Genomic DNA, 52511 nt, shown 5'->3' on the forward strand with positions numbered 1-52511 from the left:
CCATCTACACGGCCGCGTCAGTGGCCTGAGAAACAGTCAGCTCCGGTGTCAACCGAAGTCTGGGCAGACCCGTGCGCTATTTAATTGTAGGATGCGGTGATGGCGGGTCGTGGACGGTCCAAGGTCGAGCTGGTCCTCAGTGATGACGAGCGTGCGACGTTGCTGCGGTGGGAGCGGCGGGCGAAGCCGGCGCAAGCGCTGGCGTTGCGGTGCCGGATTGTGCTGGCATGCGCGGAGGGTTTGTCCAATACGGAGGTGGCGGAGCGGCTCGGGCGAGGACGGTTCAGCGAGGGTGATGGTGATTGTGCCGAGCCGGGACCGCATCGGCGCCCGACGGGTGCCCTGACCCGGGCGACCTGGCCGACGTTCGCGCGGGTGGCGCTGTGCCTCGACGTCTCAATCGACGGGCTGTACGCATCGCTCGTGGCCGCAGCCATGCACCCGGACAACCCAGTGTGCGTCGAGCCATGGGAGGGCCGGCTGAACGCAGGCACTGCGTGAAGCACTGCAGACATCGTCCGCCGAATCAAGCCACAGAAGATCGGGTCGTTCCCGAACGAGCCAGCCGTCGCGGTGGCCGCCGACCTGGCCGACTCGCAAGCGTCCCGACCGCGCAGCCTGACCGCCGCCGAGCATCACGACGCAGCGGACGCCGATCCGACACTCAACACAAGACAAGAAAAGGGCACCTATTCAATTGTCAGTCTGTTTTCGATTTCTAGCGAGATGTACCTGCAACTCGACATGCCTGAATTGATAGATTGGACCAACAGAACGCAGAATGCCCGCCTTGTGCATATCGTCAAGAAACGGCATCAACCTGACCGGAAGCTTACGCCTCCATGCAAGATACCTTATAGCCATCATGTAGGCCATTGAGGCATGGTGCTTCCCGCCTCGCAAGCCAAATATTTGACCAGCGACGGGAGCCGCTGCAACCGCCAACGCGAAGATCAAAATAAAAAGATAACCAAAGGTTGCCGCGATCAAAAATATCGTCAGACAGCATATGGAAACTATCGACACCCGGACTATGTTCAGCAAGCGATCGGCACGCCAGTGCAGAATGGGCGTCGAAGCCATGTCACTGGACGTAGGAAACTCGATCCACCTGACCATCGCTGATCCGGTTCCGAACACTACGCCAACAGAAAAAGCCAGCACAAGGCCCCGAACAACGTCACCAGTCACTACTACGGTCGGCACCAATAGAGCGGAGACTATAGCGGTGTCTCTTAAAGCGAACCAGGCAAGTTGCCATAAACTTTTTTCACCTCCAAATCCTGCAAATCCCGGCTCTTGGATAATCCACCCAGAGGACACAAGACCCCCCGCTATCGCGAAGCTTATAGCGAGAGTCATCCCTCCCAGTAGGCCGAAGCCGCGACCTTCGACAGCGCCGCATATGATACCACCTGAGAAGAATGCGCAAATTGCACATATAGACGCACAAACGACGGCAAACACCCTCGCATTCATGACGCTGCGAGCCAAGTCCCACCACGCGAATCCACCACTGGGGCGACCCTTGGAGTTATTTGACTCCAAATACTGAGCAAGAAAAGACAGCCAAGATTCGACCTGATCTATATCGTAGCTCCTAGTCCTTCCAAACGGAGCGACGGTCAACTTGCCCGCAGGAACACGCCCTCTCAATGATAGCGGAATCAACCGCTCGACTAGATATTGAAACAATGAGTCGACAGTCGGGAAAATCTTCGAATCGAGGAGATCTTCAGGGGACATGTCAGAGGCGATACATACCCTTCTAATAAGCCATAATCCCAGCGGATTGGAGGCAACCTCGGAAATAATCGAAGCAGATTCCGACATCGACCTAAGGCCCTCAATAACTGGAGTCCAGCGCGTTTGACTCCGGGACGGTATACAGCTCTTGAGATAGTCGGCTACCGCCCGAGGAGACAAGGGGGAAGGTTCTATCAAGGAGAACGAGGTCAGCAGGCCCTCGTCGTCTTGATAGATATCAATAAATTCTTCCGTGCGACACGTTACAATAAGCGGACTATCGCGATTCAATGACGCATTTATCGCTTCCATTACAACTTTCCTGGACGCCGCCGGAACCTCATCAAGGCCGTCCAGTATCGGAATTACGCAACCTCTTTGAACCATCACCTGAGCCGCTCTCCCTGCCAGCGATGTTGCCCGCAATGCCGGATAGCATTGATTGAGACGCAAGGAGATCCAGTCATTAAGCTTTGGAAACCTTCTCATATCCCATTCCGCTATAGATAAAAATATGGGAACCGGTTCCGTTTTCGACCTTGATGCCAGCAGTGCCGACAGAATTTGAATAGCAAGAGTGGTCTTACCCGCACCCGACCGCCCAAGTACCGCGAGTCGACCATGTGGTAACTCGCGGAATTTCTTAGCCACCACGTGAATATTGTCGTTCTGCACCAGAAAGTTGACCTCAGGCTCATCATTGAGACCACGTCGACCCCCAAGGCCTTGTTGATCGAACCTCGTCCAGCGGGTTGGAATAGGATACGGACTCTCCGTAGACCGTGAAATAAGTTCCGCCGACCACTGATCAGAAACCAATCCAGCAAGCACGTCTTGAACTTCTACAATACGATCGCTGGTCACCACCACGACGGCCTTCGATGATTTGCGAATCCAGGCTAATAATCCCCCAAGTAGTGCAGGTATAGCGATAGCGACCGCGAGCAACTGAGAAAGATTGGCAGCCGTCTGCAAGTCTCGCTCCTGGAGCGCGATTCCCACTCCTGCAATCGCACCCGCAAGCAACAGTACGACGAGAGCGACCACGCCCACCCTCAACTTCGACCTGCCAGTATGCGCCACAAGTATCATTATGCCCTGCCTGTCAATTGTTCTAACACCCAATCGAACAGAGCAACTCATCCATTTGTGTATTACCTCTCGGTAACTCCGGTCGAGCTGGATAAACTGAGGCAAGGTACCCCTCGAAAATTAGCCGTCCTGAACGGAGACTTGGTGTCGCAAACATCTATTGACTGTGGATCCATTCATGTCGAACCCGGCGAATTAATCTCTGCGACCATCCAGATCCAGAACGTCATGGATCATGACTCAGGAAAAAAGATCTCCGGCCTCTGTGGAGATGCCGGAGAGTATGGAAATGAAGAGCTCCGAGATGCATTTTTTGACTTTTGTCAAGCCTGGCAGACCGGAATCGATTTTATCACCGAGGATGGCCGCGCAATGGCGTCGCTCCTGAGCAGCGCACTCAACGCTTACCTGGATGCCGACTTGATCTCTAGAGAAGAAATCGACCGACTCGGCCGGCTCATCAAGCTTAGCTCATGACTGAATTAGGTCAATCTGGAAACCCGTGGGACCTTATTCCTGGATCGCCGGACGCCATCCTTCGGAATCAAGGGTTTCTAAAGGAACTCGAGGATTCACTGGAATACGTCAACATCAATCTCAAAAGCATTAACACCGGATCTTGGCAAGGGCTAGCTGCGAACGCCTTTCACGAGAGTTTCGCTGATGAGCCTCCGAAATGGGCGAAAGCAGCAGATGCATTTCATGCTGCACAAAAAGCGTTGGACGATTACCGCGAGACCCTCATATGGGGACAAAGCCAAGCACGTGATGCGATAGCCCTTTGGGATCAAGGAGAGAACGACAGTCGCAAAGCTGCAGCAAACAGGAGTATCACAGCAAGCTATCCCGGTTATTTTCCGTCAGCGGAGGATCTAGCCGATGACGGCGAGGAACTCCGCCAGGCGGCAAGGGATAAGCTGAACGCCGCACGCGCACAATGCCTTGAACGAGCTCAGCGTTCGGCGGCCATTCTGCGCGACATGACATCTGTTGCTCCAATCAAACAAGAATGGCATGAACCGCAGCCCGCATTCGGAGACTTTCTCGCGAATGACATCGCTTGGAGTGAGATAAGTTCGGCAACCTTGCCTCAAAGAGTGAAACCATCTATCGAGGAAATTCAGCGACTTTATCAAAGAGAAGAAGATCCGAATGGAGATATACGGATCCCTTCCTTGGGCTTTGCGATAACGAAGTCCGAAGCCGCCGCCTTTGATAACCTTCTCAATGACCCACGCTATAAGGACCAAGCTATGGCCACAGTCGCGGCACGCGCCACGGCCGACAAAGCCGCGGCCGAACTGTTTCCCAATCAAGCGCCTGATGACAGTCACCGAAACGCTTTTCGTCACGCCTACTGGAATTCCTTGCTGTGTCGGACCGGCGGCAATAAATGGGCGTACCACTTTGCAACCGCACACGAGGGAATCCAGGATAACCCGCCTGCGCGTATGGCTATGGATCTGTACAACAACGAAGTTGGAAGGGACATCGCCAGGCGCCATCCCGAGGCGACTCCAGAACAGCTGGCACAGATTGTCGCCAAAGCAGTTCACGACGGCGACACCGTTGTGTTCAACGAGTCGAACGTACTAGAATACAGTAACCTGGTACCGGAAGGAAAGACCGGCAACGGTGGATCTACTGACAATAAAAGCGGTTCGGGGTAGGGCACTCTTGACTTTGAGATAAAGTCGCCGGCTACGAACTCAGAATTGATGGTATTCAATTTCTCACGCGACGGTGGTTAATGTTACGTACCTGGTCGGAGCGAAGGCGAGATCAAGTACGCCCTGCTCGACGAGCTGGCAGCTCTTGTGTGGGCCGCGAACATGGCGGCCCTCGAACTCGACGTCCCGCAATGGCGGGTCGACTCCGACGGCAACCGGCTTCCGCCGGACCTGCTGGAGTTCGACCTCGATCCCGGCCCCGCCACCTCGATCGTCCACTGCTGCCGCGTTGCGGAGTACCTCCGTGAACCCCTGGTCGCCGACGACCTCAAACCATTCGCCAAGACCTCCGGCGCCAAAGGCATGCAGCTCTACGCCGCCATCGACATCGGTGACCCCGCCGCGCCGTCCGCGTACGCAAAAAGGCTCGCGCAATAGCTCGCCCGGGACGATCCCGACAGCGTCACCGCGGTCATGGCCAAGACCCAGCGCACCAACCACGTCTTCATCGACTGGTCCTAGAACGATCCTGCCAAAACCACTATTGCTCCGTACTCACTGCGCGGGCGCGACCATCCGACCGTGTCGACTCCGATCACCTGGGACGAGGTCGCAGCCCACTCCCACGTCAACCAGTTGACGTTCACGGCCGACGACGTCCTCGACCGCATCGATCAACGCGGCGACCTTCTTGCCGATCTGGCCGAAACCCGCGCCGCGTTACCCGATCGCTAGCGCTCTGCCCATGAACGTTGGCGGGAGTCGGCGACTCGCCGATCAGCGTTCGTAGCCGTCGCGCGAGACTACGCTGGGTTCTCCGCGACGGCGAGATAGTCCGTGTAGATCTGCGGTGAGCCCGAGAACGTGTGGGGTTCCAAAGTCCCTCGCCGGCGCTGACCAGCGGCTTTATGCGGCTCGTTCGTACTCGTTGATCAGGCCTCCGAGAAGCCGCTGTCGCTTGATCCGCTGAGAGTCGAGATCTGCCGGAGGGTGGGTCGGCCGGGATGGGCGAAGCTCGCGGGAACGGTGCGGCCGTCGACCGTTGTAGTGCCGGACGTACTCAGCGAGCACGGCCCGCAGATGCCGCTATGCCGCTCACTCAGTATCAACACGCGGTCGGTGAGCTCAGTTCTAGCCGTGAGCACAAACCCGCTCGGCGTAGCCGTTCGCCCGTGGGCGACGCGCGGGAATTCTCACCGTCTCGATGCCGGCGTCAGCCAGGACGGCATCGAACGAGGCCGTGAACTGGCCAGCCCGATCGCGGACGAGAAATCCGAACTCGTCGACTCGATCACCGAGATTCATCACGAGGTTGCGGATCTGCTGGGTGGTCCACCCGCTGTCCGGGTGGGGGTGGTCGCGCCGAGGACGTCGACGTAGCGGCTGCCGACCTCCAGCACGAAGAACACGTGGATCCGCTTGAGGGTGAACGCGCAGTCGACGTGGAAGAAGTCGCACGCCGGCGCGGGAGGAATACGCGCCCGCTTCAGGATCCGCCGGATCGTCGAGGAACCGACCCGGTGTCCAAGCTTGAGCAGCTCACCTTGAATCCTCTTGTAGCCCCAACAGTGGTTCTCCTTGGCCATCCGTTCGATCAGCCCAGCGATCGCGTCGTCGACGGACGGACGGCCGACCCGGTGTGGCTAGGTCCACTTCGCGGCGACCAGGCGCCGATGCCAGCGCAGGATCGTTCCCGGGGTGACCAACCGGTGCAGCCGCAGCCCTGTGGGCAGCAGCCGAACCAACCCAGCGATCACCGCCCGATCGGCCCACTCCAGACGAGGTTTCGGGTGCCTCTGCGCAGCACAGCCACCTCGCGGCGAAGCACCAGCAACTCGACATCCTTGGACCCCGACGACCGCCCGAGCAACACCAACAGAATCACCAGCCGGAGGAAGATCAAGTAGAACACGCAGCGTCCCGGCTGCCGATCACGCCCTGTCCGTCACGTGTCTGTTTCCGCAGGTCTGGCACGTGAACCGATTTCGGAACCCCACGGGTCGCCGAGGCCCACGCCGAACCCGGGACACTCCCGCTGCTGTCGCACGCTCTGCTGGAGACCTGGCGCCGGCGTCGGGGCACCGTTTTCGCATTGTCGGGCTACTACGCCACCGGCGACATCCGCGGCGCGCTCGCCAACACCGCCGAAGCCGAATACTCGACGCTCGACGACGCCGAACAAGCTGTCGCCGAGCAGCTCTTCCTGCGGCTGATCGACCTCGGCGAGGACACCGGGGCCGGATCCGGCGCGACGAGCTCGACGGCGACCCCTGCGTCGACGCCGTGCTTGCCCGGCTCGCGGCGTCCCGGCTCATCACCCTGGACGCCACCACGGTCGAGCTCACCCACGAGGCCCTGATCGACGCGTGGCCCCGGCTACGCGAGTGGCTGGCTGAGAACCGCGACGGCCTGCGGGTGCACCGGCAGCTGACCGACGCGGCGCGACGTGGAAGGAGACGAACCGGGACCCGACGCACTGGCGCGCGAGACGCGGCTGGCCGATGCCCGGGAATGGGCTTACCGGGTCACCCGGGACGGAACGCAGCTGCTCGCCGCTCTCTCATCGGGCAACTTGGTCGTCAGCGACCTCGTTCCCGGGAGCCGGCCACGCGAACTGACCGGCCGAGCCGGAAGCCCGGAACGGAACCTGACCCTGAGCCCGGACGGGCGGCTCGTCGCCGTTTCCTACGCTGGCTGGAGCGGCCGTTACTACCTGAGCCAGGTGACGTGTGGGACATCGCCTCCGGCAACCGGCAGACTGCGTTCAACGTCGACCAGCTGAAAGACGTTGCCATTGCCTACAATTCCGCTAGAGGACTCGTCGCCGTCGCCGGCTCGGACGGTGAAACGGGCCTATGGGATCCCGCCCACTACCAGCAGATCGTCGAGCTCGGCGGGCACACCGGAGCGGTGCGTGCACTGTCGTTCAGCCCGGTGGGCGCTTCCTCGCCACCTGCGGCTGATTACGTCTCGTCACTCATGAAGCCGTCCGGCAATTCGGCGCCGCGGAAATCGATCCGTCGACGCACAACGACGCCGCCGACTCCTCCTCCGACGAAGCGGGTCGACCGCTCTCTGCGGGTAGCCAGCAGTCCCGAAGCTCGGACACGTGGGGTCCGCGGCCTGGTTTGGGCTTTCCCTGGTAACCGTTGGGCGGCAGTGCCGATGCAGGTAGGGCTCGTCACATTTGCGTAGGATCGAACCGGAAACGTGCATTCGGCCTGGGGCAGGGCGTCGTTTGTCACACATGAGCGCTCAGCGGAATGCCCGCGCCGGGCTGCCTCTCAGAAGGTCGGATACCCCGCACAGCTCGTGCCGGACAGACGTAGGATGGAAGAGATCTTGTCCCCGAAGTTCCACCGACTGTCGTGCAGGTTCGCGATCCGGCCGCCCGGGCCGATGCAGTACCGGCGGTCCTTGTAGCCGGCGTCGTCGTAGAGCACCCAGGCGTTGTCGCTACCGTTCCAGACAGAACTGGCTTTGTCGCTGAACGAGCAGAAGGTATTGCCGAGGTTCGACTGGGAGCCCGCCCAGCTGCAGTTCTTCCCACCCATGCTTTGGTTCTCGGCAAGCCACAGGCTACCCGTCGCAGCCTGAGCCTGAACTGGCACCAGCACACTTGCCGCCGTGAAGCCGACAGCTAGCAGCCCCAGCTTTATTGCGTCCTTCTTCATGGTCAGACTCCTGGTGTAGGTAGCGTCGATAGAATGCGCGTCGCGCAGTCGTGCGGTTGACGATCAGTGGTGCAGGACCAGACTCGCAGCAACCGCTTATCGAACGCTGAACACCCGGAGAGGATCCACATAGCGCTGATTCAGCCAATCAGCCCTGTAGTCGGCCGCTTTTTCTGGTATGCCACGCGGCTGATACGGTTCCGACATACCGGAGGATTGCTGGGACAGCCAAGTTCTCGGACCGCTGCGGATGGGTTGGCAAGGCGTAGAGAACCCCCGGCCGCGCAGCCGGAGCTGATCACGCCGCCCGACTCCGCCCCCGGCGCTGACCGCCGAAAGCCGTTAGATTGCCGTGGTGCTGGAGATCCGGGAACAGGTGACGTGGGACGCCGTAGTCGTCGTGCCGGGGATCATGGGCAGTGAACTGGTCGATGCCGAAACCGGCGTCGTGCTCTGGGGGCTGCGGCGGCTCGGTTGGTACGTGCGGGCTTGGAGCTCCGGCGATGGTCTGGCCCCGTTGCGGGTCACCCCGGACGAGCTCGAAGGGCGTACCGGGCGGGTGAAGGCCACCGGGTTGCTCCGGTTTCCCGCCTTCGCGCCGTGGCTGGCCGGGTTCGAGCCGTACACCTCGCTCGTCAACGCCATCCGGAAGACCGTCGCGGATCCGTCGGCCGTGCTCGAGTTCGCCTACGATTGGCGGCTGCCCGTCGCCCACAACGCCAAGCTGCTCGCCGGGGCCGCCGTCGCGCACCTGGTCGCCTGGCAGACCCGCTCGGGGCGGACCGACGCCCGGCTGGTGCTCGTCGCGCACTCCATGGGTGGCCTGCTCTGCCAGGAGATGGCCGGGATTTCCGGCGCCATCGACGAGGTCCGGACGGTCGTCACCCTGGGCACGCCGTTCGACGGCGCCGCGAAAGCCGCTGTCATCCTCGGCGCCGGCCGGGGCGGGCCGTTGCCGCGGCGGCGGCTGCGGGAACTGGCCACCGGCCTGCCCGGTGTCCACGACCTACTGCCGACCTACCGCTGTGTCGACGAGGGCGACTCGGTCCGGCGGCTGACCCCGGCGGACGTCGGACGCCTGGGCGGCTCGGCCGAGCTGGCCCGCGCCGCCTTCGAACGCCGGCCCGCTCCACTGCCCGGGCACCGGGCGTTGATCGGGATCGAACAGCCGACCATGAGCACCCTCAAGCTGGTTGGCGGGACGCTTGAGCACGATCCCTACACCTTCCGCCTCGACCCGGACGGTGAGTTCCGACGGGAGGCGGGTGGCGAGCTGCTGCGCGTCGACGGGCGGGGCGACGGCACCGTGCCGCGCAACTCGGCTGTGCCGGCCAACGCCGTCGCGGCGCCGGTCGCCCAGCAGCACGGCTCGCTGGCCCGCTCGCGGGAAGCGATCGACTTCGTCCGCGACGTCCTGCTCAACGCCGAGGCCGACCTCGGGCCGCGACTCGGCGCCGGCGACGTCGGGCTGGCGCTGCCCGACGTCGTCACCCCCGGCACGGAGTGGACCGCGACCCTCGACGGCGTCGAACCCCACGAGGCCCGGTGCACGGTAACCGACGCCGACACCGGCGTCGTCGTCGATCACCCTTCGCCGCACCGGCGGGACGGCGATGTGGCTGTCGCTGTCACGCTGCCCGCGCCCGGCGTCTACCGGGTGGAGGTGTCCGGTGGCGGCGCGGCGGTCACGCAGCTCGTCATGGCGCGGGAGTGATCTCGACGACCGCGACCCCGGCGGGCCCGCCGATCGCCAGGTAGCCCGCAGCCTGCCGCCCGCCGGACACGCTCGCCCGCACGACGTGCAGCGTCTCCACCGGCGCCGCGACCACGAGCCGGATCAGCTCGCGCCGGGCGCGCAGGTCCCAGACGCGCACGGTGCGGTCGCCGCCGCCGGCCGCCAGCAGCACCTGCCCCTCAGAGCCCGTGAACGCCTCGATCGCGTTCACCCCGCCGAGGTGACCGGGCAGCACCACCAGCTGTTCGCCGGTCGACGGGTCCCAGAGTCGCACTTCGTGCTCGCCGTGGCTGCCGGTCGCGAGCACGACGTGCCCGCCCGCGTCGACGAACGCGGTCATGGTCTTGATCCCGCTCGGGTGACCGGTCAGCTCCCGCACAACGGCCCCGGTGGCGAGGTCCCGGATCCGCACGGAACGGTCGTCGCCGGCACTGGCCAGCAGCTGCTAGCCAGACGGGTTCCGGAAGGTCACGAGCGCGTTGACCGAGTCAGTGTGGCTGGTCATCGCCGGCATGACCTCGGCGCCGGTGTCCGCGTCCCAGACTCGCACGGTGCAATCCCGGCTGCCGCTGGCCAGCCACGGCCGGCCGGGTACCACGACGAGGGCTTCTACTCCGCTGGTGTGCCCGTCCAGCGTCCGCACGAGCTCGCCCGAACCGAAATCCCAGATCCGGATCGCGGGCACGTCGGCGGCAGTGGCCAGCAACGTCCGGCCGTCGCGGCCGCGCACCGCGGCGACCGACCAGGTCACGTCCCGGTCACTGGTCAGCGTCCGCATCAGCTCGCCGGTGCCGGCATCCCAGACGCGCACCGCACCGTTGTCACCGGCGCCGGCCAGGAGCCGCCTTCCGCCATGGTCGCGGAATTCCGTGACGGCGTTGACCCCGTCGACCGGCGTGGCGGGCGGCGCGGCGAGGTCCCAGAGCCGCACGGTGCCATCCCGGTCGCCGGTCGCCAGCACCAGCCGCCCGGCGCGGCTGGTGAACGTCGTCAGCGCGGTGACCCGGTCCGTGGTGCCCGTCATCGGCTCCCCCACCGGGGTGCCCCAGGTTGTCCAGGTCCTGAAGGTGCCGTCGAGGTCGACGGTCACCAGTCGGTCCTGGCCGTCGGCGGTGAATCCGGCGACCGCCTGCACGCCACCGCCGTGGGTCTCGATCCGCCGGCCAGTTCCCTCCGGAACCCACACCCGCACAGTCCCGTCCGCGCCGCAGCTCGCGAGCAGTCCCTCCGCCGGCAGCGCGAGCACCGAGTTCACCGCGCCGATGTGCCCGGTCATCGGCCGTCCGGCCGGGCGGCCGCCGGCGACGTCCCAGACCCGGATTGTCTGGTCCCAGCTGCCGGTGGCCAGGCGGACTTTCCCGTCGCGCGTCGAGAACGACGTCACCGCGCGCACCCCGCCAGTGTGCCCGACCAGCGGTGCGCCGAACGGGAGCCCGGTGGCGAGGTCCCAGAGCCGGACGGTCTCATCCTGGCTCGCGGTCGCGAGGAGCGTCCGGCCGAACGCGCGCAAGGCGTGCACGGCGTTGATCGAGCTCGTGTGACCGGTCAGGGGACGGGCGATGAGCCGCCCGGTGGCGGGATCCCACACCCGGATCGCGCCCCGGCGGCCGCCGATGGCCAGGAGGGAACGGCCGCCGGGCCCGGTGAATGCGGCGAGAGCAGTCGCGTCGCCTGGGAGCGGCTCGCCGACCGCTCGTCCGGTGTCCGGGTCCCGGACACCGACCGTGCCGTCGTAGGTTGCGATGGCCAGCAGCGCTTTCCCGTCGGGGCCGGGAAAAGCCGTCAACGCGGAAGCCTGCGACGGCAGGCTGGCGACGACGTTGCCCAGCACGGTCCAGTGCGCCCACCGCGGCCGCAGCGCGATAGTCCGGCTCGCCTCGGCTACGGGATCCACCGCGCTCGTCGCGCCGGTGGCGAGCTGGGACAACCGCAGAGCCAGCGCCCGGGACGGCTGGTCGGCGTCACCCAGGAACGGCTCGATGCGCCCCCACGCGGACAGCGCAGCCTTGCCCGGCGCGTCAGTGACGGGTAGCCCCAGCAGGCCCCGCACATGCCCCCCGGTGTCCCACGGCAGGAAGGCCGGGAACACGATCTGGTCGTCCAGCACGCCGCCGAGCGCCGCGTGGTCGACGAGGTGGCGGCGCAGGTACGGGTGTGGCGGCAGCCCGGGCGCCCGGCGCGCGAGGTCGCTGAGCCGTTCGGCGATCCGGCCGTGCGGCACGCGCCCCTCCGAGACCGGGACGCTGTCCAGGATCCGTTCGGGATCTTCCCGCAGTACCTGGGCGAGCCGTTCGTGCGCGGGGCGGTAGACGCTGCGCCCGTCCTCGCTGTCGCGGGCAAGGTAGCCGCACAGGCGGCCGCCGATGACGTGGGCGATCGCGCCGTCCAGGTCATCTTCGGCGTCCGCCTGGCCCAGCACGGCCGCCGCGACCGCGGGCCAGACGTCGGCCCAGGGGATGCCCCCACCCCGCGCGAACGCCGCGGCCTGCAGCACCGCGAGCAGCTCGCCGGCGGAGTGCTGCGGCGTTTGCGCGTCGAGCAGGTCCTGCCGGAGCAGGCCGACCGTGCCTTCGTCGAGGGAAGCCAGCCACTGCCGGTCGTCGATACGCTGCGGAGCGGGGACTTCGCGGAGCCGCTGGCCGGCCAGCCGCGCGTCGAGGAACGACGGCGCGACCCGGTTCGCGACGACCGAGGCCACGGCGGTCCGGTACGCCGGCTCTTTCTCGCTGAGCAACGCCTCGACGTACTGGGCGATGGCGCCTTCGGTTTCCGCGCCATCCGTCCGCAGCTCGACGACCTCGTCGGCGGATTGGCGCAGCAGGTCGACCAGCTCGGGTTCCGCGGGGTCCGCGCCCGTCCGCCTACTGCTGCGCACGCCGGCGACCAGGCGGACCCGGTGCCGGCCGTCCCGGTCGGTCAGGCGCGCGAGCGGGCCGAGCACGTCGACTACGAGCAACGCCGGGGTGCGGGCCTCGTCGACCCCGTCGACCACGATCGTGCGAACCATGTCCTCGCGTTCCAGGAGTTCCCGCAGGGACTCCCGCGAACCTGGGCCGGCGCAGCCGAAAGCGGCGAGCAGCTGGTCGACGACCTCGTCTACGCTCTTGTTCCGCGCCAGCACGGCGACATCGACCGCGCCCGGCGGCGGGACCGTCTCGGGCGGCGCGGACGTCACCGCCTCGGAGTACCGGGGGTCGGCCAGAAACGCCGGATCGCTCAGGGTCACCGCGCGGGCGATGATCGCTGACTTCCCCGTGCCCGCCGCGCCTGTGACGATCAGGGTCCCCCGGCCTTCACGGAGGAAGTCCGCAACCTGGCCGGTCAGCTGCTGCCGGCCCGCGAAGTACCAGCCGGGATCGTCGCCGGACAGGCGCCCGCTGGCCCGGTCGAGCCAGTAGTCCAGCTCGCCGGCGCTGGTGGCGACCTGCCGGCGGGCCGGGGAGACGACGTCGTCCGGCGGCCGGTACCCCGGGTTGGGCAGGCAGGGACTCGGCTCGTCACTGGGCCCGGTCCGCCACACCCGGCGCGGCTCGAGCAGCCTGGGCGCCCGGCGAGCGGCGTCGACGAGCTCCTTCTCGAACTCGTCGAAGGTGAGGAACGGCGCGGTGTACTCGGCTTTCGTCCGAAGCCACTCCCGCAGCCGCTCGAGGAGCTCGGCGAACTCACGGACCCGCGGCATCTCGTCGAAGTCGGCGCTGACGAACACGCTCACCGACGTGAGCCCCCGGCGTTCGGCCGTCAGGTCCTCCCGCAGCCCACCGAGTTCGGCTTCGAGCGAGCCGGAGAAGCACGAGTTGACGATGACCAGCACGTGGCGGACGTCCGAGTCGAGCACGGCCGCCACCACGTCGGCGGTCGGGTAGGCGTGCCCGGGCAGCCGCCCGTGCGGGGTGTCCGGCAGGAGCAGATAATGACGCCCAGACGGGCCGCGCTTGCCGTGCCCGGTGAGGTACACGAGCGCGACATCGGACGCGGCCAACCGACGCAGCCCGGCATCGTGAACGGCGGTTTCGAAGTCCCGCCGCGAGTCGATTCCTTCGATGCGGCGCAGGGCGAAGACGCGGTCGCCGAGTTCCGGCGCGCACCACCACGCCTCGACCGCGGCCAGCTGGGCGGCCACGCCGTCCTGGAACGCGGCCGAGGCGGCCGCGTCCGGAATCGCGATGGCTATCAGCCGCCGGTTGTGGTCGCCCATGCTCCCCGTCCGTCTCGGAGGACTGTTGCCGGAAACATCGCGAACGGCGTCGCGGCTGTTGCACCGGCCCGTTACAGACGGATCCCCACTTCCATCGGACCGCGACACCGTCGAAGAACCGGGGTGGACGGTCTTATCTCCCAACGTGTACCACTTACGCCGCGGCCCGAGCTCGTCTACGTCCTGGCGCCGGCGAGTCAGGTCGGCACGCTGGTCGAGATGTACGGCGGCGCAGCAACACCGTGTCCACGTGGAAGAAGTCCACCGAGGCGAAGGCGAAGGCTCTCTATTTCGTCGGCTGCGACCTCCGCGGGATCGTCAGTATCGCGCACTCGATCGCAGAAGAGCCCTGCTTGCGGACCACGCAAACAGGGCTCTCTTCGTCGTGTCCTGTTGGGGGCCGAGTCCCCCACAATCCCCCCGGGGGCACGCCCCCGGGGGATTCCGTAGGTGCCGTTCGACTCGTCGTGGATCGCGACGATTTCCTCGGTCAGCTCCGCGTCGTCGTGTTCATGCTGAGAGGGGGTGCGGCGCGACGGGTGTAGTGGGCGGCCCGGGAGCGCGAAAAAGCCGTGGCTCGTTTGAGGATCTCCAAGTCCTCGGATGCCCCGCTGGCCTGAAGCGGATTGAAGTACCGATCCCTTGGACTTACGGCACCGGCCGACTTCCTGTCCACTTGCGGTGCCCCGGCGAGCCTTGCCGGACCGCTGTCGGCCATCCCGCCGACCGGCGACACCGTGCAACAGCTCCAGTCCGGCTCGGCGCGAATTCAGTCGATATGGCCGTCACAGTGCGTTGTGTACGCGCAATTCACTCAGCGTCCGGTCAGTGGCCGCCTGGGAGGACGCCGGGTTCTGGCCGGTGAGCAGGTTGGTGTCCACCACGACGTGCGGTTCCCACGGCGCTCCCGGCTTGAAGTCCGCGCCGCGCTCCCGCAGCCGGTCCTCCAGCAGCCACGGTGCGCGGTCGGCGAGGCCGACCAGGCGCTCCTCCTCGTTGGTGTACCCCGTCATTCGCCTGCCCTCGAACAGCCAGCCGCCGTTGCGCCGGTCGGCCGAGAGCAGTGCCGCCACACCGTGGCAGACCGCCGTGACGAAGCGGCCCGTGTCGAAGAACTGGACGAGGAGCTCGCCGAGCGGCTGGCAGCCGGCCAGATCCTCCATCGGTGCGTGCCCGCCGGGGATGTAGATGGCGTCGTAGTCGGCGACGTGCCCCACCGCCTGCTCGAGCACCATCGGCCGGGCCAGTTCGGTGGCGATCGCGTCGAGGTAGTCGCGGAACGCGGTGGCTTTCCTCTCGCCGCCCGCCATCTCCGGGTTCAGGCTCCGCTGGTCCACCGTCGGCGCCACCCCGCCCGGGGTGGCGACGACCACCTCGACGCCCTGGGTACGGAACTCGTTGTGCGGCACGACGAACTCCTCGGCCCAGTAACCGGTGGGGTGCCGGGTACCGTCCTTGAGCGTCCAGTGGTCGCTGGCGGAGAGCACCATCAGGATCCGGGTCATCGGTCAACCACCGGTGATCTTGATCTTGTTGGGCTTGGCGGCGTCCACCTTCGGGACGCGTACGGTGAGCACGCCGCTGTCGAGTGATGCCTCGATGCCGTCGGCGCGGATGTCGCCGGGCAGCGTCACGCGGTACTCGAACTCGCCGACCCTGCGGGTGCGGCGGCGGAGCAAACCCTTGCGCTCCCGTTCTTTCAGCTCACCGGTGATGACCAACTCGTTGCCGTACAGCTCGACGTCGACGTCCTCCCGCCGGACGCCGGGCAGTTCGATCTCGACCAGGTAGGCGTCGTCGGTCTCCGAGACGTCTCCGGCCGGCAGCCACGGCCCGCCGTCCCGTCCGGTGCCCAGCGCCGACTGCGTGAGCCGGTCCACCTGTTGAAAAAGATCTTCGAATTCGCGTAAGGGGTTCCATCGATCCGTCTGGCCGGCAGAACGCCTGACGGGCAGAGTCATGGTAAGTCTCCTCCTGTTGCTCGAACGTCCGAGAGACGAGGGCCGGGTGCCACTTCCCTGAACTCCAGCGGCAGCTGGCTCATCATGTGGCGGACGTCTTCACCGCTGATCGTGTCGCGCAGCGTGGCGAAGACCGCTGCCATGCCGATGTCCGCGGTGCCCCGGTCCACGCCGGCCCGTTCCGCGGTCCGGCGGATGAACTCGTCGAGGCTGAATCCCTCGGCTTCCTCCTCGGCCGCGATCAGCGGGGTCTGCAGCTCCACGGGGAGTTGCCCGGCGATGTGGCGAGCCTCCCCGCCGGTGATGCGTTCGCCCAGCGTCCACAGGGTGGCCCGGGTCAGCGCCTCGGCCTGTTCTCGCGAGACGTCGGCCCGCTCGGCCACTTCGTCGACGAACTGGTGGTGATCCATGGGCCGAGCATGGCAGCCGCGGGCGGGCGGCGTCTCAGACGCCGGGGACGGAATTTGCCGCGCCGATTCACCCTGCCAGGACGGGCGGTGCCGGATGGTGATGCGGACCGTGTGCAGGAACTCCCGCGCTGCGACGGCCCCGACCGCACCGCGCCCGGTCGCCGCACTGTGCCGAGCGCACGGGTGAGTGGCGGCCGTTCACCGTGACATGACGGAACGTGCGGCTTTTTTGGCCCCGGGAGGTCGAAGCGTGCTGGTTCGTGGCGGTGGACGCTGGTCTCGCACAGCCAAGCGAGTCGCGAAGGACGACAGTCCGGTCTGGTCCGCGGCGCCGCCCGATGCGTCTGGCAGGCCCGTTCGCCGTGCTGGTTTTCGACCCGCCAGGTCGATACGGCGCCGGTACGATCCGATGCATGGTCGAGACAGGCTGGTGAGACCAGAAGGAGCGGACGGGAAATTCCGGGGGCCGTCCACTCATCGTCCATAACGGACGCCATCCCGAATTTGGGAGGCCCATGACCGACCACGAGCAGCTGCCGAAACCGGGTTTCGTCCTGGACACGAAGCTGGTCAAGAAGTTCGTCGCCGACGAGCTGGACGAGGACGGGCAGGCCGAGCTGGCCGGCCAGGTGGCCCTCATCGCCATGTTCCACGCCGAGCTGCCCAACGCGCTCGCCGCGCAGATGACCCGGATCCTGCAGCACCTCGGCGGCGAGACCGAGCTGGTGCGGTGGCTGGACCGCTTCCCCGGCCGACCGAAGATCGTGGCCAGGCTGTTCGCGCTGATCGACCTGCTGGACACGTTCAGCGCCGAGCCCTCGGTGGTGAGAGCGCTGTCCGAACTGCGCGCCGACACCCGGTACCCGCCGGGACTGGCCGGCTACCTGTCCCCGGACACCGACGACGAGACACTCTCCGGGCTGGCCTGGCACATCGAACGGCTGGCCGCGGACGACCGGATGGCCGACGCGGTGCGGCTGGCCCAGAACTCGGCGGCGCTGGTGGAGCGGCTCGCCGCCAGGGCCAGGGAGCTGAACCCGGACCTGCCCGACCTGGCCGGCCTGGCCGCCGAAGCGGCCAAGGCAGTCGACGACGCTGCCCATGAGGCGGCGGGCCTGGCAAAGTGAAGGTTCTCCATCCCGGCATCGACCGCGGGAGGGGCGTCAACGCGCTTTCACCCCGGGGAGAAGGCGGCCGTCGAAGTGGCGGGACGGTCGACGCGACGGCACACCTGGGCGGAATCTCCCCGGTCCGTTCCGACAGCCGCAGGGTGGCAGCGAGTCCCACCTGCGTGCGTGAGTCGGACATGCGGTGGACGGCACCGGCCCGCTGGTGGTGGCTCGTGACTGTCAGCGACGCCCGGTGCTTGTCCGGGGTGCGCCGCCTGCTCGAAGACTGCGGTCACCTCACCCCGATCGACCAGCCGGCCGCCTTCGCCGGCCGTGGTCATCCGATCGGTGGATGCGGCTTGGCTGTCCGGCGGACCGGGTTTCAGCCGCCGGGCTTCGCTTCGGTCGATGTGTGCCCGGGGCCGGTGCTGGGACGGTGTGCGTGCCCAGTGAACCGGAAGGGATCGCGGATGAGTCCATCGGAGCGCAACCAGATCAGTCGTCGTGTGCTGCTCGCCAGTGCGGGTGCCGTGGCGGGTGGCACGCTGGCAGCCGGAGTACCCGTGCAGGCGGCCACCGAGCCGCCGGCGTTCGGGCCGGTGAAGATCCGGCCGGGCGATCCGCGGTACGAAGGCCTGCTGCGCGGCAACAACTTCCGGCATGTGGGACGGCCGGACGAGATCCGCGTGGTCGGCTCGACCGACCAGGTGGTGCGCGCGGTGACCGAAGCGGTGCGGGCCGGGCGGCGGGTCGCGGTGCGCAGCGGCGGCCACTGCTTCGAGAACTTCACGACCGACCCGGCGGTGCGGGTGCTGCTCGACCTCTCGTCCATGGACGAGATCGGCTACGACGCCGGCAAACGCGCGTTCGCGGTGCAACCGGGAGCCACGCTCGGGCAGGTGTACCGGACGCTGTACAAGGGCTGGGGTGTGACGATTCCCGGCGGCGGTTGCCCGGCGGTGGGAGCCGGCGGGCACTTCGTGGGCGGCGGGTACGGGACCTTGTCGCGCCGGTACGGCTCGGTGGTGGACCACCTGTACGGCGTGGAGGTCGTGGTGGTCGACCGGGACGGCACCGCCCGGGCGGTGATCGCCACCCGTGAGCCGGACGACCCGCACCGCGACCTGTGGTGGGCACACACCGGTGGCGGTGGCGGCAACTTCGGGGTGGTCACCCGGTACTGGCTGCGCTCGCCCGACGCCACCGGCGATCCGTCCCGGTTGTTGCCGCCCTCGCCGCAGCGGATGCTGGAGTGCGTGCTCGCCTGGCCCTGGGCGGGCATGACCGAGCAGGTGTTCACCACGCTCATGCGCAACTTCGGCGTCTGGCACGAGCACAACAGTGCCCCCGGCTCGCCGTCCGCCGGCCTGTTCGGGCTCTTCCTGGCGCAGCACCGCAACGCCGGGTACTTCTCGGTGGTCGCGCAGATCGACGCGGACCTGCCCGGCGCGGACGGCGTGGTGACCGATTTCGTGACCGCCGTGACCGCCGGCACCAGCGCACAGCGCATCGTCGACTTGCGGCGGACGTTGCCGTGGCTGCACAAGACGACCTGGCCGGGCACGGGTGAGCCGGGCGACGGGGCCACCCGCCGGTACAAGATCAAAGCCGGGTACCTGCGCCGGTCGCTGACCGACCGGCAACTCGCCGTCGTCCACCGCAACCTGACGAACGCCACCGGCGGTGCGGAGGCCTCCCTGCTGCTCGTCGGCTATGGCGGCCAGGTGAACGCGACATCGCCGGATGCCACCGCCGTGGCCCAACGCGACGCGGTGATGAAGGCGGTCTACCAGACGGTGTGGGCCGATGAGGCCGACGACGCGGCCCACATTTCCTGGCTCCGCACCTTCTACCGCGACGTGTACGCCGACACCGGCGGCGTGCCGGTGCCCGACGACGTCAGCGACGGCTCTTACATCAACTACCCCGACACCGACTTGGCCGACCCGGCGTGGAACACCTCCGGCGTGCCGGCGCACACGCTCTACTACAAGGACAACTACCCCCGGCTGCAGCAGGTCAAGGCCCGCTGGGACCCGCGTGGCGTCTTCCGGCACGCCCTGTCGGTGGAACCGCCGGGACGGTAGCACGCTTCACGGCTCTCGGGCGTCAGTCCCGAGGCGTCAGGTAGCCGCGGGAGAACGCGGCGGCCACGGCGGCGGCCCGGTCGTTGACGCCCAGCTTCGCGTACACGTGCAGCAGGTGCGTCTTGACCGTCGTCTCGCTGATGTAGAGCCGCTTCGCCGCCTCGCGGTTCGTCGAGCCCTGGGCGATCAGCTCCAGCACTTCCAGCTCGCGCCGGGACAGCAGGGCCGGGGCGGGTTTGCGCACCTGGCCCAAGAGCCTCGTCGCGACGGTGGGAGAGAGCACCGCCTGTCCGCGGGCGGCGGCCTCCACCGCGCGGACGAGCTCCGCCCTCGGCGCCTCCTTGAGCAGGTAGCCGGTGGCGCCGGCTTCGATGGCCGGCAGCACGTGGCTGTCGGTGTCGTACGTGGTGAGCACCAGCACCCGTGACGGCACCCCGCGCTTCGCCAGCTCCTTGATGGCGGCGACCCCGTCGGTCCCGGGCATCCGCAGGTCCATGAGGATCACGTCGGGGCGGAGGCGCTCCGCGGCCGAGACCGCTTCCGCCCCGTCACCGGCTTCGCCGACCACCTCGAAGCGCGGATCGGCGCCGAACATGCCGCGCAGCCCGTCCCGCACCACCGGGTGGTCGTCGACGATCAGCAGGGAGATCACCGCTCGCTCCCGGCGGGGATCGCCGGCACCGTCACGGTGATCGCGGTGCCCTCGCCCGGCTCGGACTCGATGTCCAGCCGCCCGGCGAGGAGCTGCACCCGCCGCCGCATGCCGGTGAGCCCGAAGCCCCCGTCCGCGGAGGTGCCGGCGCGCCCGGCGCCGGGCCGGAAGCCCACTCCGTCGTCCAGCACGTCCAGCGTCACCAGGTCCTCCATGTACGACAGGGTCAGGGAAACCCGACCGGCTCGGGCGTGCTTGGCGACGTTGGCGAGCGCTTCCTGCGCGGTCCGCAGCAGGGTCACCTCGACGTCGGTGTGCATCGGCCGGACGTCACCGGTCGTGGTCAGCACCGCTTCGACGCGGTTCACCTTCGACCAGCGCTCGGCCACGTCGCCGATCGCGTCCGGGAGGCGGGCCTCCGCCAGCGCGGACGGCCCCACCGCGTGCACCGTCCGGCGGGCCTCGGTGAGGCTCTCGCGAGCCAGCTCCATCGCGTTCCCCACGTGCCGGCGCGACACCGCCGGCGCGTGCGACGCCTGCTCGGCGGCCTGGAGCTGGGTGAGGATGCCGGCCAGCCCTTGCGCCAGGGTGTCGTGGATCTCCCGCGCCATCCGCTGCCGCTCTTCGAGCACGCCGGCCTCGCGAGCCTGCGCCAGCAGCCGAGCGTGCAGGCCCGCGTTCTCCGCCAGTGCGGTCTCCAGCTCGACGTTGGCCTTGTTCAGCTCGACCAGCGCCCGCTTCTGCCCGTGATTGCGCCGGTCGGACATCACATCGGCGTGGAAGGCCACCGTGGCCATCACCGTGGTGAGCGCGCTGACGGCGGGCCACTTCCACCACTCGCCGGCCACGATGTTGGCGGCCCCGCCCACGTAGGAGACCGCCGAGACCACGGACGTGGCGGCCACGCCGGCGTACCGCCACCGGCCCTTCAGGTACTGGAAGGCGTGCAGGTAGCCGACGAAGGCGAAGAAGCCGAACCAGGGTGTGAGCAGCACCAGGCAGGCGGTCAGCGCCACGAGCCCCGTGTAGTACAGCCCCATCAGCGGGCCGTTGCGGTGCGACTCCGGGTGGAACGTGTGGAACCACATGACCCACGCGGTGAGCAGGACCGAGAGCCCGAGCACCTCGGGGAGGTGCGCCTCCCCGTTCCAGAGCGGCTGCAGCAGCAGGGTCATCACGATGCTGACCGCCAGCAGCGGGTACGGGAGCACCTTCAGGACCGCGGTCTCCTTGCGCTCCCAGCGGTCGAACTCCTCGCGCAACTCGGCCTCGACACTCACGACCTGCTCCCAGCGGAAGTACTTCCCGGCCGGATGCCGCGGCTGCGGCCGGTGACCGGCCATGGTGTCCGGCCATGATCGCACGGCAAAGCCTGCCGCCCGCGGGAGCGCGCCGGATCGACCACGAGGGCGGGTTTCACCGCGGACGCGGTGGACCCCCACCATCCTCCGATCGGAGGATGCGCCGTGCCCGCGGGCCAGTGCCTAAGGTATCGGCGACCCGGTCGGCGAGGTACGTGCTCGTGTGGGACAAGCGTCAGCGCGTGCTGGGCGACGACGCCGGCGCGTTCTGCGGGCGGTCCGGCCACGCGTCTTCGGCCGTCCGGTGTGGCGCGAGCCGGCGGCGGACGTCATCCGACGTACGGCGCGATCGCCGTGTAGCCGCCGTCCACGGCCAGCTCCGCGCCGGTCACGAACGAGGCGCGGTCCGACAGCAGCCACGCCGCCGCCTCGGCCACTTCCTCCGGGCGGGCCAGCCGCTTCAGCGCGTTCCACCCGGCGACCCGGTCGCGCTCGCCGGGAACCGAGTCGAGCCACGGCCCGGTCTGCGGGGTTTCGGTGACGCCGGGGTTCAGGACGTTGACCCGGATCCCCGAGGCGCCGTATTCGGCGGCCGCCGACTTCGACAGCCCGACCACGCCGTGCTTGGACGCGGAGTAAGCGGCGGAGAAAGCGGTCCCGAAGAACGCGGCCGTGCTGGCGTTGTTGACGATCGCGCCGCCACCGGCCGCTCGCATCGCGCGGATCTCGTGTCGCAGGCACTGCGCGACGCCGGTCACGTTGGTCGCGAGCGCCGCCTGCCACGCCTCCGGTGAAGTGTCCGCGAGCGGCGTTCCCTCCGGACCGACGCCGGCGTTGTTGAAGGCCACGTCGAGCCGCCCGAACTCCTCGACCGCCGCAGCGACGACCGCTTCGCAGTCCGCGTCCCGGGCGACGTCGGCGACCACCGCGGCGGCCTGCCCTCCCGCGGCCCGGATCTCCTCGACCAGCGCGGCGAGCTTGTCCGCCGAACGCGCGCTCAGCACCACGGCCGCGCCTTCCCGGGCGAAGAGCCGCGCGGACGCGGCGCCGATCCCGGTGCTCGCTCCGGTGATCAGGGCGACCTTTCCGGCCAGCAGCATGACGCGACCTTAGATCACCGCGCCGGGCAAATCCACGGTTCACGCAGGAGGAACTCAGCATCGAAAGCCCGCCTTCACAGCGTATGGACGCGCCGACGACGACTTACCTCGGCGAGTGGTGGTTCCGGTACGCGGCAGCGGCCTGAACGCGGTTGGCCACGCCGAGCTTGGCCAGCAGGGCGGAGACGTGATGCTCGACGGTCTTGCGAGACAGGGTCAACCGGCCCGCGATCTCGGCGTTGGACAACCCGTCGGCGAGCAGGGCGAGAACATCCACCTGGCGGACGGTCAAACCAGCCGGCTGGGCCGTCGTACTGCGACGGGGACCGCGCGGCATTCCGGTGACACCGCGTCGCCGCAGCCCGGCGCGTAGGCACCCGGCCGCCCGGGCCGCGCCGAGGCTGTCAAGGGTGCGCAGCGCCTCGACGGCCGCCGGGGGATCACCGGCCGACATCGCCTCGACCCGCAGGTAGGTGGCTCCGCGCGCGGCCCACTCCGCCGCCGCCTCTGCCCAGCTGCCACTGATCATCAACTGAAACGGCACTGCGACGGCGGTGGCCGTGCAATCAGTGGCACCAGCCCGCCAAAGCCGGTACGCCAGCACGCCGAGTTGGAACGGCTGGTGCACCGGCGCCGTCAGTTCGAGGCACTGCCGAGCCTCGTCGGCGGCACGGTCGGTGTCGCCGTTCCACAGGAAGTACTCCGAACGGGCCGCGGCCACCGGTGCCAGCCACTGAGCTTCGCCGATCTGGTCGGCTCGGCGCGCCGCTTCGTCCAATGTGGAGATGGCAGCCGGGTTCCCGCGCGCGGACTGGATTCGGCCCCTGGCCACGAGCGGCATCACCGCGGTGACGGCGAACTGGCCCGGCCGGGCCAGCGCGGCATCAGCGTCGGCGAGCGCACCGGCCCAATCGCAGCGCTGCATCCGCACGTGCGCTCGAGCGCCGATCAGGTACTGGGCGTAGCCGTCGAGGTTCTGTTCCCGGGCGTAGTGGAGCGCCCGGTCGATCAGCGCGACGGCGTTTCCGTACTGTGCCAGCTCTTCGGCTGTCACGCAGGCCAGGTTCAGCTTGGCGCGGACGGCCAGATCGACGTAGCCGTTGGCGGCGGCGCGTTCGTGTGCCGCTTCCAGCGCCGCCTGGGCGTCGCCGGCTTCGTCGGCCAACCGCGCGGTCTGCACGTTGATCGTCGCGTGGATCGCGGTCTCGACGTCGCCCACCTGTTCTGCGAGTGCGCGCGCCCGCTCCCCCAAGGCGATGGCCGCGCCGTGCTCGTAGGCCCGCATGTGTACCTGAGCCCGGTTGCTGTACGCCATCGCGAGTTGCCGGAGGGGCCGCCCGGCCGCCAGGACACCCACCGCCCGATCAGCCGCCGCCAAGGCCTGCGCCGAATGCCCTGTCCACCAGGCCAGCCGGGAGATCCAGCGGAGGTTCTCCGCGACCTGCTCCGGCTGCGCCAGCTCTTCCCGGATGGTCGCGGCCTGTTGCCTGGCCTGCAGACCCTCGACGAGCAGCCCGGCCAGGTACGCCTGCAGCGCGTACCGCTCAAGCAGCCCGGCGCATTGCTCAGGCGACAGCCGGCCCGCGTGATCGATGGCCGCCCGGTAGTGCGCCGCCGCCTCCCGGTGCGCGCCCTGACGGGCCGCGTCGGCCCCGGCCAGCTGCCCGTACCGCAGCACGGCACGGAGATCACCGGCGTGGCGCGCGTGGTGCACCAGCTGGCCCGGATCGATCCCGGGCACCCTGACCAGCACGTCCAGTACCCGTCGGTGCAGCTCGGCCCGGCGGGGCGGCGACAACGCGTCCTCCACTGCGCTGCGCAGCAACTCGTGCCGGAACGACACGCCGTCGCCGGCCGGGATCAGCACCCCGGCATCGACGCAGACATCGACCAGGTCGGCCGCGCCGGCGACGATCGCGGCGTCTGCGCGAGTCGGTACGACCGAAACCAGCCGGGCCAGCTCCCGCGCCGGCGCTGACAACGCGCGGAGCCGGTCGAGGATGAGATCCTGTACCGCACCCGGTACCGTCCGTCCGCCGGCCTTGACCAGTTCGGTCACCAGCAACGGATTGCCGCCGGTCAGCCGGTAGGCCTGAGCCGGATCCCGCCCGGCCTTGCGCGCCTGCTCGCCCACGCACTCCCGCGACAGCGGCAGCAGCGGTATTCGACGCACCACCGCACCGGGCAGCATCGCCAGCGTTCCCCGCAGCGGATGTTCGGGCCCCAGTTCGTCGTCGCGGTAGGTCACCACCAGCATCACCGGCAGGCGCCCGATTCGCCGGCCGAGCAGAGCGATCCAGTCCAGGGTGGCCTCGTCCGCCCAATGCACGTCCTCGACCACGATCACCGGCCGGGGTCGCTGCCGTGGCCCTGACAACTCGTCCAGGAACGCGGCGAAGATCTCCTCCTGAGCCGCCCCCGCACCCAGCCGGGCGGCCAGCGCACCACCCGCCTGCCGGCCGATGTCATGCAGGGGACCGAGCGCCCTGGGGGTGACCAGGCGGTCACACCCGCCCCAGAGGACGCGGGCGCGCCGCCCGCACCGCTCGGCGAACGCCGTCACCAGCGCCGATTTGCCCAGGCCCGCCTCGCCCGGCACCAGCGCAATCCGGCCACCGGTCGCGCTTTTGTGCAGCAGCGTGTCCAGCAGGTCCAACGCCGAGGAGCGTTCCCACAACTCCATGGACGGATGGTAATGGTGCGGCCCGAGTCGTCGGTCCGGCGTTTCTGTCGGGTACCGGCTCCCTCGTCCCTGAGTTGTGGGCCACCGCCGAGCCGCCAATATGGGCAGCCTCACCCTGTCACCGAGCCTCAGGCCCGCCATAGCGTCCTGCCGGTCCGAATTCGCCGCTGCTGGCAGCGCGGAGTCTGGCCAGCCGGTCACGGCGGCGTCCGGCGGCGAGGAAGCCGCCGCCCTGATCTGCAGGAGCGACGAGTCGCAAGACCAACGAGAGGAACATTCCGATGAGAAAGCGTCCATTCCTGACCGCGCTCGGCAGCATCGCGGCACTCGCCGCAAGCATGCTGGCGTTCCCGACGGCGGCTTCGGCCGCCAACCCCGGCCAAATCAGCAATCCGATGCAGAGCGTCTGCCTCCAGCCCGAAAACGGATCGACAAGCGCCGGCGCACTGATCCTCCAGGCACCCTGCAACGGGTCGGCGGCGCAGCGCTGGACCCGGGACGGACTCCACTACGTCAACCTCGGTAGCGGCCTGTGCCTGAACGCCGGGGGCGAACGGGAGTCCGGCCACATCCTGTCCAGCCAGTGGCCGTGCAACGCGATCAGCAACGAGAACTGGCAGCCGGCGTCCTCCGTACCCGGCGCTGTCACCGCCCTGATCTCGCGGGTCTCCGGCACCAGCAACACCTGCCTCGAGCTCCCCGGAGGGTTCCCCGGTGTCGGCAACGCCGCGTGGCTCAGCAGGTGCAACGGATCCCTCCCCCAACAGTGGCTCGTTCCGTCCAGCTAGAAACCCCGGCCGAGACTGTGCGCGCAACGTTGCGGGCTGCACCGTTGCGCGCGCGGCGTCCGCCATGCCACGGCCGACGCCACCGGCCCGGCCCCATGCGCCGACTCGAAGACCCTCCCCGGGCACCCGGTCTCCCGTCACATGGCCCTTGTCGTCCTGCCGGCGCTCGTCGGCCACGACCGCCGCGGCCACCTCGTTGGGCTCCGGCTCGGTGAACGGGGACTGGGCAGTGGCTGCCGCCTCGGCAAGCTGGGCCGGCAGGCTGCTCCCAGGCTTCAGCCACCGGATGACAACCGCGGCACAGGACAAGTGCACCAGTGGCCGGCTCCGGGAGGTCCGGTAGGGATCATCCCGGATGCTGCGGGCGGCACTCCACCGCAACGCTGGTTGCCTCACCGACCCGGAGGACGATCCGTTGAGACACCCAGGAACCAGGCTCACCGCGCTGTCGCAGGCCTGTCGTTCGCCATGGTCGGAACTGCCGCCGCGAGCGGCGGTCCCGACCGTCAAGCGATCATCCGGGCACTGGACCTGATGACCACGACCGGAGCCGCCGGCGCGCAGGTTCGGATCGCCGCCGGCGGCCAGGAGTTCACCGCCCGCAGCGGCGTCGCCCGGCTGGGATCCCCCACGGCGTGCCGGTGAACGGGCGGTTCCGGATCGCCAGCGTCACCAAGACCTTCACCGCCACTGTCCTGCTCCAGCTCGCCGGCGAAGGGCGGCTGGCCCTCGACGACACCGTGTCCCGGTACCTGCCCGGACTGCTTCCCGACGGGGACCGGATCACCGTCCGCATGCTGCTGCGGCACAGCAGCGGCCTGGACAACTACTCCGACGACCTCACGGGCGACCCGGTCGAGCTCCAGCGGCACTGGGACCCCCAGGACCTGGTGGCCATGGCCACCGCCCACCCCTGAACTTCCCGCCCGGCACCGCGTCGAAGTACTCCAACACCGACTACATCGTCGCCGGGCTGCCCGGCGACCGCACCGCCATCCCCGGCCCGCGCCCCCACGGCTACACACCCCGCGACGGCACACTCGTCGACGTCACCGCGATGAACCCGTCCGTCGGCTGGGCCGCCGGCGAGATCATCTCCACCACCGCCGACCTCGACACCTTCACCGCAGCCCTGTTCGGCGGCCGGCTGCTCACCCCCGCACAACTCGCGACGTCCCTGGCTACGACACGCTCCTGGCCACCACCCGCGACGGCCGCATCCGCCTGCAACTGTCCCTGACCACCGCCACCCGGCAAACGCCGCTGCAGGGCTATCGCCAGCTCGTCGACGAAGTCTTCTGCGGGTGAGGAAACCCATGGCGCTGCTCGCCGTCGAGCGCATTAAGGGGAAGACGCCGAATTCACTGCCACTGTCGCCTCGACCCAGTACGGCTACGACTTCGGCGTGGCCGTGATCATGGTGCTGGCCGCGTTGTCGGTGACCACCGAATACCGCTTCGGCACGATCCGCACGACCTTCCAGGCGGTACCGGGGCGCAGGCCCGGCCCTGCTCGCCCAGACCGCGGTGGTGGCGATCGCGGTCACCGTGGCGAACCACCGCGACGCCTGAGGAGGGGCAGCCGGTTTCCGGTCGTCGCCGGAGCAGATCCGGCCCGAGCCGGAGCAGTGTGGCGATCCACTTCGGCCGGGCGATCACCGTCAACGGCGTGGTCGGCTGTGCTTCCCCCGGGTGGCACGACCTGCGCCTCGTCGCCCCACGACCGGCCGGTGGCGGGTAGGCACGTCGCGGCTGCCGCCCCTGGCCGGAACGGCAGGTGCCGGGTTGATCGGTACACTCGTTCGGACCAATTCCGGCCCGCAGGGGCCGTTTGCCGGAGTTTTCCTGACTCCGGGCGCGTCACCTCCTACGCTCAGTCGGGTGGACGGCATCGAGAGTCTCCGGCACGCGATCGAGACGATCCCCATTCCCGGCGCCCCGCCTCGCCTGTCCCGGCAGGGCGCCGCGGTCGGGCTGGCGCTCTTGGACACCTCGCTGCGGCTCAACCACGTGCGCCGGCTGACGGAGCGGCTGACCGTGGTCGAGCACGGGACTGCGCGCCGGAGCACCGAGGTCGACGTCAGCCTCAAGCTGCTCGACGAGGGACAGCGGCAGGCCACCGCGCAGCTGCAGGACCTCATCGGGCGGGAACACGGCGAGCGGGCCGCGTCGCGGCCGGCGCGGCACCGGTCGCTCTGGGTTCCGCTGGCCCGGCTGCCGCGCCGCGACGTCTCCCCCATCGACGTCTTCGACAGCTCAGGGCAGAAACTGCCGCGGCTCACCCAGCACGAGGCGTCCCGGCTGGTCGCCGCGGGGCTCTACCGGCTGCTGCGGGGGATCCTCGCCGGCGACGAGAACGCGCAGACCGCCAAGCACGAGCTGAACACCTTCCTGTTCCAGGTGCACGAGCCGCGCTGGCTGATCCAGCAGGCGCTGTTGACGCTGCTCACCGAGCGGAACCACCCGGAAGAGGAGTTCACGCTGGCGCCGGCCGGCGGCACGGTGCCCGGCTACGGCCGGCAATGCCGGGAGCTGGCGCTGGACGTCCTCTCCGGCTGTTCCGACCTGCTCGTCGAATACGCGTACCTGCTGAACGTCGCCGTCCGCGACTACATGCTCGTGGTGGCGCTGGACGACTCGGTCGAGGAACACCGGCTCAGCTACGAAACCCCGCTGCGCGTCGACGCGCGCCAGTCCGTCGCGAACGAGCAGTGGCGGCGGCTGGCCGCCAGCCGCCGCGGCTACGTCGTGAGCTACGAGACCATGATCCCGGCCACGCTGAAGTCCTACCACCTGGTGGCGCGGACCGCGCCGGAAGCCGAGATCTCCCGGATGTACCTGTCCACCGACGCCGACCAGCACCAGGTGGACGGCCTGGCCGAAGACCTGCTGTCGCTGGCCGAACGGCAGGACGCCGCCCCGTTGCAGGAGGCCGACGGCGCCCGGCACAAGATCCTCGAGCTGCAGGCGCAGACCGTGCTGCGCCGGCTGGCGGACCTGGTGCGGCGACGCAAATGGGAAGCGGGCCAGTCCGGGGTGGAGCTGTCTCCGCGGAGCCTGCCGGCCTGCCACCTGCTCACCGCCGCGGCCACGACGGGCGAGGCCGTGCGGACCGACTCGGGCGAGCTGGACAACTCCCTGCGGCGGCACCCGGAGTTCACGGCCGCGAACCTGCGCGAGGCCGCCCGCGAGCTGACCGACCGGGAGTTCGGGCAGGACCTCGTCCTGGTCAACGGCATCGCCGAAGACGAGGCGCGCGCGTACTGGCGCCGGTCCGGCGGTCCCGACCCGCGCGGCGACCACATCCGGGTACGCGCGACGCTCGTGCTCAAGGACTCGACGAAGGCCGGCCCGCTCAACGTGACGTTCTACGCGCTGGCCGTCGCGACGGTCTCCTTCGTGCTCGGGTGGCTGCTGGTGGGCCGTCCGTGGCCGTACGGCCGGGAAGCCACCGAAGCCCTCGGCCACATCGGCGACGGCCAGTCCGTGATCACCATGCTGCTGCTGTTGCCCGGCTTCCTCTACAGCCGCCTGTCGCTGCCGCCACGCCGGACCGTGCTCGGCTACCTCGGCACCCTGCCGCAGGCGCTGGTCCAGCTGAGCATCGCGGCCGTCGCCGGGTTCGCCGCGGCCGTCGCGACGCAGAGCCGGGGCGAGGTCGTGCAGGTCACGCTCACCATCGCGGTGGCACTGCCGGTGCTGGCCGCGCTCGTGCTGTTGAGCCGGGCGTCGTGGCGCGAATCGGCGATCCCGCTGTCGCGCATCGGGGCGCCGCGCTGGGCGGGCGCCGGCGCCTGGGACCGCCGCGAGCCGCTGGACGCCGACGTGCGGTTCGACTCGTCCGGCGGGTGGTGAGGGTGCGCCAGCGGATCTCCGTGCGGAACGTGGCCGACCTGGCGCGGGCCGGCTTCGAGATCGCGCGGCAGCCGGTGACCAAAGTGGACTTCGAGGTGCACCACGCGGCGGCCCGCGCCGGCTACCTGCGCGAGCTCGTGTCCGCGGGCACCGACAGCGCGGTTTTCCTGGAAACGCTGTGTTCGGCCACGAACGGCGCCGGAGTCGTGATCGGCACCCGCACCCGCAAGCCCCTCGACGGCACCGAGGTGGTCGAGCGCGTCGACGGCCAGCAGCCGGCGGAGCGCCCCCAGCAGAACGTGGGCAGCTGGGTCTTCCAGCAGACGACCTCGCCGAACCCGACGTTCATCTACGAGTCGGCGCAGACCTTCGAGGGCCTGATCGCTGTCGACCCGGGGGCGCGCGAAGTCTTCGAGTGGCACGGCCTGGCCGTCCGCGACCTGGTGAAGGAGATCTCCGAGGCCGCGTCGTCGCTCATCGACGCGCCCCTCTTGTCGCTGCAGTGCCCGGCCCAGCTGCCGACGATCGTGAAGACCCGCAATCACGACCTGCGCACCCGCAAGGAGGTCGCGCCGCCGTGCGCGTCGCTGGCGGTCCGGTTCGCGATCGCCCTGCGGGACGTGTCCGTCGCCGCCCGGTTCGAACTGGCCGACCGGTTCCGCGAGCTGTGCGAGAAGCACGGCTACAGCCTGTGGCTCGCCGACACGCGGCCCGGCCACCGCCAGGGGAACTGGTTCGAGGTCTCCCACGCCGACGGCCGGTTTTCGCCGATGTACCGGGGAGAGCTCCGGTCCCGCCAGCGGATCGGCACGATCCTGCCGCTGACCTTCGTCGGCCCGGCGCGCATCGGCTCCACCCACGCGATCGTCTCCTTCCTGCAGCGCTACACCCAGGTGGGGGTGGTCGGCTGCGCGGGCACGACGCTGTCGGACGTCGCGTTCGTCCACCTGCAGCTGTCGATCCACGGCGTGGCCGCGGACCGGCTGAACCGCATCCTCGGCAAGCTGCTCGGCGAGTCATCGACGCCGGCCCGGCCGCACAAGCTGCTGCGCGAGCTGTTCAAACGGCTCGGCCTGCCGCCCGACCCCGACGGGCCGGGCTCGGCCGCGCCGGACCCGACCAGCGACTACCAGACGTTCGCCGGCCCCGCGTTCGCCTACCGCCCCTTCCAGATGCCCGACTGCATGGCCGTGTGGGTGTCGTGGGAGGTCGCCCGCCAGCACCGGGGCCTCGCGGCGCCGCTGGACTGCCTGTACCGGGCGTTGGCGCAGATCGCGCCCGAAGTGCCCGTGGCGGACACCACGGCGTCGGCGGCCGACCTGGCCACGGTCGAATACCTCATCTGCCGCGCCACCGAGCAGTCGGTGGTCCGGGGCAAAGCGAAGCTGGCCGTGCCCAAATCGATCCTGCAGCAGTTCTCCTCGGGCGGCGTCGAACAGCCCGCGGCGAAGTTGTGCTCGTCGCTGGAAGAGGCGTGGAAGGCGCACGTCGACCAGTCCGAGGTGGACGGTGTGGGCGAGCTGACGGTGGCCTGGCGCGAGTCCTGGCTCGGCCACTGGACCTACTCGTGACCGCGGCGCCGACTGCCGACGGCGGCACTCCCCTGTTTGCCGCGACGAGACGAGGTTCGCACGGGAATCAATCCGGCGGACGCGAAGCCTGAGACACGTGGGCCCGCGCTTCGGCCACAGCCCGATGCTGATCGTCGTCGGTCATGTAGAAGTAGTCGGGGATGAGCCCCAGCCGCACCAAGTACTTCTGTATGACGTCTTGGTCGAGCACTTCATCGGAGGAGTTGTCCAGGGTGCTCATCCATGAACGCCAGATCTCCTTCTCGAGATCGCTGACAGAAGGGACATGAAACTCGGTTGCCAGCTGACCAAAGCGACCGATTGCGTCGATCCTCGCATCGATCTCGGCGTCGAATGCGGTCAAGCCGGCTTCCCAGTTCGTGAGCGTGGAGACCATGTCCAGCGTCTGGTCCCAGCTCATATCACCCGAGCCTTGATCGATGTGCGATCGAACCTGGGCTATGCAGTACTCGGCATTGCCGAGTTCAAGTCCGAACTTGGGAGCGACGGCCACGACGGCACGAGCGACCCTTTCGACTTCCGCGATTCGCTGCCACGCGTCCGCTTCGGCGTCACGACTCCCACCCGAAGCCGCCGGCACGGACGGGCGGCCGACCGCGCCGGACGCCGTCGAACCTGCGACGCTGCTGACGGTGTTGGAGCCGACGTTGAACGCCCACCACAGCGCCGTGAAGGGTGCGGCCGCCGCTGCGGCGGGGAACGCCACCGCGGCCGCCGCAGTAATCAGGACGGCCGCCGCCGTGCCCACCACTATGCCCTCGATGAAGTTTTGGCTCGCCGCCTCCGCGTTGCCCTCCGCCAGCTTGGAACTGTGTCTGTCCCACGCCGCTCCCCACGACGAGGCATACCCGGTCCTCATCGAGCGGTAGGCTCCGATCGCGGCGTCCGCTCGAGAGTTGAAGGCGGCTACTTTCCCCAGCCGGACGGTCGCCGCGGCCCTGATTTGCTGAGCCCGGTCGAGTGCGGTCTCAGCACCGATCGGGACGCCGGGTGCACCGTCTCGTTGCACCGCGTGAGGTTGCTCGGCGATCGCTCCGAGCACTGCACGATTGCCGACGGTCCGCTGCAGGCCCATCACAAAACCCGGCGAACTCCGTTCGTCCAATTGAGCCCGGCGCGGAGAGATACCAGGCCGGGGCTGAACCGGAGATGCTTCGCCACGAATCTCATGTCGCATTGGCGCTCCCTGCGGAAGGGCATGAAACCGGAGTCTCATGCGCTGGACGACAGCCCGAAAGAGCCGTGAGGGCAGACTTCTGGGCCGCCGAGAAGCCGCCGTCGCCTGATTCGCTGAGAGTTGCGGTCTGCCGCAGGGTGGGGTGGGCGAAGCTCGCTGCCCGTCGGGCAGCAGCCGAACCAGCGCGGAACGAACAGGCCGGGCCGGTGGGCACGAACGCGGCCGCGCCGGCGCCTGGTGGTCCGTCAGCGCAGGGTCGGCAATCCGGCGGCCAACGCGGCGAGCGCACGCTTCAGCGTCGGCAGGAACGGGAGGCACGCCGCGGCCAGGTCCGGGTTCTGGGCGTAGACCTCGCGCAGCGTCGGCGGTGGGTTCGCGGCCGGGTAGACCATCCCCGCCAAGCCGCTGGCCGCGCCGGCCAGCTCGGCTCCTTCGCCCTCGGTCAGGTCCGGGCACGCCCGGGCGACCGCCGCGCCGAGTTCGGTGATGGTTCCCAGCACCACTCGCTTGAAGTCGCGGGCGGCCGGGACCGAGACGTTGTGCTCCAGCGACGTCGCGGTGTGGCCCAGCAGGTCGCAGAACAGCGTCCGTTCGGCGAGCGTCTCGGCCAGCACGTCGACGACGTCGTTCCCCGCCGTGAGCCGCCGGGTGACCTCGTCCGCCCACTCGCGCCAGCACGCGGAGGCCAGCTCGAGGTAGATCTCCTCGCGGGTACCGAAGTAGCGGGTGACGTTGGACTTGGCCAGCCCCACGGCGGTGGCGACGCTGCCCAGGCTCACGTTGCGCACGCCGGATTCCAGAGCGAGCTCACGGGCCGCCGCGAGGATGGCCACGCGCCGCTGCTCCTTCTGCTCCGGCCGCCTGGCCCGCATGAACATCGACTGAGACATATCTCAGCCATCATACGGTCCACTTAACAGGACAACGTTCTCTTGTTAAGAGTACGTCGTTCTGTTAATTTGGCGGGCACCGTCACGAGCGAAGGGAATCCACGTGGTCGAGGTGCGATTGCGGGTCAACGGGGTCGACGAGCTGCTCGACCTCCCACCACAGGTCAGCCTGCTCGACGCGCTGCGCGAGCGGCTGGGGCTGACCGGCGCGAAGAAGGGCTGCGACCAGGGCGCCTGCGGCGCGTGCACCGTCCTCGCCGACGGCGAGCGGATCAACTCCTGCCTCGCGCTGGCCGTGCAGTACACCGGCCGCGAAATCACCACCATCGAGGGCGTCGACGACCCGCTGCAGCGGGCTTTCGTCCGCCACGACGGCTTCCAGTGCGGCTACTGCACCTCCGGCCAGATCTGCTCGGCGATCGGGATGCTGGCCGAGCACAAGAACGGCACGCCGAGCGCGGTCACCGAACACCTCGCCGGACCCGGTGGCGAACTGACGGACGCGGAGATCCGGGAGCGCATGAGCGGCAACCTGTGCCGCTGCGGCGCCTACAACGGGATCGTCCACGCCATCCAGGAGGTCGCGGGATGAGGTCGTTCACCTACCTGAGCGCCCCGGACGTCGAGACGGCGGTCCGCGCGATCGCCACCGAGCCGAACGCGAAGTTCCTCGGCGGCGGGACGAACCTCGTCGACCTGATGCGCGAGGACATCGAGCAGCCCGACGTGGTCCTCGACATCACCCGGCTGCCGCTGACCGGGATCGACGAGCTGCCCGGCGGCGGCCTGCGGATCGGCGCGCTCGTCCGCAACAGCGGGCTCGCGGCCCACCCCCTGGTCCGGACCCGCTACCCGGTGCTCGCCCAGGCCGTCCTCAACGGCGCCTCGGCCCAGCTGCGGAACATGGCGACCGTCGGCGGCAACCTGCTGCAGCGCACCCGGTGCCTCTACTTCTACGACGGGGCGGCCGCGTGCAACAAACGCGAGCCGGGCAGCGGCTGCGCCGCGATCGGCGGGTTCGCCCGCAACGCCGGCGTCCTCGGGGTCAGCGATCACTGCATCGCCACCCACCCCTCCGACATGGCGGTCGCGCTGGCCGCGCTCGACGCAGAAGTCGAAGTGGAGAGCACGCGCGGCACCCGCCGCCTCCCGCTGACCGAGTTCCACCGCCTGCCCGGCAGCACTCCGCAGGTCGAGACCGCGCTGGCCGCGGACGAGCTGATCACCGCCATCGAGCTGCCCGCCCTGCCGATCGCCGCGCACTCCCGCTACCGCAAGGTGCGCGACCGCGCGTCCTACGCCTTCGCCCTGGTCTCGGTCGCGGCCGCGCTGGAGACCGAAGACGGCGTCGTGACCGGCGTCCGCCTGGCGCTCGGCGGTGTCTCCGCGAAACCGTGGCGAGCCCGCGAGGCCGAGCGGATCCTGCTCGGCGCGCCGGCGACCGAAGAGTCCTTCCGCCGGGCGGCCGCCGCCGAGCTGGCGCCCGCGGTGGGGCACCGGGACAACATCTTCAAGATCGAGCTCGCGCAGCGCACGATGGTCGCGACGCTGCGGCAGCTGCTCACCGACGGGAGCGCCGCATGACCAGCACCCTGCCCGCGACGGAGACCGGCGGCGCGATCGTCGGCAAGCCGATCGACCGAGTCGACGGCACGGCCAAGACCACCGGCGCCGCGCTCTTTTCGGCCGAGTATCCCCTCCCCGGCCTGGCGCACGCGGCGCTGGTGCACTCGACCATCAGCCGCGGCCGGATCACCGCGATCGGGACCGAGTCCGCGGCGGCCGTCCCCGGCGTCGTCGCGGTGCTCACCCACCTCAACGCTCCTCCGCTGAAACCGGCCCCGAAGGTGAGCCCGCTCAACCTCGCCACCCTGGTCTCCGGCACTTCGGTCGACTACCTCAACACCGACGAGGTGCACTGGGACGGCCAGCCGGTGGCGGTCGTTGTCGCCGACACCCTCGAAGCCGCTCGCGAAGCCGCCGGGCTGGTCACCGTGACCTACGAAACGTGGCCGTCCACTGTGGACTTCGCCGCCGAAGAGAAGAACGCCAAGCCGCAGAAGAACAACCTGATCATGCCCGGCGGGGCGAAGAAGGGGGACGCCGAGGCCGCGCTCGCCGCGGCGCCGGTGTCGCTCGATCTGCGGTTCACCACGCCGACGCACCACCACAACGCGATCGAGCCGCACGCGACTACCGCGGCCTGGAACGGCGACCGGCTGACCATCCACGACGGCACGCAGAGCATCGACTGGGTCCGCACGCACCTCGCCCTGCGGTTCGGTGTCCCGGCCGCGAACGTGCGGGTGATCGCCCCGTTCGTCGGCGGCGGCTTCGGCGGCAAGGGCATGGTCTGGCCCGGCACGATCCTCGCCGCGCTGGCGGCCCGCGCGACCGGCCGGCCGGTCCGGCTGATGCTCACCCGGGAAGGCGTCTACCGCACGGTCGGCGGGCGCACGCCGTCCACGCAGCGGGTCGCCCTCGGCGCCGGCACCGACGGCAGGCTGACCGCGCTCATCCACACCAGCGTGACGCGCACCGGGCGGGTCGGCGGCGGACCCGAGCAGGTGACGTCGCAGTCGAAGCACCTCTACGCCGCCGAAAACATCCTGGTCCAGCAGAACCTGGTCGAGCTGGACCTGCTCTCGAACACCTCGATGCGCGCGCCCGGCGAGTCGATCGGGACCTACGCGCTGGAGGCGTCGATCGACGAGCTCGCCTACCGGGTCGGCGTCGACCCGATCGAGCTGCGGATGCGGAACGAACCGGCGACGAACCCGATCGACGGCAAGAAGTTCACGCACCGGATGCTGCGCGAGGCCTACGCGCGGGGCGCCGAACGCTTCGGCTGGGCCGACCGGACGCCGGAACCGGGGTCGATGCGGGACGGGCGGTGGCTGGTCGGGATGGGCGTCGCGTCGGCGTACCACCCGGCCTGGCAGTTCGCCGCCAGCGTCACGGTCCGGCTCTCGGTCGACGGCACCGTCCTGGTGCGGTGCGGCTTCCACGAAATGGGCATGGGCGGCGCGACAGCGCAGGCGCAGATCGCCGCCGACGCGCTCGGGGTACCGTTCGAAGCGGTCCGGGTCGAGTACGGCGACTCCACGCTGCCGGTGAGCCCCGGGGCGGGCGGGTCCATGCAGACGGCGAGTATCGCCAACAGCCTGCTGGCCGCGTGCGAGAAGCTGAAGCGAGAGCTGGACACGCTGGCGAAACGCTCGGGTTCGGCCGGGATGAGCCCGGCGACGATCCTGGCCGAGGCCGGCGTGCCGTCGGTCGAAGCCGCCGTCGGCTCCGACACCCGGTTCGGCCGGGTGGCCGGGCAGCTGAAGTTCGCGGCGAAGTTCCTGCGCGACCAGCGGCGCTGGATGAAGGCCGCCTGCGGGGCCCAGTTCTGCGAGGTTCGCGTCGATCCGGACACCGGCGAGGTAGGGGTGTCGCGCTGGACCGCGGTGTTCGACGTCGGCCGGGTGATCAACGCGAAGACCGCGTCGAGCCAGCTGCGCGGCGGGATCGTGATGGGCATCGGCATGGCACTGGCCGAGGAGACCCTGGTCGACCCGCGCACGGGACGGATCATGAACCCGAGCCTCGCCGAGTACCACGTCCCGGTGCACGCGGACATCCCGCCGATCGACGTCGGCTACCTCGACGACCCGGACCCGACGATGCCGCTCGGCCTGATCGGCGTCGGCGAGGTGGGCATCACCGGCGTCGCGGGAGCGATCGCGAACGCGGTCCACCACGCGACCGGCCGGCGGATCCACGACCTCCCCATCACCCTCGACAAGCTGTTGTGAGACGACGCCAGCTTGGAGCCGGCGCTACTTCAGCACGCTGACCGCGCGGGCGATGACCAGCAGCGACGTCAGCAGCGCCGCGACGCTCTGCACCGCCATCAGCACCTTCGCCCGCGACGAAAGCGGCATCGTGTCGGTGGGGCTGAACGCCGTCGAATTGGTCACCGACACGTACAGGTAGTCCACCAGGGTCGGCACCCAGTCGGACTTGACGCTGGAGCCCGCGGCGACCTCCTCGACGGTGTCGCCGTTCTCGTCCTGGGAAAACCGGAAGTCGGCCAGGGGCAGGTCGGCGCGGGCCGCCTGGGTGCGCTTGACCGGGCCGCCGCGGTCCAGCTCCCAGTAGGCCAGGCCGAACGCGATCACGTTCGTCAGCCACACCTGCAGCGCCCCCAGCAGCAGGGCTTTCCCGTCGCCGGCCGCGCCGGCGACGAGATCGTGGATCAGCAGCCCCAGCGCCCCCAGGTTGGTGACGCCGATGACCACGACGAGCGCCAGGGACACGACCCGGGAAAACCGCGTCTGCCGGGTGACGCGCCGCGGGTTGATCGCGATCAACGGCACCAGCAGCACCATCTCCAGCGCGGGCACCACGAACCGGGGAAAGACGAGCAGCTGTTCGGGCAGGGCCAGGTAAAGCGCGATGGCCACGACGGTCGCGACGGCGGCCGGCAGGCGTGCCTCACCGCGGCGCTGGTGGCGAGGATGACGGGTGCGGACCTCGGCCCGGTCGGCTGGCATGACGGTGGCGGCTCCTCGGGAACGGCCGCTGACCGGCCCTTTGATCGTCGGGGCCGCGAGCCTAGCGTGTGCCCCTCGTCGCGGTCACAGCCTGGCGCCGCAGTCGAACAGCACACCGGCGGTGGCCGCGTCCGGACCGATCCGCGCGGGCGGCACCGGCCGGCAGTGCTTCGCCTCCCACCCGACCCGCCGGGTCAGTTCCCCCGCGCCGGCCGCCGCCGCGGTGGTCCGCCCCGCCCCGGCCCGGCCGATGTCGACGAACACCTGCGGCAGCAGCACGAACCGCACCTTCCCGGCCACGACCCACTGCGAGAGCTCCGCGGCCGACGGCGCCGGGTCGAAGCCGAGGTAACCGCCGAGCGGTGCGACGCGCGCCTCGGTGTTCAGCAGGAACGGCTCCGCGCCGTACGTGCCGCCCTCGACGGCCAGGGTGACTTCGGCGGCCGACGCCTGCGCGAACGCGAGCACCTGGCGCTGACCGGGGCTGAGGCGGTACGCGCTCTCGACGAACCGGACGTACCCGTCCGTGGCGCCCGCGCCCGTGCCGACGCTGAAGACGGTGTGCAGCGCGGCCGTCGACGGCGGCCCGGCGGCCGGGTCGGCGCTCTCCAGGACGCTCCCCGGCCGCACCGCGGTGCCGGCGACGAAGGCCGCGGGACCGGCCACGACGGCGGCCAGCCCGATCGCGGCCGCGACGCGGTCAGCCCGCAACAGCGCCGCGACGACGGCGAGCAACGCCAGGACCAGCACGGTGTACCGCAGCCACGGCAGCCAGTCCGGCGTCCGGTCGAGCAAGACGTAGGCGAGCACCGCCGTGCCCGCGACCGCGGCCGGCAGGACGAACCGGGCCCGGCCGCGCGACCAGCTCGAGGCCGTGACCAGCCCCGCGGCGGCGAGTGCCGCGATGGCCGGGGCCAGCTCGGCGGTGTAGTACGCGTGGAAGATGCCGCCGGTGAACGAGAAGACCACGGCCCCGACGACCAGCCAGCCACCCCACAGCGCCCAGCCCGCCTTCGTCCGCGGCGTGGCTCCGCGAGCGCGGCACGCGGCGACGACCAAGGACACCAGGGCGAGCGGCAGCAGCCAGGCGATCTGCCGGCCGACCTCCGCGTCGAACAGCCGCAGCGGACCGGTGTCGCCGCCGAGCGCCGCGCCGGCCGTGGCGCTGTAGCCGCCGCCGATGCCGGTCGTGCCGCCGAACAGCCGCGTCACGCCGTTGTAGCCGAAGGCCAGTTGCCACACCGAGCCGTCCGTGGTGCTGCCGACGAACGGCTTGGCGCCGGGCCAGACGGTGACGGCGACGGGCCACGCCAGCGACACGAGAAGCGTCACCGCGCCGGCCACGCCGAGCCACGCGAGCCGCCGGCCGCGTGAGCCGGGCGCCCCGACGAAGTACGCCAGCGCGAGACCCGGCAGCACGATCCACGCGGCGAGCATCTTCGTGAGGAAGCCCAGCCCGGCGAAGACCCCCGCCCACACCAGCCACCGGGCGTTGCCGATCGCCCGGGTGACGCAGTAGGCGGCGAGCAGCAGCAGGAGCACCAGGAGGGTGTCCGGCAGGTTGTCGCGGTTGATCGCCGCGGTGATCGGCGTCAGCGCGAAGAGCGCTGCGGCGAGCAGCGCGGTCCGCGCCCCCGCCCAGCGGCGCACCACCCGGTGCAGTACGAGCACCGCGGCGACGCCCTCGACCACCTGGACCAGGGCGATCGCCCACGGGTGGAACCCGAAGACGGCCACGCCGAGCGCCTGCGTCCAGAAGGCGAGCGGCGGTTTGTCGACCGTGACGACGCCCGCCGGGTCGAAGCCCGCGAAGAAGAACGCCGTGACGTCGCGCGACATCGAATGCACGGCCGCCGCGTAGTACGGCTGCAGCGGCCGGCTCCACAAGGCCCAGCCCCACACCACAGCGGCAACGGCCGCGATCACCCCCACCGCGACCCGCTCAGCCCGCCCGGTCCGTACCTCGGCCGTCATCACCATGTCTCCCCCTCCGGTTGCCGACGGGAACGCTAGGGCGGCACGCCGCCGAAATCTTCAAGCTCCGGATTGAAGTGACCTCCACCCGCGGGTTGAGCGCCGGCGGTCTCTCAGCGTCTTCACAGCGGGTTTGCGCCAAGGTCGGCGCCGTCCGTCGAAGAGGAGGTTTTGTGCACGACCCGCTGACCCGGCGCCGCCTGTTCGGGGTGACGCTGGGCGCCGCCGCGCTGGCGGCCTGCTCCGCACCCGGGCAAACCCCGGCTCCGGCCGGTTCCACCCCGCCGCAGGCGGTGCCGCCGCCGTCGAGCACACCCCCACCGTCTCCCTCGACGCACCCGCAGGGACCGGCCACCGAACTCGTCCGCTCCTCGTCGGGGCGGCCGCAGGTCGCGCTGACGTTCCACGGCGCGGGCGACCCGCAGGTCACCCGCCAGGTGCTGGACGTCGTGCACCAGCACGGCGCCCGGATCACCGTGCTGGCGGTGGGCACCTGGCTCGCCGAGCACCCGGACGCCGCCCGGATGATCCGCGACGGCGGCCACGAGCTGGGCAACCACACCTGGAGCCACCCGGCGCTCTCGGGTTACGCGGCGGAGCCGATGTACGCGGAAATCCAGCGTTGCCGCGACAAACTCGCCGAACTCACCGGCTCGCCGGGGACCTTCTTCCGCCAGTCCCAGGGCCAGCACGCCACCCCCGAGGAACTCGTCGAAGCCGGCAAGGCGGGCTACGCCCGGGTGCTGTCCTACGACATCGACTCCCTGGACTGGAAGGACCCCGGGCCGGCCGCCATCCGCGCCGCGGTCGCGAAGGCCCGCGCGGGCAGCGTGGTGAGCATGCACCTCGGGCACCCGGGCACGGTGGCCGCGCTCCCCGGCATCCTGACCGCGCTCGCGGACCGCGGCCTCACCCCGGTCACCGCGTCGGACCTGCTGGCGTAGCGGATGCGCGTCCGGCTGACCGCCGTGGTCCTCAGTCTCGCCCTCGCCGCCGGCTGCTCGTCGGGCACCGGCTCGGACATGTCCGGCATGCCCGGCATGTCCGGCGGTCCGGGCACGTCCGTGCCGCACCTGCCCACCCCGCCGGTCCCGGCGCTCAACCCGCTGCCCGGCATGCCCGCCGTCCCGGACCCGCACGACGTCGACGCGGCGGCGGGCGCCGGGCTGCTCTCCCCCGCGGTCGCCGGCGACAAGCCCCTGGTTTACGTGCCGCACAGCGGCTCCGGCGACGTCTGGGTCATCGACCCGGCGACCTTCCGCGTCGTCGCGAAGTACCCGGCGGGCAAGGAACTGCAGCACGTGGTGCCCTCGTGGGACCTGCGCACGCTCTACGCCACCGACGACCGCGGCGACCACGTGCTGCCGTTCGACCCGAAGACCGGGTTGCCGGGCAAGGCGTTCCCGGTCGTGGACCCGTACAACATGTACTTCAGCCCGGACGGGCAGTACGCGATCTCGGTGGCCGAACGGCTGCGCAAGCTGGTCTGGTACGACCCGCACACCTGGCAGGCCCACGACGAAACCCCGGTGCCGGAGTGCGCGGGCGTCGACCACGCGGACTTCTCCCCCGACGGGCGCACGGCGGTCTTCACGTGCGAGTTCGCCGGCCGCGCCGCGGTGGTCGACGTGGCTTCCCACCACCTGCTGCGGATGATCGACATGCCGCACCGCAACACGAAGATGGGCCCGCAGGACATCAAGCTCGCCCCGGACGGCTCGGTCTACTACATCGCGGACTCCGACGCGAACGGCCTCTGGGTGCTCGACGGCGCGGCGACGAAAGTGCTCCGCTTCATCCCGACCGGCCGCGGCGCGCACGGGCTCTACCTGTCACGGGACGCGAAGCAGCTGTACGTGACCAACCGCCACGAAGGCAGTGTCAGCGTGCTCGACGCCTACACGGGCGCGCCGGTGACGACCTGGCGCATCCCGGGCGGCGGGAGCCCGGACATGGGCAACGTGACCGGCGACGGCACCCAGCTCTGGCTGTCCGGCCGCTACGACCGGGTCGTGTACGTACTGTCCACAAAGGATGGGACGCTGCTGGCGAAGATCCCCGCCGGGAACGAGCCGCACGGTCTGTGCGTCTGGCCGCAGCCGGGCCGATATTCCCTGGGCCACACCGGCATCACCCGGTGATCGCGGGGTTCGGCTCCGGCCCGGGCCACGTCTGGGGGGCGGGCCCGAACGCGCGTCGGGCGGCTCGGACGGCCAGGGCGGCGACCGTGGCGTTGGCGCCACCGCCGATCACCGCGCCGATGCCGAACGGAGCCACCCGGCCGAGCACGATGATGCCCTGCTTGGTGCCGTACTTGGTGATGAAGTCCTTGCCCAGGACGCGGTTGATCTGGTTCAGCGTCGTCATGGGCACCCGGCTGACGAGCTGGCGGGCCCAGTGCTGACCGGTGCGCTCGGCGGCCTTGCCGATGATGGTCGAGGAACCGGACTGCCCCAGCAGGATCCCCATGACCAGCGTCCGCCGGCGTTCGATCTCGTCCAGCCGGACCCCGTGGACCTCGGCGACCGAGAGCACGAACAGGGCGCTCAGTTCGAGCGAAGAGAAAGCCTCACCCGCCGACAACGCCAGCGCGACCCCGGTGCCGACGGCGGGCGCGGCCGCGGTGGCCCCGACCGCGGCCCCGGTGCCCGCCAGAGCGCTGACGAACATCCGTTCCAGGGTGCGCACGACCTCCGCCGGTGTCGCCTCCGGGTTGCGCTGACGGGCCCGGGCGATGTTCCTGCGCACCAGCGGCGCCTGCAAGCCGATGGCCTTGTCCAGCAGCGCAAGGACCGGCTGGGGCGACCCGCTCGACGCCGGCACCGGTCCTTCAACGGCATCAGACGCCACAGCGAGCTCCTTCACGTCGTCACGTTGTAGCCCAGTCTCGCAGCCCGACGTTCAGAGCCCATCGACCACCCACGCCGGCTACCGCTTCGTGAGCAGCCGGGTCTGTTCGCGGAGGACGTCGACCGTGCCGGCCACCCAGTCCGCGATCACCGCCTGCTCGGCCGGGGAATAGCGGGCCATCAGCTTTCCCATTGCCGCGTCGAGGCCGGCGAACAGCTTCCCGAACGCGCCGGGCGCCGCCGTGATCACAAGCCGGCGGCGGTCGGCCGGGTCCGGGGCGCGATGGGCGAGCCCGGCGCGCTCGAGCCGGTCGACCACGCCGGTCACCGCGCCCGGGGTCAAGCCGATCTCCTTGGCCAGGTCGCCCGCCGACACCGACCCGGCGCCCGCGATGACGGCGAGGGCGCGCTGGTCGACCGCCGTCACGCCCAGACTCGCCCCCACCGCTTCGTGGAACGCCACCACGGCGGTGCTCAGCTCACGTCCGGCGGCCCGACCTTCCATGCCGTCACTTTACCTCGCCAGATATTTCAGTACACTGAACTAAAATGTTCACATGCCGAGATACCGTGGGTGGTCATGAGCGAGCTGAAACGGGCACTCGAGGTGCCGAGATGGACCTGGCAGTGCTACACCGAGCACCTCGGGCTGGTGCTCGGCCTCTCGTCGATCGCGTCGATCCAGCGGCTGATCGTCGTCAACTGGACCGCGCAGATCCCCCACGGTCTCGCCCTCGCCTCCGAGGTCGCCGTGCTGGCCGCGCGCACCGCCCTGGTCGTCTCCCTCTGGCGGATCGCGATGCGCGGCCAGGCCCTCCGCCTCAGTGCAGGCCTCGCATTCGCCCGGAACCACTGGCGCAGCCTGCTGTGGCAAGGCGCGTTCCTCGGCGCGGCCTATCTGGTCTTCGAAATCCTCGCCGAGGACGCCCTCCCGAAACTGCTGCCCGCATCCGCCCGGCAGACCTACCTGGCCATCCTGTTGTTCCTCAAGAACCCCACCGTCATCGCCCTGACGTTCCTGTGGTGGATCGGCGTGGTGCGCCAGGCCTTCCGGACGACGCCCGCACAAGTGGCGTGCACGGCATCCACCTCCTGACACCCAGCTCCGGCGACTACCGCCGCTCGCTCACTTGGCCCACTTCTTGGCCCAGCCCGTGTCGGCGCTCGCCGACCAGAAGTTGTCCATCAGCTGCGCCGCGTCACGAGGCTCGAACCCGAGCTCCTCCGGCGGCAGTTCGCGGCGCTCCGCGGGAGTGCCCAGCCCCATGATGACCTGCTCGAAGCCGGCCGGCGTGTAGCCGTTGAACACGTGCGCGGCGCTCGTCGTCGTGAAGCTGTGCACCGTTCCCCGCGGAATCCACACCGAGTCACCCGCCGTCGCCCGCATCGGCGGCTTGTCCTCGACGCGGAATTCGATGGAGCCCTCGAGGATGTTGAACCATTCGTCGATCGGGTGAACGTGCGGCGGCGGGCCGCCATCCGACGGCATCCACTGCTCCATCACCGAAAACGCTCCCCCGGTCTGCTCGCCGTCCGCCAAGACGACCCAGAGGACACCGAACGCCCAGTACGCCGGGGCCGTGTCCCTCCCGGTCATGAACGGCACCCCATGAGGCGATGCAGCAACGACAGCGTTCTTCTCTTCGATCACGACCGTGTCCTTTCGCAGTGGAGATCGCTTCATCTCCGATGTTGGTACTCAGTACCGTAGCATACTCCGTTCCGGATGAGCCTGAGATCCACAAGGGCGTATGCTGGTTCGGTGACCCCCGAACAGGCGCCCGACTCCCTCATCCAGCGCAAGCAGCTGCGCGCGCGGCAGCGCATCATCGACGCCGCCGACGAGCTCTTCGCGCTGCACGGGTACGACGCGGTGTCGGTGACCGACATCGCCGCGCGCGCCGAGGTGGGCCGCACGACTTTCTTCCGCTATTTCGGCGACAAGACGGAAGTCGTCTTCGCCAAGGAGCAGGCGCTGCTCGACACGATCGCCCTGGCGGGCGCGGACGACACCGCCGGCGCCGCGCGCGACTGCCGGGAGGCCCTCGAACAGCTGCGCCCGACCGTCCTGCGCCTGTGCGCCCAGGTGGCGGACGACCCCGGCACGTACGAGCGCCACGCCGACCTGGTCGAAAAGCACCTCGAACTGCGCGCCCGTGACGCGCTCAAGACCCAGCAGCTCGCGTCGAACCTCAGCGAGGTGCTGCGCAGCCGCGGCACCTCGCAGACCATCGCCGTGTTGGCCGCGCAGATCGCGCTCGCCTGCTACGAGACGGCCCGACGTCGTGCCCGGACCGCCGCCGACCTCGTCAGCGAGTCAGGCGCCGCGTTCGACGAGGTCCTGACGCTCGGGTCCGGCTGATCCTTGGTCCCGCTTTAGCCGGGGTGGGTAGTTTTCGCCGCGGGACCATGACTACTCGACGAATGGGCAAGGGACTGCGCGTCGACGCGCAACGCAACCGGGACAGGATCCTGTTCGCGGCCGGGAAGCTGTTCGCCGCGCGCGGGACCGATGTTCCGATGGACGAGATCGCCCGTGCCGCCGGGGTCGGCGTCGGCACGCTGTACCGCCGGTTCCCGTCGCGCGAGGAGCTGCTGGACGCCGTCATCGCCGACTTGGAGCGGCGGCTGCTCGCGTCGGTGTCCGAGGCCTGTGGTGCGGAACCGGACAGCTGGCCGGCGTTGCAACGGCTGCTGCGGGGCTGGATGGAACTTCCGCTGTGCGGGCTGATCTCGTACGCGCTGGCCGCGGCACCGTGCGCGGCCGGCAGCAGGCGGGCCGACAGCAGCCCGGCCGGGCACCACGCCGGGCAGTGGTCCGCGCTGTTCCGCCGGCTGGTGCGCAGCGCGCAGGCCGGGGGCGACCTGCGCGCCGACGTCGAGCCGGACGAAATCGCGGTCATGCTGAGCCTGCTCGCGCGGGGCACCGGCGACACCGCCACCCCCGCCACGCGCGAAAGGCTGCTGACGGTCATGCTGGCCGGCCTGGGCGCCGGCCGGCCGGCGCGGCTCGGCTGACCGATCGGAAGCCGGCGTGCACAGCCGCGGCGATCCGCCGGTCGGCGGCCGTGCGCCGACCGGCGGCCGGGTCAGGGTGCGCGGACGCCGTGGAGCAGGGCCGCTTCCCCGCTGGTGACCGCCGTGGTCGGCCGTCCCCACAACGCGCGGTACGCGCCTTCGGCCGTGCCGGCGATCACCACGTCGGTCGCGGGCAGCGCGTCGAGGCTGTCCAGCGCCGTGACTTCCGGGATCCGCTCCGGCCGCAGCCGCATCACCCAGGCTCGGCCGACGTCCGCCGCCTTGATCAGGACGGTGCCGGTCACCGCGATCGGCTCGCGGTGGGACACGAACGACGGGATCATCTTCGTGAGGAACTGCGAAATGCCGTGCGCGGCGAACTCCGGCCGGTAGCCGAAGGTCAGCAGTTCCCGCGCCCCGGGCCCGCGCAGCGCGTACTCCGCGTCCAGCCGGTGCAGGGCCAGTTCGTGGGCGAGGATGTCGATCCAGAACCGCGCCGTGCGCTCGGCGCCGGGCGAGAACACCCACGAAGGGGCCTCGGGATCGAGGCCGGGCAGGCGTTCGTGGAACTCGCCGCCGCGCTCCTGCCACCACGCGCGGGCGCCGTCCCAGTCGGCCGGGGGCTCGGTGAACGGGGGCCAGGTGCCCTCCGGGTCCGCGTCGAGGCTCTTCAGCGCGGCGTCGTAGATCCGGCCGAGGTGCCCGACCAGCCCGGTGATCGTCCACTCAGGACACGTGGGGATCGGGGTCTCCGGGGTGAGCTCGGCGACGATCTTCTCGATCGCTTCCGAGTGTTTCGCGATCTGCTCGGCCTGGGTCTGCTTGTCCACCCGCCACCACCTTCTTTCGTCGGGAACCGGTTCGCGCCTGCCACTGCGCCACCTTCAGCGCCGCCCCCACGACGGCGCGGTGGGCCGGGCGGCCACCCCGCATCCGCAGGATCGTGTGCACGGCCCACAGCCGGGTCGGCGCGATGAACCCCGGTGAGCCGTGGACGTCGTCGTGGACCACGAGATCGGCGGCGCGGACGTGCGCGGCGACGAGCGCGGGGTCGGCCGCCGGGATGATCTCGTCGCGGGCACTCGCCGCGTAGCCGACGGGGATGTCGAGCGACGCCAGCTCGTGCTCGGTCAGCGCCCACGAAGCGAGCCCGCCCACCGGCATCCCGGTCAGGTGCTCGAGTGTGTCCACGGTGATCCCGGGCAGCCCCGCCTGCCACTCGCGGTCCCGGAAGAAGTGCGAAACCGGGGCGCCCGCGGTGACGACGCCGCGGATCCGGCGGTCGGCCAGCGCGCACCGCAGGGCGGCGTGCCCGCTGAAGCTGAAGGCGAGCAGGTAGCACGCCGAAACGTCGGCGCGCCCGGCGATCTCGTCCAGGACCGCGGAGAACAGCTGCCCGCTGTCCGCGTCGTAGCGCAGGGGGTTCTCGCCGACCCCGGGGAGCTCCACCACGACCCCGGCGAGCCCGAGCCGGGTGATCGCGGTCAGCGCCGGGCCCCACTGCTCCTTGATGCTGACGATCCCGCCGCACATCACCAGGACCGGGCGGCGCTCCCGGGCCGACAGCCCACGGGTCCAGCAGCGCACCCGGGTGCCTCGCACGGTCACCTCGAGCCGGCTGATCCCGTTCGGGGCCGCCCAGCGGGCGAAGGTTTCGACGCAGTTCTCCAGCGCGCCCGCGCGCGCGTCGCCGTCCACGTAAGGGAACCGCGCCATGTTGTAGTGCGCGGCGGCCGCCAGGAGCCGGTCCTCCCGGCGCAACCGGTCCGCCTCCCGGCTCCACTCCCGCGCCCACGACCCGGGCCGGTCGCCGTCGTCGCCGTGGATGCGGTCGAGCACCGCCGAGGCGGCGCCGAGACCCTGGGCCTTGGCGTGCAGGACGGCGAACTGCTTGAGCTCGGCGACTTCGTGGGTCACCCGGCCCTCCCGTCGGCCACGGCCGGGGCGGGAACCGGCCCGGCGGCCGGGGGTGCGGCGAACCCTTCGAGCCGGTCGCGCAGCGCGGTCAGGACGTCCGCGGCCTCGGCGCCGTCGATCACCCGGTGGTCGAACGCGAGGTTGAGCCGCATGACCGGCGCGATCGCCAGCCGGCCGTCGCGGACCACGGGACGCTCGGCGACGCGTCCCACGCCGAGGGTGACGGTGGTCCCGCCGGCCGAATGGAACCCGTCCACCGCGGCGTGCCCGAGCGAGCTGACGGCCACCGTGCCCATGGTCCGGCCACGGGCCCGCAGCGACCGCGCCACCAGGCCGAACGCGAGCGGCCCGAACGGCCACGGCAGCCGGTGCAGCGCCCGGGTCTTGGCGAACTCGGGCATCGTCGCCGGGTCGCCGTCCCGGTAGTGCTCGAGCTGCCGCTGGATCTCGCCGAGACCCGCGGTGTGGACGTCGGGCAGCACGGCCGACAGCACCACGCGGTGCCCGGCGAGGCGCTTGTCCAGCGCCACCTTGGCGTGCACGCCGTCGTGGCGGGCCAGGCGCGGCCGGATCCCGCCGCGGATGGCCGCGTTGGCCTCGGGGTGTCCGGCGAGCACCCGCCCGGCCTCGTGCAGGACGTAGGTGATCCACGAGTACCGGCCGGTGCGGGCCCGGTGCTCACGCACCGCCGACATGTCGACCTCGGTATCGAGGAACACGGGCGCGAACGAGCGGGCGAAGCCGAGGAACCGCAGGGTGTGCCGGCGTTCGCGGGCGACCGGCCCGAGCACGGTCACGCGGCGACCGCCAGCTCGTACACCGAGCCGAGCGTCGGGGCGGCCAGCACGTCGGGCACGGACACCGCGCGGCCGGTCTCGCGTTCGAGCAGCGCGACCAGCCGCAGCAGGTGCACGGAGTTCCACCCCGGCACCTCGGCGAAGGCCGCGTCCAGGGCGTCGGCCGGAACGTCGAGCCCCAGCTCGTCCCGGACGAGCCGGACGAAATCCTCGATGGTCATGCGGAAACCTCCCGGTGGTGCTCGACGAGCCGCACGTGCTCCGGCGGCGGGGCGATCCGGACCAGGTCGTGCCGGAAGCCGCCGCCGGTGGGCCGGAACCCGTGGCGGGGATAGAAATCGGCGAATCCCCGGTTCTTCGCCGTCGGCCGGTACCCGGCGAGCACCGCCTCGGCGCCGGTGTCCTTCGCGTGCCGCAGGACGGCGGCCAGGCAGGCCTGTTCGACGCCGCGGGAGAAGACCCGGCAGCTCAGCACGAAGTCGTCGATGAAGCCCAGCCCGCCTGCGCGGCGGTAGCCCACCAGGCCGACGAGCCCGCTGTCGCCGAACCGGTCGCGCACCCGGATGGTCAGCAGCTCCGTCGCGGGGTCGGCCATCAGCTCGCGCACGTCCCGCTCCTGCCACCGCCGCGTGGTCAGGTTGAACTGGTTGGTGCGCAGGCTCAGCTGCGACACGCGGGCGACGTCCGCCGCCTCCGCGGGCGCGAGCGTGACCTCCAAGCCGAGCTGCGCCAGGTAGCCGTCCAGGGAGGCCGAGCTCTGGCGGAGGTCCTGGCGCGCCAGCTCGGTGCGGTAGGTCTCGGCCCGGGTGCGGTCGGTGGCGGTCAGCGAGCGGGTGTCGAACCAGCCGTCCCGCAGCAGGCGCCCGACGTGCGTGGCCGGATCGGTGCCGAGCCGCACGACCGCGACCCCCGGCAGGGCGTGCCGGACCTGCCCGCATTCGAACGGGCTGTCATCGGCGAACACGAAGCTGTCGACGCCGAGGTTGAGCGCGTCGGCGAGGTCGCGGAGATTGCCGGACTTGGGCTGCCAGTTCGCGACGACCCGGACGAAGTCGTCTTCGGCGAGGAGCAGGTCCCGGTGCTCCCGCAGGACGGCGGCGACGGGCTCGGGGTCGTTCTTGCTCACCACCGCGAGCAGCACCCCCTGGGCGCCGAGCTGCTTGACCACCTTGCGGAACGCGGTGAACGCGTCACCCGTGTAGCCGCCGGCGACGGTGATGCCGTCCGCACCGTCTTCGGCGAGTATCCCGCCCCAGAGCGTGCCGTCGAGATCGACGGCGAGGACCTTCTTCGAGCGTCCGGTGACGTGCCGGGCCAGGTGCCCGATCTCGCGGGCGTACGCGGCGAGCAGTTCGGCCGAGAGGTTCGCCTTCGCGTACACGCTCATGCGGGGTTCGGTGACGGGAACGCCCTCCGCCGTCAGAGGGTCCACGTCGAGCACCACCAGCCCCGGGTGGTCCTCCGCCAGGCGCAGCAGCCGCGCGTTGGCTTCCCGCCAGAGCACGCCGAGCCGGTTGCGCGAGCGGTGGTCGATCAGCTGCGCGGCCCGCTCGCGCGGCAGGGGCACGGTGTTCAGCACCAGGGTCGCCCGGCTCGTCGCCTCGAACCGCGTCACCAGCTGCCCGAGCAGCGTGAGCTTCTCGGCGAAGGCGCGCTCGACGTCGTCCGGCCCCCACGGCGCGGGGACCTCGTCGAAGATCGTCTGCGGGTCGAGCAGGCACAGCACGAGATCCGGGCGCGCCGCGTAGAGCCGGCTTCCCGGATCCGAGAGGTCGAAGACGTAGCTGTCGAAGTCCGAGACGTGCGGGCGCAGCAGCAGGCCGTGCCGGGCCAGCTCCGCGGTGAGCGGGGCCACCAGCGGTTCCACCGTGCCGTGGCCGGTGATCGCCACGGTCAGCGTGGCCTGGTCCGGGTGGGCCGCGAGCACCTCCGCCGGGTCCAGCCGGGCCAGCAGCTGGCCGTACCGCGTGAGGTCCGCGTCGGCGTCGGCGATTTCGGCCAGCAGCGGCGGAACGTCGGGATAGGCGGCGGCGAGGCCCCCTTCGCGGTGCAGGGCGAGCAGCCGGTCCTGGGCGCCGGTGCCGGTCATCCGGCCTTCTCCAGCACGAACCCGGCCTTGATCCACTTGCTCGACTCGACGGCGACGGCGACCGCCTTCGCCCCCGGCGGCATGTCCGGCAGCAACCGCTCCAGCTGGAAGAACGGCAGCGCGTTGGCGGCGTTGCCGGTGTCGGCGATGCAGCTGATCTCGCGGGCGTCGCCGATGTCGAGGCGGCGCACGATCTGCTCGGTCATCTTCACCGACAGCTGCGGCGGCAGCACGTAGTCCAGGTCGGCGCTCGTCCAGCCCTCGTCCTTGAGCAGCTCTTCGAGGATCTCCCCCGCCATGACCGGGACCGACTCCTCGATCGCCTTGAAGTCCTCGTGGAAGGCGATCCGCTCGTCGTGGCGGTCGCCCATGCCGAACCACTCCACGCTCTGCCCCGGCGGCCGGTTGAGCCCGGTGAACCGGACCAGCACGCGGCGCAGGCGGACCGGTCCCGGTTCCGTGGTCAGCACGACCGCGCCCGCGCCGTCGCCGAACAGCACGGTGTTGACCAGCTGCTCCGGTGGCAGCCGGGCGAAGTCGATGCTCAGGTCGACGTGCTTCGCGCAGACGTCGCCGCCGAGCACCAGTGCGGTGCGGTGCCGTCCGGTCGACAGCATCTGGTGCGCGACGTCCATGGCCTGCACGGCGCCGCTGCACCCGGACTGCAGCTGGTAGGTGGGGACGCCGTCGATGCCGAGCCGGTCGGCGACCAGGTTCACGGTCGCGGGCATCAGCGCGTCCGGCGTCGCCGTGCCCATGACCACGAGGTCGACCTCGGCGGGCGTGACCCCGGCACCGGCCAGCGCGCGGCGGCCGGCGGTTTCCCCGAGATCGGCCAGGGTGCAGGCGATCTCGCCGGTGTCCAGGTCGACCGCGAGGTGCCGGGTCCTGGTGCCGATGAAGGAGTCGATCCACTGCTCGAAAACCGGGCCGCTGCGGAACAGCGCACCCAGCCGGGCGTTGTCGATGGGCGGCCCCGGCAGGGCGGTCCCCACCGAGGCCACGGTGATTCCGGCGTCGGCCATCGGCGGTCCTTTCGGCAGTCGGCGCGTGTCGGGATCCCATCCTCGGCACGGACGGCAAAGGGCGCCTAAAGCGCGGCTTGCGGTGGTTCGGCCTAGGACCGCCTTTAGCGCGGCGGCCGACGATGGCCGCTGAGCTCGCGCCCGGGTGGGGCGAGCCCTTGGCGCTCATCCGGGAGTGGGGACTCGATGCCGAAGGACGACCAGCAGCCCGACGAGAACCGCCTCGTCGACTATCTCAAGTGGACGACCGCCGAGCTGCACCGGACCCGGCAGCAGTTGCGGCAGGCCGAATCCGCGGCGCACGAGCCGATCGCGATCGTCGGCATGGCCTGCCGCTACCCCGGCGGCGTCCACTCCCCCGACGACCTCTGGCGCCTCGTCGCCGAGGGCACCGACGCCATCGGCGGTTTTCCGGGCAACCGCGGCTGGGACCTCGACGCGCTCTACGACCCCGACCCGGCGCACTCCGGGACGAGCTATACCCGCGAAGGCGGATTTCTCCACGACGCCGGTGAATTCGACCCCGCCTTCTTCGAAATGAGCCCCCGCGAAGCCCTCGCCACCGACCCCCAGCAACGACTCCTC

46 protein-coding genes and 3 pseudogenes are annotated in these 52511 nt (G+C 70.0%); 23 read left to right on the forward strand and 26 right to left on the reverse strand.

The window, feature by feature from the left end:
• Positions 1 to 99: 99 nt before the first annotated feature.
• Positions 100 to 501 (forward strand): hypothetical protein, encoded by a 402-nt coding sequence (locus tag C2L58_RS51600; protein WP_369904308.1) that lies wholly within the window; start codon positions 100 to 102, stop codon positions 499 to 501.
• Between the two features lie 192 nt (positions 502 to 693).
• Here C2L58_RS51600 and C2L58_RS38230 read toward each other — a convergent pair whose 3' ends face one another.
• Positions 694 to 2721, reverse strand: coding sequence for an NACHT domain-containing protein (locus C2L58_RS38230; protein ID WP_158264227.1), 2028 nt, complete (start codon positions 2719 to 2721; stop codon positions 694 to 696).
• A 261-nt stretch (positions 2722 to 2982) separates the two neighbouring features.
• Here C2L58_RS38230 and C2L58_RS48910 point away from each other — a divergent pair, with 261 nt between their 5' ends.
• From C2L58_RS48910 to ligD, 3 genes and pseudogenes are all read left to right on the forward strand, one after another.
• A complete protein-coding gene (locus C2L58_RS48910; RefSeq protein WP_146073747.1) occupies positions 2983 to 3315 on the forward strand; it encodes a hypothetical protein in 333 nt (110 codons plus the stop codon).
• Entirely contained in the window at positions 3312 to 4508 is a 1197-nt protein-coding gene (locus C2L58_RS48915; RefSeq protein ID WP_146073748.1) for a putative T7SS-secreted protein, read from the forward strand. Before C2L58_RS48910 ends, C2L58_RS48915 begins: the two co-directional genes overlap by 4 nt.
• Positions 4509 to 4616: 108 nt before the next feature.
• Positions 4617 to 5243: pseudogene (gene ligD, locus C2L58_RS38235) on the forward strand (non-homologous end-joining DNA ligase LigD); the annotation flags it as partial.
• A 569-nt stretch (positions 5244 to 5812) separates the two neighbouring features.
• Here the strand turns inward: ligD and C2L58_RS51025 are convergent.
• Both C2L58_RS51025 and C2L58_RS50065 read right to left on the reverse strand, forming a co-directional pair.
• Positions 5813 to 6094, reverse strand: coding sequence for a hypothetical protein (locus tag C2L58_RS51025; RefSeq protein WP_233226173.1), 282 nt, complete (start codon positions 6092 to 6094; stop codon positions 5813 to 5815).
• A 167-nt stretch (positions 6095 to 6261) separates the two neighbouring features.
• Positions 6262 to 6420 (reverse strand): hypothetical protein, encoded by a 159-nt coding sequence (locus C2L58_RS50065; protein ID WP_199191647.1) that lies wholly within the window; start codon positions 6418 to 6420, stop codon positions 6262 to 6264.
• A 141-nt stretch (positions 6421 to 6561) separates the two neighbouring features.
• Between C2L58_RS50065 and C2L58_RS51605 the strand changes: the two are divergent.
• Positions 6562 to 7703: pseudogene (locus C2L58_RS51605) on the forward strand (WD40 repeat domain-containing protein).
• An 89-nt stretch (positions 7704 to 7792) separates the two neighbouring features.
• On the opposite strand, the gene C2L58_RS38255 reads toward C2L58_RS51605, so the two are convergent.
• Entirely contained in the window at positions 7793 to 8182 is a 390-nt protein-coding gene (locus C2L58_RS38255; protein ID WP_103342503.1) for a peptidase inhibitor family I36 protein, read from the reverse strand.
• Positions 8183 to 8537: 355 nt separating this feature from the next.
• On the opposite strand from C2L58_RS38255, the gene C2L58_RS38260 reads away from it, so the two are divergent.
• The gene (locus C2L58_RS38260; RefSeq protein WP_199191648.1) at positions 8538 to 9896 is read left to right on the forward strand and encodes an esterase/lipase family protein; all 1359 of its coding nucleotides are present in this window, start codon (positions 8538 to 8540) and stop codon (positions 9894 to 9896) included.
• On the opposite strand, the gene C2L58_RS38265 is transcribed toward C2L58_RS38260, so the two are convergent.
• From C2L58_RS38265 to C2L58_RS38285, 5 genes are all read right to left on the reverse strand, one after another.
• Positions 9880 to 10329 (reverse strand): hypothetical protein, encoded by a 450-nt coding sequence (locus C2L58_RS38265; protein ID WP_103342504.1) that lies wholly within the window; start codon positions 10327 to 10329, stop codon positions 9880 to 9882. The two genes, C2L58_RS38260 and C2L58_RS38265, sit on opposite strands and share 17 nt — an antisense overlap.
• Positions 10330 to 10362: 33 nt before the next feature.
• Positions 10363 to 14112, reverse strand: a complete 3750-nt coding sequence (locus tag C2L58_RS38270; RefSeq protein WP_103342505.1) for an nSTAND1 domain-containing NTPase — start codon at positions 14110 to 14112, stop codon at positions 10363 to 10365.
• A gap of 785 nt (positions 14113 to 14897) precedes the next feature.
• Positions 14898 to 15617: a type 1 glutamine amidotransferase domain-containing protein gene (locus C2L58_RS38275; protein WP_103342506.1), complete on the reverse strand. Its 720-nt coding sequence runs from the start codon at positions 15615 to 15617 to the stop codon at positions 14898 to 14900.
• Positions 15618 to 15620: 3 nt separating this feature from the next.
• On the reverse strand, positions 15621 to 15992 hold the full coding sequence (locus C2L58_RS38280) for an Hsp20/alpha crystallin family protein (RefSeq protein WP_233226174.1): 372 nt from the start codon (positions 15990 to 15992) through the stop codon (positions 15621 to 15623).
• A 77-nt stretch (positions 15993 to 16069) separates the two neighbouring features.
• A complete protein-coding gene (locus tag C2L58_RS38285; RefSeq protein ID WP_103342508.1) occupies positions 16070 to 16483 on the reverse strand; it encodes a DUF2267 domain-containing protein in 414 nt (137 codons plus the stop codon).
• A 515-nt stretch (positions 16484 to 16998) separates the two neighbouring features.
• Here C2L58_RS38285 and C2L58_RS38290 point away from each other — a divergent pair.
• Both C2L58_RS38290 and C2L58_RS38295 read left to right on the forward strand, forming a co-directional pair.
• On the forward strand, positions 16999 to 17610 hold the full coding sequence (locus C2L58_RS38290; RefSeq protein ID WP_103342509.1) for a hypothetical protein: 612 nt from the start codon (positions 16999 to 17001) through the stop codon (positions 17608 to 17610).
• Between the two features lie 452 nt (positions 17611 to 18062).
• Entirely contained in the window at positions 18063 to 19679 is a 1617-nt protein-coding gene (locus C2L58_RS38295; protein ID WP_103342510.1) for an FAD-binding oxidoreductase, read from the forward strand.
• A 22-nt stretch (positions 19680 to 19701) separates the two neighbouring features.
• On the opposite strand, the gene C2L58_RS38300 is transcribed toward C2L58_RS38295, so the two are convergent.
• The 4 genes from C2L58_RS38300 to C2L58_RS38315 all read right to left on the reverse strand — a co-directional run bounded on the left by C2L58_RS38300 (position 19702) and on the right by C2L58_RS38315 (position 25556).
• Positions 19702 to 20331, reverse strand: coding sequence for a response regulator (locus C2L58_RS38300; RefSeq protein WP_103342511.1), 630 nt, complete (start codon positions 20329 to 20331; stop codon positions 19702 to 19704).
• The gene (locus C2L58_RS38305; protein WP_103342537.1) at positions 20328 to 21611 is read right to left on the reverse strand and encodes a sensor histidine kinase; all 1284 of its coding nucleotides are present in this window, start codon (positions 21609 to 21611) and stop codon (positions 20328 to 20330) included. Before C2L58_RS38305 ends, C2L58_RS38300 begins: the two co-directional genes overlap by 4 nt.
• A gap of 350 nt (positions 21612 to 21961) precedes the next feature.
• Positions 21962 to 22732, reverse strand: coding sequence for an SDR family NAD(P)-dependent oxidoreductase (locus C2L58_RS38310; RefSeq protein WP_103342512.1), 771 nt, complete (start codon positions 22730 to 22732; stop codon positions 21962 to 21964).
• A 103-nt stretch (positions 22733 to 22835) separates the two neighbouring features.
• Positions 22836 to 25556, reverse strand: coding sequence for an ATP-binding protein (locus C2L58_RS38315; RefSeq protein ID WP_158264228.1), 2721 nt, complete (start codon positions 25554 to 25556; stop codon positions 22836 to 22838).
• A gap of 140 nt (positions 25557 to 25696) precedes the next feature.
• Here C2L58_RS38315 and C2L58_RS38320 point away from each other — a divergent pair, with 140 nt between their 5' ends.
• The 6 genes and pseudogenes from C2L58_RS38320 to C2L58_RS38340 all read left to right on the forward strand — a co-directional run bounded on the left by C2L58_RS38320 (position 25697) and on the right by C2L58_RS38340 (position 31628).
• Positions 25697 to 26203: an RICIN domain-containing protein gene (locus C2L58_RS38320; RefSeq protein ID WP_103342538.1), complete on the forward strand. Its 507-nt coding sequence runs from the start codon at positions 25697 to 25699 to the stop codon at positions 26201 to 26203.
• A 641-nt stretch (positions 26204 to 26844) separates the two neighbouring features.
• Positions 26845 to 27120, forward strand: a complete 276-nt coding sequence (locus tag C2L58_RS51030) for a serine hydrolase domain-containing protein (RefSeq protein ID WP_233226175.1) — start codon at positions 26845 to 26847, stop codon at positions 27118 to 27120.
• Between the two features lie 140 nt (positions 27121 to 27260).
• A complete protein-coding gene (locus C2L58_RS51035) occupies positions 27261 to 27443 on the forward strand; it encodes a hypothetical protein (protein ID WP_233226176.1) in 183 nt (60 codons plus the stop codon).
• Positions 27444 to 27560: 117 nt separating this feature from the next.
• A pseudogene (locus tag C2L58_RS51040) lies at positions 27561 to 27741 on the forward strand (hypothetical protein); the annotation flags it as partial.
• A 342-nt stretch (positions 27742 to 28083) separates the two neighbouring features.
• On the forward strand, positions 28084 to 30057 hold the full coding sequence (locus C2L58_RS38335; protein ID WP_103342514.1) for a hypothetical protein: 1974 nt from the start codon (positions 28084 to 28086) through the stop codon (positions 30055 to 30057).
• Between the two features lie 2 nt (positions 30058 to 30059).
• Positions 30060 to 31628, forward strand: a complete 1569-nt coding sequence (locus tag C2L58_RS38340) for a hypothetical protein (RefSeq protein ID WP_233226177.1) — start codon at positions 30060 to 30062, stop codon at positions 31626 to 31628.
• A gap of 67 nt (positions 31629 to 31695) precedes the next feature.
• Here C2L58_RS38340 and C2L58_RS38345 read toward each other — a convergent pair whose 3' ends face one another.
• Positions 31696 to 32724, reverse strand: a complete 1029-nt coding sequence (locus C2L58_RS38345) for a hypothetical protein (RefSeq protein ID WP_146073749.1) — start codon at positions 32722 to 32724, stop codon at positions 31696 to 31698.
• Positions 32725 to 33071: 347 nt separating this feature from the next.
• Entirely contained in the window at positions 33072 to 33716 is a 645-nt protein-coding gene (locus tag C2L58_RS38350; RefSeq protein ID WP_103342516.1) for a TetR/AcrR family transcriptional regulator, read from the reverse strand.
• Between the two features lie 103 nt (positions 33717 to 33819).
• Between C2L58_RS38350 and C2L58_RS38355 the strand changes: the two genes are divergently transcribed.
• The 3 genes from C2L58_RS38355 to C2L58_RS38365 are packed head-to-tail and all read left to right on the forward strand — an operon-like array spanning position 33820 to position 37516.
• Positions 33820 to 34308 carry a 2Fe-2S iron-sulfur cluster-binding protein gene (locus C2L58_RS38355; protein WP_103342517.1) on the forward strand — a complete coding sequence of 163 codons (489 nt, stop codon included), beginning with the start codon at positions 33820 to 33822 and terminating at the stop codon, positions 34306 to 34308.
• Positions 34305 to 35300 (forward strand): FAD binding domain-containing protein, encoded by a 996-nt coding sequence (locus C2L58_RS38360; RefSeq protein ID WP_103342518.1) that lies wholly within the window; start codon positions 34305 to 34307, stop codon positions 35298 to 35300. Before C2L58_RS38355 ends, C2L58_RS38360 begins: the two co-directional genes overlap by 4 nt.
• Positions 35297 to 37516 carry a xanthine dehydrogenase family protein molybdopterin-binding subunit gene (locus tag C2L58_RS38365; protein WP_103342519.1) on the forward strand — a complete coding sequence of 740 codons (2220 nt, stop codon included), beginning with the start codon at positions 35297 to 35299 and terminating at the stop codon, positions 37514 to 37516. The genes C2L58_RS38360 and C2L58_RS38365 overlap by 4 nt, the downstream gene beginning before the upstream one ends.
• Before the next feature lie 24 nt (positions 37517 to 37540).
• Here the strand turns inward: C2L58_RS38365 and C2L58_RS38370 are convergent, their stop codons facing one another.
• Together C2L58_RS38370 and C2L58_RS38375 are read right to left on the reverse strand one after the other, a co-directional pair.
• On the reverse strand, positions 37541 to 38257 hold the full coding sequence (locus tag C2L58_RS38370) for a DUF1345 domain-containing protein (RefSeq protein ID WP_103342520.1): 717 nt from the start codon (positions 38255 to 38257) through the stop codon (positions 37541 to 37543).
• Between the two features lie 84 nt (positions 38258 to 38341).
• Positions 38342 to 40231: an ArnT family glycosyltransferase gene (locus C2L58_RS38375; RefSeq protein WP_158264229.1), complete on the reverse strand. Its 1890-nt coding sequence runs from the start codon at positions 40229 to 40231 to the stop codon at positions 38342 to 38344.
• Positions 40232 to 40404: 173 nt separating this feature from the next.
• Between C2L58_RS38375 and C2L58_RS38380 the strand changes: the two genes are divergently transcribed.
• Entirely contained in the window at positions 40405 to 41175 is a 771-nt protein-coding gene (locus C2L58_RS38380) for a polysaccharide deacetylase family protein (RefSeq protein WP_103342522.1), read from the forward strand.
• A gap of 3 nt (positions 41176 to 41178) precedes the next feature.
• On the forward strand, positions 41179 to 42372 hold the full coding sequence (locus C2L58_RS38385) for a YVTN family beta-propeller repeat protein (protein WP_103342523.1): 1194 nt from the start codon (positions 41179 to 41181) through the stop codon (positions 42370 to 42372).
• Here C2L58_RS38385 and C2L58_RS38390 read toward each other — a convergent pair.
• On the reverse strand, positions 42362 to 43081 hold the full coding sequence (locus C2L58_RS38390) for a hypothetical protein (RefSeq protein ID WP_103342524.1): 720 nt from the start codon (positions 43079 to 43081) through the stop codon (positions 42362 to 42364). The genes C2L58_RS38385 and C2L58_RS38390 overlap by 11 nt on opposite strands.
• A gap of 78 nt (positions 43082 to 43159) precedes the next feature.
• A complete protein-coding gene (locus tag C2L58_RS38395; RefSeq protein WP_103342525.1) occupies positions 43160 to 43585 on the reverse strand; it encodes a MarR family winged helix-turn-helix transcriptional regulator in 426 nt (141 codons plus the stop codon).
• Positions 43586 to 43660: 75 nt separating this feature from the next.
• On the opposite strand from C2L58_RS38395, the gene C2L58_RS38400 reads away from it, so the two are divergent.
• The gene (locus C2L58_RS38400; RefSeq protein ID WP_233226178.1) at positions 43661 to 44176 is read left to right on the forward strand and encodes a hypothetical protein; all 516 of its coding nucleotides are present in this window, start codon (positions 43661 to 43663) and stop codon (positions 44174 to 44176) included.
• A 30-nt stretch (positions 44177 to 44206) separates the two neighbouring features.
• On the opposite strand, the gene C2L58_RS38405 is transcribed toward C2L58_RS38400, so the two are convergent.
• On the reverse strand, positions 44207 to 44677 hold the full coding sequence (locus C2L58_RS38405; protein WP_233226179.1) for a cupin domain-containing protein: 471 nt from the start codon (positions 44675 to 44677) through the stop codon (positions 44207 to 44209).
• Positions 44678 to 44842: 165 nt separating this feature from the next.
• Here C2L58_RS38405 and C2L58_RS38410 point away from each other — a divergent pair, with 165 nt between their 5' ends.
• Complete coding sequence (locus C2L58_RS38410; RefSeq protein ID WP_103342528.1) at positions 44843 to 45442, forward strand: TetR/AcrR family transcriptional regulator; 600 nt, start codon at positions 44843 to 44845, stop codon at positions 45440 to 45442.
• 47 nt (positions 45443 to 45489) lie between these two features.
• Positions 45490 to 46098 (forward strand): TetR/AcrR family transcriptional regulator, encoded by a 609-nt coding sequence (locus tag C2L58_RS38415; RefSeq protein WP_103342529.1) that lies wholly within the window; start codon positions 45490 to 45492, stop codon positions 46096 to 46098.
• A gap of 71 nt (positions 46099 to 46169) precedes the next feature.
• Here the strand turns inward: C2L58_RS38415 and C2L58_RS38420 are convergent, their stop codons facing one another.
• From C2L58_RS38420 to C2L58_RS38445, 6 genes are read right to left on the reverse strand one after another with little or no spacing between them, the layout of a single operon-like run.
• Positions 46170 to 46928 (reverse strand): maleylpyruvate isomerase N-terminal domain-containing protein, encoded by a 759-nt coding sequence (locus C2L58_RS38420; RefSeq protein ID WP_103342530.1) that lies wholly within the window; start codon positions 46926 to 46928, stop codon positions 46170 to 46172.
• The gene (locus C2L58_RS38425; protein WP_103342531.1) at positions 46825 to 48015 is read right to left on the reverse strand and encodes an alpha/beta hydrolase; all 1191 of its coding nucleotides are present in this window, start codon (positions 48013 to 48015) and stop codon (positions 46825 to 46827) included. Before C2L58_RS38425 ends, C2L58_RS38420 begins: the two co-directional genes overlap by 104 nt.
• Positions 48012 to 48812, reverse strand: a complete 801-nt coding sequence (locus C2L58_RS51420; protein WP_304532981.1) for a 2-oxo acid dehydrogenase subunit E2 — start codon at positions 48810 to 48812, stop codon at positions 48012 to 48014. The genes C2L58_RS38425 and C2L58_RS51420 overlap by 4 nt, the downstream gene beginning before the upstream one ends.
• Entirely contained in the window at positions 48809 to 49033 is a 225-nt protein-coding gene (locus tag C2L58_RS38435; protein WP_103342532.1) for an acyl carrier protein, read from the reverse strand. The genes C2L58_RS51420 and C2L58_RS38435 overlap by 4 nt, the downstream gene beginning before the upstream one ends.
• Positions 49030 to 50901 carry an HAD-IIIC family phosphatase gene (locus C2L58_RS38440; protein ID WP_103342533.1) on the reverse strand — a complete coding sequence of 624 codons (1872 nt, stop codon included), beginning with the start codon at positions 50899 to 50901 and terminating at the stop codon, positions 49030 to 49032. The genes C2L58_RS38435 and C2L58_RS38440 overlap by 4 nt, the downstream gene beginning before the upstream one ends.
• Complete coding sequence (locus C2L58_RS38445) at positions 50898 to 51926, reverse strand: 3-oxoacyl-ACP synthase III family protein (protein WP_103342534.1); 1029 nt, start codon at positions 51924 to 51926, stop codon at positions 50898 to 50900. The genes C2L58_RS38440 and C2L58_RS38445 overlap by 4 nt, the downstream gene beginning before the upstream one ends.
• A gap of 186 nt (positions 51927 to 52112) precedes the next feature.
• Here C2L58_RS38445 and C2L58_RS38450 point away from each other — a divergent pair.
• A partial coding sequence (locus tag C2L58_RS38450) for a beta-ketoacyl synthase N-terminal-like domain-containing protein (protein ID WP_199191649.1) occupies positions 52113 to 52511 on the forward strand: 399 nt, incomplete at its 3' end.

It is taken from the genome of Amycolatopsis sp. CA-126428 (assembly GCF_002904335.1).
In the GTDB taxonomy this organism is placed as follows: Bacteria; Actinomycetota; Actinomycetes; order Mycobacteriales; family Pseudonocardiaceae; genus Amycolatopsis.

What these genes read in the sequence shown, in the direction of transcription:
- C2L58_RS51025 (WP_233226173.1), bottom strand. Translation starts at nt 6,094, where the DNA reads ATGGCCAAGGAGAACCACTGTTGGGGCTACAAGAGGATTCAAGGTGAG.
- C2L58_RS38405 (WP_233226179.1), bottom strand. Translation starts at nt 44,677, where the DNA reads ATGACCGGGAGGGACACGGCCCCGGCGTACTGGGCGTTCGGTGTCCTC.
- C2L58_RS38400 (WP_233226178.1), top strand. Translation starts at nt 43,661, where the DNA reads ATGAGCGAGCTGAAACGGGCACTCGAGGTGCCGAGATGGACCTGGCAG.
- C2L58_RS38360 (WP_103342518.1), top strand. Translation starts at nt 34,305, where the DNA reads ATGAGGTCGTTCACCTACCTGAGCGCCCCGGACGTCGAGACGGCGGTC.
- C2L58_RS38320 (WP_103342538.1), top strand. Translation starts at nt 25,697, where the DNA reads ATGAGAAAGCGTCCATTCCTGACCGCGCTCGGCAGCATCGCGGCACTC.
- C2L58_RS38440 (WP_103342533.1), bottom strand. Translation starts at nt 50,901, where the DNA reads ATGACCGGCACCGGCGCCCAGGACCGGCTGCTCGCCCTGCACCGCGAA.
- C2L58_RS51035 (WP_233226176.1), top strand. Translation starts at nt 27,261, where the DNA reads ATGAACCCGTCCGTCGGCTGGGCCGCCGGCGAGATCATCTCCACCACC.
- C2L58_RS38270 (WP_103342505.1), bottom strand. Translation starts at nt 14,112, where the DNA reads ATGGGCGACCACAACCGGCGGCTGATAGCCATCGCGATTCCGGACGCG.
- C2L58_RS38255 (WP_103342503.1), bottom strand. Translation starts at nt 8,182, where the DNA reads ATGAAGAAGGACGCAATAAAGCTGGGGCTGCTAGCTGTCGGCTTCACG.
- C2L58_RS38285 (WP_103342508.1), bottom strand. Translation starts at nt 16,483, where the DNA reads ATGGATCACCACCAGTTCGTCGACGAAGTGGCCGAGCGGGCCGACGTC.
- C2L58_RS38385 (WP_103342523.1), top strand. Translation starts at nt 41,179, where the DNA reads ATGCGCGTCCGGCTGACCGCCGTGGTCCTCAGTCTCGCCCTCGCCGCC.
- C2L58_RS38295 (WP_103342510.1), top strand. Translation starts at nt 18,063, where the DNA reads ATGAGTCCATCGGAGCGCAACCAGATCAGTCGTCGTGTGCTGCTCGCC.
- C2L58_RS38435 (WP_103342532.1), bottom strand. Translation starts at nt 49,033, where the DNA reads ATGACCATCGAGGATTTCGTCCGGCTCGTCCGGGACGAGCTGGGGCTC.
- C2L58_RS38315 (WP_158264228.1), bottom strand. Translation starts at nt 25,556, where the DNA reads ATGGCGGGCCTGAGGCTCGGTGACAGGGTGAGGCTGCCCATATTGGCG.
- C2L58_RS51600 (WP_369904308.1), top strand. Translation starts at nt 100, where the DNA reads ATGGCGGGTCGTGGACGGTCCAAGGTCGAGCTGGTCCTCAGTGATGAC.
- C2L58_RS38345 (WP_146073749.1), bottom strand. Translation starts at nt 32,724, where the DNA reads ATGGGCCTGCAGCGGACCGTCGGCAATCGTGCAGTGCTCGGAGCGATC.
- C2L58_RS38310 (WP_103342512.1), bottom strand. Translation starts at nt 22,732, where the DNA reads ATGCTGCTGGCCGGAAAGGTCGCCCTGATCACCGGAGCGAGCACCGGG.
- C2L58_RS38365 (WP_103342519.1), top strand. Translation starts at nt 35,297, where the DNA reads ATGACCAGCACCCTGCCCGCGACGGAGACCGGCGGCGCGATCGTCGGC.
- C2L58_RS38375 (WP_158264229.1), bottom strand. Translation starts at nt 40,231, where the DNA reads ATGACGGCCGAGGTACGGACCGGGCGGGCTGAGCGGGTCGCGGTGGGG.
- C2L58_RS38445 (WP_103342534.1), bottom strand. Translation starts at nt 51,926, where the DNA reads ATGGCCGACGCCGGAATCACCGTGGCCTCGGTGGGGACCGCCCTGCCG.
- C2L58_RS38415 (WP_103342529.1), top strand. Translation starts at nt 45,490, where the DNA reads ATGACTACTCGACGAATGGGCAAGGGACTGCGCGTCGACGCGCAACGC.
- C2L58_RS38350 (WP_103342516.1), bottom strand. Translation starts at nt 33,716, where the DNA reads ATGTCTCAGTCGATGTTCATGCGGGCCAGGCGGCCGGAGCAGAAGGAG.
- C2L58_RS38370 (WP_103342520.1), bottom strand. Translation starts at nt 38,257, where the DNA reads ATGCCAGCCGACCGGGCCGAGGTCCGCACCCGTCATCCTCGCCACCAG.
- C2L58_RS38275 (WP_103342506.1), bottom strand. Translation starts at nt 15,617, where the DNA reads ATGACCCGGATCCTGATGGTGCTCTCCGCCAGCGACCACTGGACGCTC.
- C2L58_RS38395 (WP_103342525.1), bottom strand. Translation starts at nt 43,585, where the DNA reads ATGGAAGGTCGGGCCGCCGGACGTGAGCTGAGCACCGCCGTGGTGGCG.
- C2L58_RS48915 (WP_146073748.1), top strand. Translation starts at nt 3,312, where the DNA reads ATGACTGAATTAGGTCAATCTGGAAACCCGTGGGACCTTATTCCTGGA.
- C2L58_RS38290 (WP_103342509.1), top strand. Translation starts at nt 16,999, where the DNA reads ATGACCGACCACGAGCAGCTGCCGAAACCGGGTTTCGTCCTGGACACG.